General features: G+C 66.9%; 52 protein-coding genes. 34 read left to right on the top strand and 18 right to left on the bottom strand.

Going from position 1 to position 51,808, the window contains the following annotated elements; genetic code table 11:
• Nucleotides 1–20 precede the first annotated feature (20 nt).
• Nucleotides 21–395, bottom strand: a complete 375-nt coding sequence (locus EAH68_RS12565) for a hypothetical protein (RefSeq protein ID WP_126121687.1) — start codon at nucleotides 393–395, stop codon at nucleotides 21–23.
• Nucleotides 396–551: 156 nt separating this feature from the next.
• Between EAH68_RS12565 and EAH68_RS12560 the strand changes: the two genes are divergently transcribed.
• A complete protein-coding gene (locus EAH68_RS12560) occupies nucleotides 552–1,523 on the top strand; it encodes a diaminopimelate dehydrogenase (protein ID WP_126121686.1) in 972 nt (323 codons plus the stop codon).
• 5 nt (nucleotides 1,524–1,528) lie between these two features.
• On the opposite strand, the gene EAH68_RS12555 is transcribed toward EAH68_RS12560, so the two are convergent.
• The 4 genes from EAH68_RS12555 to EAH68_RS12540 are packed head-to-tail and all read right to left on the bottom strand — an operon-like array spanning nucleotide 1,529 to nucleotide 5,295.
• Nucleotides 1,529–2,026 (bottom strand): mycothiol transferase, encoded by a 498-nt coding sequence (locus EAH68_RS12555; protein ID WP_126121685.1) that lies wholly within the window; start codon nucleotides 2,024–2,026, stop codon nucleotides 1,529–1,531.
• Nucleotides 2,023–3,339 (bottom strand): MFS transporter, encoded by a 1,317-nt coding sequence (locus EAH68_RS12550; RefSeq protein WP_126121684.1) that lies wholly within the window; start codon nucleotides 3,337–3,339, stop codon nucleotides 2,023–2,025. The genes EAH68_RS12555 and EAH68_RS12550 overlap by 4 nt, the downstream gene beginning before the upstream one ends.
• Nucleotides 3,340–3,350: 11 nt before the next feature.
• Nucleotides 3,351–3,866: a TetR/AcrR family transcriptional regulator gene (locus EAH68_RS12545; protein ID WP_126121683.1), complete on the bottom strand. Its 516-nt coding sequence runs from the start codon at nucleotides 3,864–3,866 to the stop codon at nucleotides 3,351–3,353.
• Complete coding sequence (locus tag EAH68_RS12540) at nucleotides 3,853–5,295, bottom strand: MFS transporter (protein ID WP_277600479.1); 1,443 nt, start codon at nucleotides 5,293–5,295, stop codon at nucleotides 3,853–3,855. Before EAH68_RS12540 ends, EAH68_RS12545 begins: the two co-directional genes overlap by 14 nt.
• Before the next feature lie 60 nt (nucleotides 5,296–5,355).
• On the opposite strand from EAH68_RS12540, the gene EAH68_RS12535 reads away from it, so the two are divergent.
• The gene (locus tag EAH68_RS12535) at nucleotides 5,356–7,101 is read left to right on the top strand and encodes a pyruvate dehydrogenase (RefSeq protein ID WP_126121682.1); all 1,746 of its coding nucleotides are present in this window, start codon (nucleotides 5,356–5,358) and stop codon (nucleotides 7,099–7,101) included.
• 32 nt (nucleotides 7,102–7,133) lie between these two features.
• Here the strand turns inward: EAH68_RS12535 and EAH68_RS12530 are convergent, their stop codons facing one another.
• Nucleotides 7,134–9,530 carry an ATP-binding protein gene (locus tag EAH68_RS12530; protein ID WP_126121681.1) on the bottom strand — a complete coding sequence of 799 codons (2,397 nt, stop codon included), beginning with the start codon at nucleotides 9,528–9,530 and terminating at the stop codon, nucleotides 7,134–7,136.
• 416 nt (nucleotides 9,531–9,946) lie between these two features.
• On the opposite strand from EAH68_RS12530, the gene EAH68_RS12525 reads away from it, so the two are divergent.
• The 6 genes from EAH68_RS12525 (at nucleotide 9,947) to EAH68_RS12500 (ending at nucleotide 16,517) form a co-directional block, all read left to right on the top strand.
• On the top strand, nucleotides 9,947–10,516 hold the full coding sequence (locus tag EAH68_RS12525) for a flavin reductase family protein (RefSeq protein WP_126121680.1): 570 nt from the start codon (nucleotides 9,947–9,949) through the stop codon (nucleotides 10,514–10,516).
• Between the two features lie 55 nt (nucleotides 10,517–10,571).
• Nucleotides 10,572–12,161 (top strand): 4-hydroxyphenylacetate 3-hydroxylase family protein, encoded by a 1,590-nt coding sequence (locus EAH68_RS12520; protein WP_126121679.1) that lies wholly within the window; start codon nucleotides 10,572–10,574, stop codon nucleotides 12,159–12,161.
• Nucleotides 12,162–12,283: 122 nt separating this feature from the next.
• Nucleotides 12,284–13,141, top strand: coding sequence for a catechol 1,2-dioxygenase (gene catA / locus EAH68_RS12515; protein WP_126121678.1), 858 nt, complete (start codon nucleotides 12,284–12,286; stop codon nucleotides 13,139–13,141).
• A 316-nt stretch (nucleotides 13,142–13,457) separates the two neighbouring features.
• Nucleotides 13,458–14,216, top strand: a complete 759-nt coding sequence (locus EAH68_RS12510) for a MerR family transcriptional regulator (protein ID WP_126121677.1) — start codon at nucleotides 13,458–13,460, stop codon at nucleotides 14,214–14,216.
• 103 nt (nucleotides 14,217–14,319) lie between these two features.
• Nucleotides 14,320–15,045: a response regulator transcription factor gene (locus tag EAH68_RS12505; RefSeq protein ID WP_206436417.1), complete on the top strand. Its 726-nt coding sequence runs from the start codon at nucleotides 14,320–14,322 to the stop codon at nucleotides 15,043–15,045.
• A 50-nt stretch (nucleotides 15,046–15,095) separates the two neighbouring features.
• Entirely contained in the window at nucleotides 15,096–16,517 is a 1,422-nt protein-coding gene (locus EAH68_RS12500; RefSeq protein WP_369408414.1) for a sensor histidine kinase, read from the top strand.
• 141 nt (nucleotides 16,518–16,658) lie between these two features.
• On the opposite strand, the gene EAH68_RS12495 is transcribed toward EAH68_RS12500, so the two are convergent.
• The 5 genes from EAH68_RS12495 to EAH68_RS12475 form a co-directional block, all read right to left on the bottom strand.
• Entirely contained in the window at nucleotides 16,659–17,714 is a 1,056-nt protein-coding gene (locus EAH68_RS12495) for a zinc-dependent alcohol dehydrogenase family protein (RefSeq protein WP_126121675.1), read from the bottom strand.
• A 165-nt stretch (nucleotides 17,715–17,879) separates the two neighbouring features.
• The gene (gene trpB, locus EAH68_RS12490; RefSeq protein ID WP_126121674.1) at nucleotides 17,880–19,226 is read right to left on the bottom strand and encodes a tryptophan synthase subunit beta; all 1,347 of its coding nucleotides are present in this window, start codon (nucleotides 19,224–19,226) and stop codon (nucleotides 17,880–17,882) included.
• 50 nt (nucleotides 19,227–19,276) lie between these two features.
• On the bottom strand, nucleotides 19,277–19,555 hold the full coding sequence (locus EAH68_RS12485; RefSeq protein ID WP_126121673.1) for a 2Fe-2S iron-sulfur cluster-binding protein: 279 nt from the start codon (nucleotides 19,553–19,555) through the stop codon (nucleotides 19,277–19,279).
• Nucleotides 19,552–20,184: an esterase/lipase family protein gene (locus EAH68_RS12480; RefSeq protein WP_126121672.1), complete on the bottom strand. Its 633-nt coding sequence runs from the start codon at nucleotides 20,182–20,184 to the stop codon at nucleotides 19,552–19,554. Before EAH68_RS12480 ends, EAH68_RS12485 begins: the two co-directional genes overlap by 4 nt.
• Entirely contained in the window at nucleotides 20,185–20,610 is a 426-nt protein-coding gene (locus EAH68_RS12475; RefSeq protein ID WP_126121671.1) for an HIT family protein, read from the bottom strand. It lies immediately after the preceding gene.
• A gap of 31 nt (nucleotides 20,611–20,641) precedes the next feature.
• On the opposite strand from EAH68_RS12475, the gene purD reads away from it, so the two are divergent.
• From purD to purB, 6 genes are all read left to right on the top strand, one after another.
• The gene (gene purD, locus EAH68_RS12470; protein WP_126121670.1) at nucleotides 20,642–21,919 is read left to right on the top strand and encodes a phosphoribosylamine--glycine ligase; all 1,278 of its coding nucleotides are present in this window, start codon (nucleotides 20,642–20,644) and stop codon (nucleotides 21,917–21,919) included.
• A 41-nt stretch (nucleotides 21,920–21,960) separates the two neighbouring features.
• On the top strand, nucleotides 21,961–23,079 hold the full coding sequence (locus EAH68_RS12465) for a pyridoxal phosphate-dependent aminotransferase (protein WP_126121691.1): 1,119 nt from the start codon (nucleotides 21,961–21,963) through the stop codon (nucleotides 23,077–23,079).
• 111 nt (nucleotides 23,080–23,190) lie between these two features.
• Nucleotides 23,191–23,352 carry a hypothetical protein gene (locus EAH68_RS14765; protein WP_164546490.1) on the top strand — a complete coding sequence of 54 codons (162 nt, stop codon included), beginning with the start codon at nucleotides 23,191–23,193 and terminating at the stop codon, nucleotides 23,350–23,352.
• Between the two features lie 36 nt (nucleotides 23,353–23,388).
• On the top strand, nucleotides 23,389–23,784 hold the full coding sequence (locus EAH68_RS12460) for a hypothetical protein (RefSeq protein WP_126121669.1): 396 nt from the start codon (nucleotides 23,389–23,391) through the stop codon (nucleotides 23,782–23,784).
• Between the two features lie 129 nt (nucleotides 23,785–23,913).
• Nucleotides 23,914–24,063 (top strand): hypothetical protein, encoded by a 150-nt coding sequence (locus EAH68_RS14760; protein WP_164546489.1) that lies wholly within the window; start codon nucleotides 23,914–23,916, stop codon nucleotides 24,061–24,063.
• Nucleotides 24,064–24,078: 15 nt separating this feature from the next.
• Nucleotides 24,079–25,518 (top strand): adenylosuccinate lyase, encoded by a 1,440-nt coding sequence (purB, locus tag EAH68_RS12455; RefSeq protein WP_206436418.1) that lies wholly within the window; start codon nucleotides 24,079–24,081, stop codon nucleotides 25,516–25,518.
• On the opposite strand, the gene EAH68_RS12450 is transcribed toward purB, so the two are convergent.
• Entirely contained in the window at nucleotides 25,515–26,078 is a 564-nt protein-coding gene (locus EAH68_RS12450; protein ID WP_126121667.1) for a dihydrofolate reductase family protein, read from the bottom strand. The two genes, purB and EAH68_RS12450, sit on opposite strands and share 4 nt — an antisense overlap.
• Before the next feature lie 80 nt (nucleotides 26,079–26,158).
• Here EAH68_RS12450 and EAH68_RS12445 point away from each other — a divergent pair, with 80 nt between their 5' ends.
• From EAH68_RS12445 to trhA, 8 genes are all read left to right on the top strand, one after another.
• The gene (locus EAH68_RS12445) at nucleotides 26,159–27,052 is read left to right on the top strand and encodes a phosphoribosylaminoimidazolesuccinocarboxamide synthase (RefSeq protein WP_126121666.1); all 894 of its coding nucleotides are present in this window, start codon (nucleotides 26,159–26,161) and stop codon (nucleotides 27,050–27,052) included.
• Between the two features lie 21 nt (nucleotides 27,053–27,073).
• Nucleotides 27,074–29,233 carry a S9 family peptidase gene (locus EAH68_RS12440; RefSeq protein ID WP_439647635.1) on the top strand — a complete coding sequence of 720 codons (2,160 nt, stop codon included), beginning with the start codon at nucleotides 27,074–27,076 and terminating at the stop codon, nucleotides 29,231–29,233.
• Between the two features lie 8 nt (nucleotides 29,234–29,241).
• Nucleotides 29,242–29,919 carry a DUF2334 domain-containing protein gene (locus EAH68_RS12435; RefSeq protein ID WP_126121665.1) on the top strand — a complete coding sequence of 226 codons (678 nt, stop codon included), beginning with the start codon at nucleotides 29,242–29,244 and terminating at the stop codon, nucleotides 29,917–29,919.
• Nucleotides 29,920–29,935: 16 nt separating this feature from the next.
• Nucleotides 29,936–30,430 carry a glutathione peroxidase gene (locus EAH68_RS12430; protein WP_126121664.1) on the top strand — a complete coding sequence of 165 codons (495 nt, stop codon included), beginning with the start codon at nucleotides 29,936–29,938 and terminating at the stop codon, nucleotides 30,428–30,430.
• A gap of 99 nt (nucleotides 30,431–30,529) precedes the next feature.
• The gene (gene purS, locus EAH68_RS12425; RefSeq protein WP_126121663.1) at nucleotides 30,530–30,775 is read left to right on the top strand and encodes a phosphoribosylformylglycinamidine synthase subunit PurS; all 246 of its coding nucleotides are present in this window, start codon (nucleotides 30,530–30,532) and stop codon (nucleotides 30,773–30,775) included.
• Complete coding sequence (purQ, locus tag EAH68_RS12420) at nucleotides 30,772–31,443, top strand: phosphoribosylformylglycinamidine synthase subunit PurQ (RefSeq protein WP_126121662.1); 672 nt, start codon at nucleotides 30,772–30,774, stop codon at nucleotides 31,441–31,443. Before purS ends, purQ begins: the two co-directional genes overlap by 4 nt.
• 15 nt (nucleotides 31,444–31,458) lie before the next feature.
• Nucleotides 31,459–33,735 carry a phosphoribosylformylglycinamidine synthase subunit PurL gene (gene purL, locus EAH68_RS12415; protein ID WP_126121661.1) on the top strand — a complete coding sequence of 759 codons (2,277 nt, stop codon included), beginning with the start codon at nucleotides 31,459–31,461 and terminating at the stop codon, nucleotides 33,733–33,735.
• Between the two features lie 224 nt (nucleotides 33,736–33,959).
• Nucleotides 33,960–34,640, top strand: a complete 681-nt coding sequence (gene trhA / locus EAH68_RS12410; protein WP_241228452.1) for a PAQR family membrane homeostasis protein TrhA — start codon at nucleotides 33,960–33,962, stop codon at nucleotides 34,638–34,640.
• On the opposite strand, the gene EAH68_RS12405 is transcribed toward trhA, so the two are convergent.
• Nucleotides 34,637–35,089: an Lrp/AsnC family transcriptional regulator gene (locus tag EAH68_RS12405; protein WP_126121660.1), complete on the bottom strand. Its 453-nt coding sequence runs from the start codon at nucleotides 35,087–35,089 to the stop codon at nucleotides 34,637–34,639. The two genes, trhA and EAH68_RS12405, sit on opposite strands and share 4 nt — an antisense overlap.
• A gap of 96 nt (nucleotides 35,090–35,185) precedes the next feature.
• Here EAH68_RS12405 and EAH68_RS12400 point away from each other — a divergent pair, with 96 nt between their 5' ends.
• Nucleotides 35,186–35,863: a LysE family translocator gene (locus EAH68_RS12400; protein ID WP_126121659.1), complete on the top strand. Its 678-nt coding sequence runs from the start codon at nucleotides 35,186–35,188 to the stop codon at nucleotides 35,861–35,863.
• Here the strand turns inward: EAH68_RS12400 and EAH68_RS12395 are convergent.
• The gene (locus EAH68_RS12395; protein WP_126121658.1) at nucleotides 35,860–36,852 is read right to left on the bottom strand and encodes an acyl-CoA thioesterase; all 993 of its coding nucleotides are present in this window, start codon (nucleotides 36,850–36,852) and stop codon (nucleotides 35,860–35,862) included. The genes EAH68_RS12400 and EAH68_RS12395 overlap by 4 nt on opposite strands.
• 70 nt (nucleotides 36,853–36,922) lie before the next feature.
• Between EAH68_RS12395 and EAH68_RS12390 the strand changes: the two genes are divergently transcribed.
• The 3 genes from EAH68_RS12390 to purM are packed head-to-tail and all read left to right on the top strand — an operon-like array spanning nucleotide 36,923 to nucleotide 39,934.
• Complete coding sequence (locus tag EAH68_RS12390; RefSeq protein WP_126121657.1) at nucleotides 36,923–37,282, top strand: sterol carrier family protein; 360 nt, start codon at nucleotides 36,923–36,925, stop codon at nucleotides 37,280–37,282.
• A 35-nt stretch (nucleotides 37,283–37,317) separates the two neighbouring features.
• Nucleotides 37,318–38,826 (top strand): amidophosphoribosyltransferase, encoded by a 1,509-nt coding sequence (gene purF / locus EAH68_RS12385; RefSeq protein WP_126121688.1) that lies wholly within the window; start codon nucleotides 37,318–37,320, stop codon nucleotides 38,824–38,826.
• A 40-nt stretch (nucleotides 38,827–38,866) separates the two neighbouring features.
• Nucleotides 38,867–39,934 (top strand): phosphoribosylformylglycinamidine cyclo-ligase, encoded by a 1,068-nt coding sequence (gene purM, locus EAH68_RS12380; RefSeq protein WP_126121656.1) that lies wholly within the window; start codon nucleotides 38,867–38,869, stop codon nucleotides 39,932–39,934.
• Nucleotides 39,935–40,023: 89 nt separating this feature from the next.
• On the opposite strand, the gene EAH68_RS12375 is transcribed toward purM, so the two are convergent.
• Together EAH68_RS12375 and ygfZ are read right to left on the bottom strand one after the other, a co-directional pair.
• The gene (locus EAH68_RS12375; protein ID WP_126121655.1) at nucleotides 40,024–40,263 is read right to left on the bottom strand and encodes a DUF3073 domain-containing protein; all 240 of its coding nucleotides are present in this window, start codon (nucleotides 40,261–40,263) and stop codon (nucleotides 40,024–40,026) included.
• Between the two features lie 233 nt (nucleotides 40,264–40,496).
• Nucleotides 40,497–41,591: a CAF17-like 4Fe-4S cluster assembly/insertion protein YgfZ gene (ygfZ, locus tag EAH68_RS12370; protein WP_126121654.1), complete on the bottom strand. Its 1,095-nt coding sequence runs from the start codon at nucleotides 41,589–41,591 to the stop codon at nucleotides 40,497–40,499.
• Between the two features lie 42 nt (nucleotides 41,592–41,633).
• Between ygfZ and EAH68_RS12365 the strand changes: the two genes are divergently transcribed.
• Complete coding sequence (locus EAH68_RS12365; protein ID WP_126121653.1) at nucleotides 41,634–42,557, top strand: aminodeoxychorismate lyase; 924 nt, start codon at nucleotides 41,634–41,636, stop codon at nucleotides 42,555–42,557.
• A gap of 1 nt (nucleotide 42,558) precedes the next feature.
• Here the strand turns inward: EAH68_RS12365 and EAH68_RS12360 are convergent, their stop codons facing one another.
• Nucleotides 42,559–43,242 (bottom strand): heme-binding beta-barrel domain-containing protein, encoded by a 684-nt coding sequence (locus EAH68_RS12360; protein WP_126121652.1) that lies wholly within the window; start codon nucleotides 43,240–43,242, stop codon nucleotides 42,559–42,561.
• Between EAH68_RS12360 and EAH68_RS12355 the strand changes: the two genes are divergently transcribed.
• On the top strand, nucleotides 43,241–44,377 hold the full coding sequence (locus EAH68_RS12355; protein ID WP_126121651.1) for a diacylglycerol/lipid kinase family protein: 1,137 nt from the start codon (nucleotides 43,241–43,243) through the stop codon (nucleotides 44,375–44,377). The genes EAH68_RS12360 and EAH68_RS12355 overlap by 2 nt on opposite strands.
• On the opposite strand, the gene EAH68_RS12350 is transcribed toward EAH68_RS12355, so the two are convergent.
• The gene (locus EAH68_RS12350) at nucleotides 44,328–45,092 is read right to left on the bottom strand and encodes an LmeA family phospholipid-binding protein (RefSeq protein ID WP_126121650.1); all 765 of its coding nucleotides are present in this window, start codon (nucleotides 45,090–45,092) and stop codon (nucleotides 44,328–44,330) included. The genes EAH68_RS12355 and EAH68_RS12350 overlap by 50 nt on opposite strands.
• 33 nt (nucleotides 45,093–45,125) lie before the next feature.
• Here EAH68_RS12350 and mshD point away from each other — a divergent pair, with 33 nt between their 5' ends.
• The 6 genes from mshD to EAH68_RS12320 all read left to right on the top strand — a co-directional run bounded on the left by mshD (nucleotide 45,126) and on the right by EAH68_RS12320 (nucleotide 51,656).
• On the top strand, nucleotides 45,126–46,016 hold the full coding sequence (mshD, locus tag EAH68_RS12345) for a mycothiol synthase (RefSeq protein ID WP_126121649.1): 891 nt from the start codon (nucleotides 45,126–45,128) through the stop codon (nucleotides 46,014–46,016).
• Between the two features lie 317 nt (nucleotides 46,017–46,333).
• Nucleotides 46,334–47,440, top strand: coding sequence for a phosphate ABC transporter substrate-binding protein PstS (pstS, locus tag EAH68_RS12340; protein WP_126121648.1), 1,107 nt, complete (start codon nucleotides 46,334–46,336; stop codon nucleotides 47,438–47,440).
• A gap of 166 nt (nucleotides 47,441–47,606) precedes the next feature.
• A complete protein-coding gene (gene pstC / locus EAH68_RS12335; RefSeq protein WP_126121647.1) occupies nucleotides 47,607–48,674 on the top strand; it encodes a phosphate ABC transporter permease subunit PstC in 1,068 nt (355 codons plus the stop codon).
• A gap of 17 nt (nucleotides 48,675–48,691) precedes the next feature.
• On the top strand, nucleotides 48,692–49,618 hold the full coding sequence (gene pstA / locus EAH68_RS12330; RefSeq protein ID WP_126121646.1) for a phosphate ABC transporter permease PstA: 927 nt from the start codon (nucleotides 48,692–48,694) through the stop codon (nucleotides 49,616–49,618).
• Nucleotides 49,619–49,665: 47 nt separating this feature from the next.
• Nucleotides 49,666–50,439, top strand: a complete 774-nt coding sequence (gene pstB, locus EAH68_RS12325; RefSeq protein ID WP_126121645.1) for a phosphate ABC transporter ATP-binding protein PstB — start codon at nucleotides 49,666–49,668, stop codon at nucleotides 50,437–50,439.
• A gap of 83 nt (nucleotides 50,440–50,522) precedes the next feature.
• On the top strand, nucleotides 50,523–51,656 hold the full coding sequence (locus EAH68_RS12320; protein ID WP_126121644.1) for a cytochrome P450: 1,134 nt from the start codon (nucleotides 50,523–50,525) through the stop codon (nucleotides 51,654–51,656).
• Nucleotides 51,657–51,808: the final 152 nt, after the last annotated feature.

The raw sequence follows: 51,808 nt of genomic DNA, 5'->3' as shown, positions 1-51,808 counted from the left end.
GGGGGAGTGGCTGGGGTGACCTATCCGACCCTCCGCACCAGAATCTCGAGGAGGGCGGGGAGCACCACATTCGAGGGCCAGTAGGGCCAGGTCAGCGCAGGGACCAGGCCCAACATGAAGGCCTGGGCCCCACGGAGTGCGCCGGTCACCCGGCGACCGCGGAGCAGATTCCAGGCCACCGCCGCCTGGAAAGCCACGACGCTGCCGATCACGGCAGGGGCAGCGGGCAGCAGTACCCGCAGAACACGGCGGTAGGGCGGCAGCCACGAGTCATCGGCGAAACTGTTCAGCATCTGTCTGGCCCGGGGAAGGCTGATGGTGAGATTGAACACCGAGGCGACCGCAAAACCCAGCCCCACCACCCGGGTCGCGATCTGCAGCAGCGGAAGTGACATGGCTGGACTCCCTGAGAGAACAGGATGGAACAAGGCATCTCCATTATGCCCCGCACGCCACCTGCGGCGCAGCACAGAAAAGACCCGGCGGAGCATCCGTCCCACGGCCCGTAGAATGGGCCACTGCACCTCGTCCCCTCACTAGGAGAACAGCACATGGCCAACATCAGGGTCGCAATTGTCGGATACGGCAACCTCGGCAAGTCAGTGGAGAAGCTCATCGGCCAGCAGCCGGACATGGAGCTCGCGGGCATCTTCTCGCGCCGGGACACCCTGGACACCCTCGACCCCGACACCCCGGTGCTGCCGGTGGACGACTTCGCGGACAACACTGACCGGTTCGACGTCGCGGTGCTCTGCCTCGGCTCCGCCACCGACATCCCGACGCAGGCCCCGGAGTTCATCCGCCACGCCAACACCGTCGACACCTATGACAACCACCGTGATGTCCCACGTCACCGCGGGGAGATGGACCGCGTCGCGAAGGACAGCGACACAGTCGCCATCGTCTCCACCGGCTGGGATCCGGGCATGTTCTCCCTCAACCGCACCATCGGCCAGGCTCTCCTGCCGGGTGGTGGTCAGCACACCTTCTGGGGCCCGGGCCTGTCGCAGGGGCACTCCGATGCGGTGCGCCGCATCGCGGGCGTGCACAAGGCCGTGCAGTACACCATCCCTTCCCCGGAGGCCCTGGAGGCCGCGCGCAAGGGTGAGGCCGACGACCTGACCGGTAAGCAGACCCACCTGCGCCGCTGCTTCGTGGTCTGCGATGAGGCCGACCGCGAGCGCATCGAGAACGAGATCCGCACCATGCCCGACTACTTCGTCGGCTACGAGGTCGAGGTCAACTTCATCGATGAGGCCACCTTCGACGCCGAGCACACCGGTATGCCCCACGGTGGCCACGTCATCACCGCCGGAGACACGGGCGGTTTCACCCAGACCATCGGCTACACCCTGGAGCTGGAGCGCAACCCCGACTTCACCGGCGCCGTTGCCCTGGCCTACGCCCGCGCGGCGCACCGCCTGCGGGAGGCCGGCCAGTCCGGTGCCTACACCGTGCTGGAGGTCGCGCCCTACCTGATCTCGCCGACCCCGCTCGACGAGCTCATCGCCCGCGACGTGTAACAGGCTCAGCGGGTGAGCATCCCCGCCGCGTAGGCGGCCTGGCCGACATGCTGGGCGGCGTCGTCGATGATGGAGACCAGCCGGACCCCGCGGGTGACGGCCGGGTCCCAGGTGCGGTCGATGACCTCCGAAAGATCGGCTTCGCTGAGTCCGGCGACGTAGTTGCTCAACGCTTCCAGGGTGGCCCCGAGATAGTCGGTGAGCAGCTGCTGGTCATCGACCACGACCGCCCCTGCCTCATCGGGCTCGTGCCCGTAACCGAGGGTGTCGCCCACCTCACCCAGGCCGAATCTGTCCCGGAAGTCCGCCCAGAGTTCCGGGCGGCCGCTGAGGTGGGAGAGCTGGACATCGACCTCGCGGCCGCTGTGCCACAGCAGCCAGGCGATGGAATTGGGGTGATCCCCGGGGTGGGAGTTGAGCTGGGCGGGGGTCAGTGACGGCAGTTGTCCGGCCGCCGCGATGGGGCGGGAGGCCATGTCCTGGAGGATTTCGGTGACGTTCATCCCTCCACTGTGCTCATTTCCGGGGCGCGGCGGGTGCGGGTGCGGGGGTCACTGACCTTGACCAGCAGCACAGCGCCGACGGCGAGGACGGTGACGATCCCGAGGATGCCGTAGCGGTCGTTCCCGCCGCCGATGAGGACGAAGGCGGAGAAGGCCACCGGAGCGAGCCAGGAGACCGCACGCCCGGTCATGGCGTAGAGGCCGAACATCTGGCCCTCCCGGTGCGTCGGCGCCACGCGGGAGAGGAAGGAGCGGGCGGCGGACTGCGCGGGACCGACGAAGGTGCACAGGATGAGCCCGAAGATCCAGAAGCCCTGCGGGCCCTCCACGAACAATAGGATGACACCGACGGCGATCATGATGCTTAAGGAGCCGAGGATGACGGGTTTGGGGCCGAGACGGTCATCGAGCCAGCCGCCGGCCAAGGCGCCGAGGGCGGCGGTGACGTTGGCGGCCACACCGAAGAGCAGGACATCACCGGCGGAGAGGCCGTAGACACTCACCGCCAGGATTGCGCCGAAGGTGAACACGCCGGCCAGACCGTCGCGGAAGACGGCGGAGGAGAGGAGGAAGAACACCGCGTTGCGGTCCTCGCGCCACAGGCTCTTCAGGTCGCGGAACAACCGTCGGTAGGAGCCGATGAAGGAATCGGCCTTCTCCCCGGAGGGGCGGATCTCGGGGACACGGAAGAGCACCGGCAGGGCGGAGACGGCGAACCATGCGGCGGCGAAGACGGCGACCAGCCGGATGTTCAGCCCGCCCTCGGTGGGCAGGTTGAGCAGTCCGCGGGTCTCGCCCTCCCCGGCGACGAAACCGAAGTAGCAGGCCAGGAGCAGGGCGATGCCGCCGACATAGCCCATGCCCCAGCCGAATCCGGAGACCCGGCCGACGGTCTCGGGTGTGGAGATCTGCGTGATCTGCGCGAAGTAGTTGACCTCGGCGATCTCGAAGGTGATGGAGGCGACGGCCATGATGAGCACGCCGAGCCAGAAGTAGAAGGCGGCGTCGTCACGCACGAGGAAGAGCGAGGCCATCAGTGCCACGGTGAGGAAGGTCCACACACCCAGGGAGCGGCGCCGGGTGCCGCGCAGGTCGGAGCGTTGCCCCATGACGGGGGTCAGTGCGGCGATGAGGACGCCGGCCAGGCCGATGGCGAAGCCGTAGTACTGGGCCGGGGTGAAGGGGCCGGAGACGTTCTGGCCGACGGAGTCGGTGAGGTAGACCGCGAAGATGAAGGTGACCAGCACGGCGTTGAAGGCGGCTGATCCCCAGTCCCAGAGGCCCCAGGCGAGGACGGTGCGGCGGTCGGTCATGGGTGCTGAGTCTAGGTGGGGATCTGCTCCAGCGCAGCAGCAATGAGCCGTTTCCGGTCCGCCGCCTGCAGCGGCTCGTGGTGGACGTGGTCGTGTGCCCACAGCCCGTAGGCGATGAGCTGGACGAGGTAGGCGTCGGAGGAATCGGGCTCCGGCATCCACCGCTTATCGACACCCGCCCACACCTCCTTGTACTCGGGCTCATTGCGGGCGTCGAGGACCATGAGCAGCTCCGGCAGCTCGGCGGTCCGGCCCATGGAGATGACCACCGCGCGCAGACGCTGGGCCTGGTCGAGTTCGGCGGCCCGGGCGCCGGCGATGCGTTCGAGTTCGACCTCCCACGCCTCGGCGAGGTGCCGGTGGATGCCCAGCATGAGTTCGTGACGGCTGGGGAAGTGGTAGATGATGCCGGACTTGGACAGGCCTGCCGCTTCGGCGAGGGCCTCGAAGCTGACCGCCTCAAGCCCGTCGGCGGCGATGAGGGTCACGGCGGCGTCGAGAATGAGTTCGCGTTTACTCCGGCGCATGGGCACCTTTCGGGTTACCGCGGAAACACCAGGCGGTGATCAGGGCGAAGACGCCCGCGATCACGGCGAGGGCCGCGAGGAGGTTGAGGTAGGCGGTGTCGTAGGCGGCGGCGTCGAGAGCGGTGATGACCATGCCGGCCCCGGCGGTGCGGGCGTAGAGCAGCGGGAGCAGACTACCGAGGATCGCCACGGAGAGCAGGGTGCCGAATTCATAGGAGACCGCTTCCACCCCTGCGGCCATCCCGGCGCGGCGGACCGGCGCGGAACCGATGATCGCGGTCGAGGAGACCGACATGATGGCACCCGCGCCGGCACCCACCAGGGCCAGCGCCCCGATGAACAGCACCAGCCGGTCCTGGCTGCCGGCCCAGGTGGCCAGGCTCACGCCGAGTGTCACCGCCAGGAAACCGCCGGGGATCAGCGGAACGAAACCGACCCGGTGCAGACTGGCCCCGCCGAGCAGGGAGAAAGGGAAGGCGGCGATGGTGACAGCGACGACGATGAGGCCGGCCTCCAGGGGGCTGTAGCCGGCGACCAGCTGGAAGCGCTGGGTGGTCAGCAGCTCCAGGCCGGCCACGGCGAACATCGCGCCGGTCGCGGCGAGGACACCGCCGGTGAAGATCCGGGAGCGGAAGATGTCGAAGGTGAGCAGGGGGTCGTCGAGACGGCGCTGGCGGCGGACGAAGAGCACCGCGCCGCCGACGGTGAGCAGGCTGGCGACCGCCAGCAGCCAGCCGGTGCGGTCCGGGTTGGCCAGTTCCTTGATGGCGGTGACCAGCGAGGCCAGCGTGACCAGGGCCTGCAGTGAGCTGAGCGCGTCCCAGCGGCGGTTCGGGTTGGGCATGTTCGGCGGTGCCACGGCGACAGTGGCCACCAGTGCGGCGATCACGATGGGGACGTTGATGAGGAAGACCGAACCCCACCAGAAGTGCTCGAGGAGCAGGCCGCCGATGACCGGGCCCAGGGCCGCGCCGATGACGGCAACCGAGCCCCACACGCCGATGGCGGTGTTGCGTTCGCGCTCGTCGGTGAAGGTGATGCGGATCAGCGCCAGGGTGGCGGGCATCATCGTCGCGGCACCCAGGCCGAGGAAGGCGCGGGCGGCGACGAGGAACCAGGCGCCGGGGGCGAAGGCGGCCGCGAGGGAGGCCAGCCCGAAGATGGTCAGGCCGATGAGGAACATCAGGCGGTGACCGATCCGGTCGCCGAGGGAGCCTGTGCCCAGCAGCAGACCGGCCAGCACGAGGGGATAGGCGTTGATGACCCACAGCGCCTGGGTTTCGCTGGTGCCCAGCTGCTGTCGCAGCTCCGGCAGCGCGGTGTAGAGGATGGAGTTGTCCACCCCGATCATGAGCAGACCGAGGGAGATGACCAGTAGGAATGCCCATCGCTGGGCTGGCGTGGAGTCCACGTTGTCGAGATGTCTCACACCGGGAAACTGTACCGACCGTTCATTACAGTTACAACATATGCGCGTAGCGTTGTGGGCATGGCACGCAACTACGCAGAACAACTGATCGCCACGCTGGAGAATCAGGGCGTGGAACGCATCTACGGTGTCGTCGGAGACAGCCTCAACCCCATCGTCGACGCGATCCGACGCTCAGGCATCGAGTGGATCCATGTCCACAACGAGGAGGCCGCCGCCTTCGCCGCGGGCGCCGAATCCCTCATGACCGGGAAGCTCGCCGTCTGCGCGGGCTCCTGCGGCCCCGGCAACACCCACCTCATCCAGGGGCTCTACGACGCCCACCGCAACGGCGCACAGGTCCTCGCCCTCGCCTCCCACCTGCCCAGCCTGCAGATCGGCACCTCCTATTTCCAGGAGACCCATCCCGAGATGCTCTTCCGGGAATGCTCCGGTTTCTGCGAGATGGTCAACTCCCCGGATCAGGGTGCTCGCCTGCTGCACCACGCCATCCAGTCCACCGCCGCCGGCCGTGGCGTCTCCGTGCTGGTCATCCCCGGCGACATCAGCGAGGACGAGGCCGGCGACGACATGTTCCTCGACTCCACCATCGCCACCGGCCGGCCGGTCGTCTACCCCGATGCCGCAGAGGCAGCCGTCCTGGTTGCCGCGATCAACGACGCCGAGACCGTCACCCTCTTCTGCGGTGCCGGCGTGGCTGATGCCCGCGAACAGGTCCTTGCCCTGGCGCAGAAGATCAAATCCCCCGTGGGACACGCCTTCGGCGGCAAGATGCACATCCAGTACGACAACCCCTTCGACGTCGGAATGTCCGGCTTGCTCGGTTACGGCGCCTGCCACGACGCCATGCACGAGTCTGACCTGCTCATCCTCCTGGGTACCGACTTCCCCTACAGCGAGTACCTGCCGCAGGAGAATGTCGCGCAGGTGGACATCGAGGCCGCCCACATCGGCCGTCGTACCACCGTCCGCCACCCTGTGGTCGGCGACGTGGGCGCCGTCATCGAGAACATCCTCCCGCATATCGAGGAGAAGACCGACCGTTCCTTCCTGGACCGGCAGCTGACACGTCACGCCGAACTGCTGGGCAGCGTCGTTGACGCCTATGCGGACAAGGCGGAGAGCAGGAAACCCATCCATCCCGAGTACGTCGCGGCGCTCATCGACGAACTGGCCGCCGAGGATGCCGTCTTCACCATCGACACCGGCATGTGCAACGTCTGGGCCGCCCGCTATCTCACCCCCAACGGCCGCCGCGCCGAACTCGGCTCTTTCCGGCACGGCACCATGGCCAACGCCCTGCCGCACGCCATCGGCGCGCAGCTGGCCGACCGCGACCGCCAGGTGGTCACCTTCTCCGGCGACGGTGGCCTGTCCATGCTGCTCGGCGAGCTGCTCACCGTGAAAATGCATGACCTGCCCATCAAGATGGTCGTGTTCAACAACTCCTCCCTGGGCATGGTCAAACTCGAGATGCTGGTGGCCGGCATGCCGGACCACGGCACCGACCATGAGCATGTGAATTTCGCCGCCATCGCCGAGGCCATGGGCATCCGTTCGGTCCGTATCGAGGACCCGAAGAAGTTGCGCAAGGGACTCAAGGAGGCCTTCGCCCACCCCGGCCCGGTACTCATCGACGTGGTCACCGACCCCAACGCACTGTCCATCCCGCCGGAGATCACCTGGGACATGCTGGTGGGCTTCTCGAAGGCCGCCACCCGCACCGTCTTCGGCGGCGGGGTCGGCCGGATGGTCGACCTGGCCCGGGCCAACCTCCGCAACATCGGGGCTGCCGGGGCGGTGTAGGGGGACGACCCTGCCCTGCATGGTGGCGGGGCTCAACCCTGCAGCGGTATCTTTGTCTCCGCCCGGCTCCCGCCACGGCCCCGGGTCCTCTTCTCCTCCGTCACGCGCTGGCCTACTATCCATGTGGCCACCTGGGTCCGGGAGGAAAAACTGAGTTTGGCCAGGATCCTCTCCACGTGGCCGTCGACAGTACGGCGCGAAAGAACCAGTTCCTGGGCGATCTCCCGGTTGGTCAGCCCCCGGGCCACAAATTCAGCCACTTCCAGCTCCCGGGTTGTCAACGGACCGTCCTCGGTACGGACGACTTTTCCACGAGGGGAGGAAGACGAATCCAGGGCTACGGCAAAGGCCTCGGAGACCGTCAGCGAATCCGGCAGCTTCGGCATCTGCCCGGCAGGCAGCTTCAGCGCGTCCCTGCAGGCGGCAACGGTGTCCTGTGTGACCTTTGCGATGTGCGGGCCGAAAGCCAGCAGGGACGTGCCCATGTTGCGCCAGACGGAGTCTGCGGCTTCCGCCAGTTTCCATCCCCGCTCATATTCACCTGTGGAGACCGCGGTCCAGCACAGCACCTCAATACTCATGGCGGTGCAGATGAGGTCGTGGAAATCCCGCTGGATCTCCAGTGCCTGCAATGCACACTGCTTCGCAGCCGCGTAGTCACCCAGATGCCAGTGGCAGACACCTGTGATCCACCAGATGAACGACAGGTTCCACCGCTCGTCGTATCTCTCCGCCAGCTCCCGCGCCTGCCGGGCCACCGCCAGACCGGTCTCAGCTTCCCCGTTGAAAGCCAGGGCCATGACCAGCTGGAACATGGCGAGCAACTGCTCTGCCACCCGATCCGCGGCTTCGTGGGAGGCTACGGCGGTGCGGTAGAGCTCGATTGCGGTGGGCAGCTCCCCGATGAACAGGTGATGGAGGGCCTTCCAATGCTGGTAATGTCCGAGCATCACCGGGTCACCCAGTTCCTCGGCTATCCCGCGTGCCACCTCGAGGTGCTCTGCGGCTGCGTCATGATCGCCCTGGATGAGACACACCCAGCTGATGGCCCAGGACGCTGTTCCCCGTTCCCTGCGGGACAGCTCCCCCTGCCGGAGAATCCGTTCCATGGTTTGCCTGCCGTCACTCAGGTATTTTCCTGACACCCAGTGGTACCGCAGCTTCGACCCCATTTGTGCTGCCGCATCATGTCCCCCCGGGGTGGTCAGTGACCAGTCCATGGCCACCATCAGGTTCGGTCGTTCCCGCCGGGTGGCTGCAAGGGCCTCCGCCTGCCCGGAACCGCACCATTCCTCTGCCCGGGCCACCACCCGTTTCAGGTAGACATCCCGGTGTCTCGAGCGCAGGAGCATGAGTTCGTCCTCGTCGGTGGGAAGTTGTGCCCCGTATTCCCGGATGGTCATCAGCATTCGGTAGTTGACCTGGTCGGAATCGTGCTCTGCCAGCACAATGGACTTGCTGACCAGCTGGTCGAGAAAGTCGAAGATCTCATCGGGGGAGAGTTCCCCGAAACCACAGACCTCCTCGGCCGCGTCCAGGTCGAAAGCACCGGGAAAAATCGACAGTCTGCGCCACAGGAGCTGCTCCGCCGACGTACACAGATCAAAGCTCCAGCTGATCAGGGCCTGGAGCGTCTGCTGCCGGGGCAGGGATGTGCGGTCACCACGGGTGAGAAGCTGGAACCGACGGTCCAGCCGTTGCAGTAACTGCCGGGGAGACAAGGTGCGCAGCCGGGTGGCCGCCAGTTCAATGGCCAGGGGAATGCCGTCCAGCTGAACACAGAGTTGAGCGATGGCATCGCGGTTGCTGTCAGTCACCGCTAAGTCTGGTACCACCTGACGGGCCCGCTCCACGAGCATGGCAACTGACTCGAACTGTTCTATGTCCTGGACTGCGCTGGAGTTTCCGTCGTTAAGGGGAGGAGTGGATAACGGAGGAACGACACAGATCTGTTCCCCGGCAATTCCCAGGGGCTCGCGGCTGGTGGCCAGGACACGTACCCGCGGTCCAGTCGCCAGCATCGCGACCACGAGCTCAGCCGCCGCCTCAAGGACGTGCTCGCAGTTGTCCAGCACCAGCAGGAGTTCTTTGTCGGCGACATAGCTGGTCACCCGTTCAGATGCGGTGCGATTGGACTGGTCCGGGATCTGCAGCGCGTCCGCAACGATGGAGGCCACCCGTTCACCGCTCTGCAGACTGTCCAGCCCAGCCAGCCACACGCCATCGGCGAAGACCTGCCCGGTGCGTTCAGCAAGCTCTGTGGCCAGACGGGTCTTGCCCACCCCACCCGGGCCGATCATGGTGACCAGACGGGATTCCACGAGCAGGTTCCGGGCCTCCGCCAGTTTTCTCTCGCGCCCCACGAAGTTGGTGACCGCAGTCTGAGGGCGTAGCGGCCCCTGTCTCAGCGTCCCGGTCCTTGTGTTCATTGTGTTACTCCTTGTTCGCTGAATGACTGCGTGGCTGTTGGACCGGAAACCTGGTCAACGGTCAAGGCGATCCGAACTGCCGATGCTTCCGAAATGCTTCTGGGCAGGGGCTTCTCCTGTTGCCCGGGTATACCCGTTGGCTCCTGCCCGCCAGATGAGGTCAGAAATGGGTAACCAGTGGGGCAATTTTACTCGTGTCCCGAATCTCATCTGCCATTAAATTGTAACTTGCGACACGAAAGGGTCTCGGGAGGTCATCTCTTCCGCTGGCCCGGGGCCTCTTCTCCGGGGTTGCTCACGTTCCCAGGTGACTCTGCTCGCCCGGCCGGAGGCCATCGCATCCCACCACACATTCCCCGACGTCCGGAAGGACAGTTTGGAGGCCAGTGTTGAACACCGAATCATCTCCCGCGTCAGTGGAGACTGTTGCATCCGCTCCAGTCGTTGACTCCCGGGAGTTGCGCAACGTCTTCGGCAAATTCGCCACCGGCGTAACCGTGGTGACTTGCCGCACCCCTGACGGAACCCCGCACGGCGCCACGGTCAACGCCTTCACCGCGGTGTCCCTGGACCCCCCGCTGGCTCAGGTGACCCTCATCCGCGGCAACAAAGCCTCCCGGTACCTGGAGGATGCCCCGTTCGCCATCAACATCATGGCGGAGGACCAGCTGGACGTATGTCTCAACTTCGCCGGGAAACCCATGAAGGGCACACCCCGGTGGCGTTCTGACGAGGGCATTCCCGTCCTGGAGGGTAACGCGGCGACGCTGGAGTGCAGACCGTGGCGGATCTACGACGGCGGCGATCACGTCATCGTGATCGGCGAGGTCATCGCCATGGAGCTCAATGACGCCGATCCCCTGCTGTTCGCCTCGGGGAAATTCCGCCAACTGGGCGGTTACTGCGACGGCACTCCTTGGGAGGCGTCCGGCGACGCGCTCGCCTTCGGTTGGTTCGAGGGGTCCACCTCGTTCAAGTCCTTCTGAACCCACCGGCACAATCACCGACAGCACCCCCATTTCACCGAAGGAGACGACCATCATGACCACCACCACGGGCACCGCCCAGAGCGACATGTCTGCTCGCACCACCCCCGCCAACCCCAAGCTGCCCATGACGGGTGACGAGTACATCGAATCCCTGCGTGATGGCCGGGAGATCTACCTGCACGGGGAGCGTGTCCACGACGTCACCACCCACCCCGCCTTCCGTAACTCAGTGCGGATGGTGGCCCGGATGTACGACGCTTTCCACGACCCGGCCACCGCTGATCTGCTGCTCACTGACACGGACACCGGCTCGGGAGGAAAGACCCACCCGTTCTTCAAGGTTCCCCGTTCCGTGCAGGATCTCCAGGAGTCGCGTACCGCCATCGAGACGTGGGCGCGGATGAGCTACGGCTGGTTCGGTCGCTCCCCGGACTATAAGGCCGCGTTCCTGGGCACCCTGGGCGCCATGCCGGAGTTCTACAACCCGTACCAGGAGAATGCACAGCGCTGGTACAAGGAATCCCAGGAGAAAGTCCTCTACTGGAACCACGCCATCATCAACCCGCCGGTGGACCGCCATCTCCCGCCGGATCAGGTCAAGGACGTGTTCATGAAGGTGGAGAAGGAGACCGACAACGGTGTCATCGTCTCCGGCGCGAAGGTGGTGGCGACAGGTTCGGCGATCACCAACTTCAACTTCATCTCCCACTACGGACTGCCGATCAAAAAGCCGGAGTACGCACTCATCTGCACTGTGCCGATGGATGCCCCCGGCATCAAGCTGATCTCCCGGACCTCCTACGCGCAGAACGCCGCCGTCACCGGCACCCCCTTCGACTATCCGCTGTCCTCGCGGATGGATGAGAACGACGCCGTGTTCATCTTCGACAAGGTGCTCGTGCCCTGGGAGAACATCTTCGCCTACGGCGATCCGGACCAGATCAATGGTTTCATGCCTCAGACCGGTTTCATCCAGCGTTTCACCTATCAGGGCTGTATCCGTCTGGCAGTGAAGCTTGACTTCATCGCCGGCCTGCTGCTCAAGGCCCTGGAGATCGCCGGCACCCAGGATTTCCGCGGCGTGCAGGCCAGGGCCGGTGAGGTCATCGGCTGGCGCAACATGTTCTGGGCCCTGGCTGATGCCATGATGCTCAACCCGGACCAGGGGCCCAACGGCTCCGTCCTGCCGAAGATGGATTACGGACTGGCCTACCGGATGTTCATGGCCCAGGGCTACCCGCGTATCAAGGAGATCATTGAGCAGGACGTCGCCTCCGGACTGATTTACCTGCCTTCAGGTGCCCTGGACTTCAAGAACGCTGAAATTCGCCCCTACCTGGATAAGTATGTCCGCGGCTCCAACGGTATCGAGGCAGTCGATCGCGTCAAGCTGATGAAGCTGCTGTGGGACGCGATCGGTTCCGAATTCGGCGGCCGCCATGAGCTCTATGAGCGCAACTACTCGGGTAACCATGAGAACGTGAAGATCGAGATGCTCATGAACGCCATGAACAATGGCACGACCGCCACCATGAACGGCATGGTCGAGGACTGCATGGCCGAATACGACCTGGATGGTTGGACCGTACCTGATCTGTTCAGCGGCGATGACGTCAACATGTACCTCAAGGGCCGCCGCTGACCGCACTCTCTGCCGCTTCTCGTCCCGGGTTCCCCCGAGACGGGAAGCGGATACTGCTTCGGGTTGCTCCTGCTGACAGGGTTCCCGCCCTGACAAGAACAAATTTCGAAAGGAAAACAACAATGACTGATTCCCTGCCCAATCCCACTGCCAAGGGTTCCGGTACCGCAGCGACCGAAAAGTTCAAGGGCGAGTCCATCAAGTCGGACACCTCCAAGGAGCGCGCCGGCGCGATCTACACCGATCTGCTGGCCGCCATCGCCGAGGTCGCCCACAAGCACGAGGTCACCTACGACGAGTACCGCGTCCTGAAGAACTGGATGATCCAGGTCGGCGAGTACGGCGAGTGGCCGCTGTGGCTGGATGTCTTCGTTGAGCACGAGATCGAGAAGATCAACTACAACCGCCACCACTACACCGGCACCAAGGGCTCCATCGAGGGCCCCTACTACGTCGACAACGCACCCGAGCTGCCCTGGAAGTGCGAGATGCCGATGCGCGATCAGGACAAGGCCGCACAGCCGCTGATCTTCCAGGGTCAGGTCACCGATGTGGACGGCAAGGGCCTGGCCGGTGCCACCATCGAGCTGTGGCACGCCGATGAGGAGGGTTTCTACTCCCAGTTCGCACCGGGCATCCCGGAGTGGAACCTGCGCGGGACCATCGTCACCAACGACAACGGTGAGTACGAGATCAAGACCCTGCAGCCGGCTCCGTACCAGATCCCGGCGGATGGTCCGACCGGCTGGTTCATCGAGTCCTACGGTGGCCACCCGTGGCGTCCGGCCCATCTGCACCTGAAGGTGAAGAACCCGGGCTACCGCGAGATCACCACCCAGCTGTACTTCCAGGGTGGGGAGTGGACCGAGAATGATGTCGCCACCGCTGTGAAGCCGGAGCTGCTGCTGGATCCGCAGAAGGATCCGGAGACCGGGTACAACGTCGTCGAGTACGGCTTCGCCCTGGACAAGGAGAATTAGCCCCGGCACCCCTGTGGTTTTCGTCGGTCTGTCTCGGCGGCATCTCCCTGCATCTGAACCAGGAAGTGCAACCGGCACACCGGGGGCAGCGCCCTGACCTGGAGGCTGGGGCGCTGCCCCTGTCTGCCCCTACCGTCTCCGGAGCCGATGAGCCGTCGGAAACACCGGGTGGACGGTCACCACGACCCGGGCGGCAACCATCTTTCTGTTCTGTACGATCTGTACGATTTCAAGTGCGCTGTACGATCTGTACGATCTTCGTCCCGCCGAACTACCCCTTGCACTTGACGCGGCGTCAACCAGCACACTGGGACACGTGACCGACCACACCATCGGCGAGGCCGCCGACATCCTGAATGTAACCACCCGCACGCTGCGGCACTGGGACCACATCGGGCTTCTCGTGCCGGGCTGGCGGACCTGGGCCGACCACCGTCTCTACACGGAGGCGGATCTGGACCGGGCGTGGCAGATCCTCGTCTACCGCGAGGCCGGGCTCCCGCTCAAGGAGATCGCCGAGCTGCTGGATGAGCCCGCTTCCGCCCGTGACGCCCTGCTGCACCAGCGCGAGGTGCTGGTGGAACGCATCGGTCACCTGCACCGGATGGTCCGGGCAGTCGATGACATCCTCAAGGAGGAGACCATGTCAGTGGAAGACCGTATGAAGCTCTTCGGTGACCAGTGGAGGCCGGAGTACCAGGAGGAGGCGCAGCAGCGCTGGGGTGAGACCCCGGAATGGGAACAGTCCCAGGCGGTGGTGGCCAACCTCAGTGACGAGGACTGGCTCGCGGTGAAACAGGAGCAGGATGAGTTCGTCGCCCTGCTCGCCGACGCCGCCGCCCGCGGCGTGGAGCCGGGGAGCGGGGAGGCGGGCGGGGTCGTCGAGAAGCACCGGGCCTCCATCGGTCGCTTCTACGAGATCTCCGTGGAGAAGCAGGTCCTGCTCGCCCGTATGTACACCCAGGACCAGCGCTTCAACGTCACCTACCGGGGGCACGCGGAATATCTGCTCAGCCTCATCGAGGCCCAGGCGCAGCAGGAGGGCATCGACCTGACTGACGTGCAGTGGCGTTAGCGCCCGGCGGATGTCCTTGTCCAGGAAACTTTCAGACTTCGTTCAGCGCGGCCGAAGAGCAGGGGGGTTGACTCAAGGGCATCTACAGGGAAAGTGATGGACAATGGAAGACATGAACGACACCCAGGCAGACCAGAACGATGTCAAGGTCCTTGTCGTCGACGATGAACCCAACATCGTTGAACTGCTCACCGTCAGCCTGAAATTCCAGGGATTCGACGTCCGCACCGCCAGCTCCGGCACCGAGGCGCTGCGCGTGGCCCGGGAATTCAACCCCGACGCCTACATCCTCGACGTGATGATGCCCGGCATGGACGGCTTCGAGCTGCTGACCAAACTGCGCAACGAAGGTCTCGACGGCCCGGTGCTCTACCTGACCGCCAAGGACGCCGTGGAACACCGCATCCACGGACTGACCATCGGCGCCGACGACTACGTGACCAAACCCTTCTCCCTGGAGGAGGTGATCACCCGGCTGCGGGTGATCCTGCGCCGCGGCAACATCAAGGAGCAGGATCCCGAGGACGCGACCATCTCCTACGCCGACCTCACCCTCAACGACGAAACCCACGAGGTGACCAAGGCCGGCCGGATCGTCGAGCTCTCGCCCACCGAATTCAACCTCCTGCGCTACCTCATGCTCAATGCCGAGGTCGTGCTCAGTAAATCGAAGATCCTGGACAACGTCTGGCACTACGATTTCGGAGGCGACGGCAACGTCGTCGAGTCCTACATCTCCTACCTGCGCCGCAAGATCGACACCGGCGACGTGCCCCTGATCCACACGGTCCGTGGCGTCGGATACGTGCTCCGGACGCCCCGCCAGTGACGCTTCCTCCCTACCCTGCCTCGCCCAGCCCCGGACCGGACACACCGCCGGTGGATAACCCCTACGCCAGGCTCGATCCGCGCGACACCCTCCACCCGCCGCCGGCCCCGCACGTCCCCGAACGCGCGTGGCCCCTGCGGACCTGGCTCGTGGTGATCATCGTGGTGATGTCCGGCCTCGGCCTGGCCGCCAGCTCCGTCGCTGTGTCCTCGATCATGCGCGAGGTCACCTACTCGCGTGTCGACGAGGACCTGATCAACTCCCTCGGCGGCTGGGCGAAGAGCTCGGAGATCTTCAAGTCCGACAGCGACTCCCGGCCGCCCTCGGACTACGTGGTGATCAAGATCTTCGAGGACGGCTCCACCATCGTCTTCAATGACCCCGGGGACCTGCCCCGGTTATCCAACGTGGCGGTGGGGCGCCCACCCCAGACCGTCGATTCCGCGCCGGGCAGTGAATCCAACATCCGTTGGCGCGTGATCGCCAACCGCGAGGGCGGGGTCACCACCGTCGTGGCGAAGAACCTCGCCCGGGAACAGGCCCTGCTCTACGGACTGGCCCTGGTGCAGGTGGTCATCAGCGTCATCGTCCTGGCGGTGCTCGCCCTGCTCAGCTACTACGTCGTCCGTCAGGCCATGGCCCCGCTGCGCGAGGTTGAACGTACCGCCGGTGAGATCGCCGCCGGTGACCTGGACCGCCGTGTCCCCGCCTGGCCCCGCACCACCGAGGTCGGCCAACTCTCCCACGCGCTGAACACCATGATCGGCCAACTCCAGGAATCGGTGGAGACGGCCCAGAGCAAGGAGGAGCAGATGCGCCGCTTCGTCGGCGACGCCTCCCACGAGCTGCGCACCCCGCTGACCTCCGTCCGCGGCTACACCGAGCTCTACCGCTCCGGCGCCACCACCGACGTCGAGATGGTGCTCACGCGTATCGACGGCGAATCCCGCCGCATGTCCCTGCTCGTGGAGGACCTCCTCGCGCTCACCCGGGCCGAGGGCTCCCGCCTGGAACTCAAACCCGTCGACCTGCTGGAACTGTCCCTGTCGGTGGCCGCCTCCGCCCGGGCGGCCTTCCCCGGCCGGGAGGTGACCGTGAGCAACGAGACCTCCTCGGTGCCGGTGGTCGAGGGCGATGCCTCCCGCCTGCACCAGGTGCTGCTCAACCTCATCTCCAACGGCCTGACCCACGGCGGCCCGGATGCCGCCGTCACGGTGACGCTGGGACTGCAGGAGGACGACGTGGTCCTCACCGTCGCCGACGACGGCCGCGGTATGTCGGCCGAGGCCGCCAGCCACATCTTCGAACGTTTCTACCGGGAGGACGCCTCCCGCTCCCGCGCCTCGGGAGGCTCCGGCCTGGGCCTTGCCATTGTGAAGTCCCTGGTGGAGAAGCACGGCGGCACCATCACCGTCGACTCCGCCGAGGGTGAGGGCAGCACCTTCACGGTGCGGCTGCCGCGCCCGGCCTGAGGGGCGGGCGTTGGGTTAGGTCCGGTCCGGTAGATCTCGACACGTATCCCTCAGGTGACCCGGCCCGGCAAGGGGCAGGTGTCCGGGGAGATACATGTCCGGACCTAACGCACGAGAGCTACATCAACACCCCCTCACCGCTCAGGCGGTGAGGATCACCTTCAGCGCCTTGGTCTCGGCCGCCCGGCTGAAGACGTCATAGGCCTCGATGATGTCGTCGAGTGGGAAGGTGTGGGAGACGAAGGGGGTCGCGTCGAGTTTCTTCGAGGCGACCATCTTCAGCAGTGTGTCGGTGGTGTTGGTGTTGACCAGGCCCATCGTCATGGCGATGTTCGAGATCCACAGCTCATCGAGCGGCAGCTCCACCCCGGTGCCGTGCACACCGACGTTGGCGACGGTACCGGCGGGGCGGACAATGTCCAGGCACATGGTGAAGGTCTGCGGGATGCCCACGGCCTCGATGGCCACATCCACGCCCAGGCCGTCGGTCAGCGCGATGACCTGGTCCTTCCAGTCCGCATCGGAGGAGACGACACCGTCGGTGGCACCGAACTTCTTCGCCTCCTCGACGCGGTTGGCGTCCAGGTCGATGGCGATGATCCTCGAGGGACCGTAGAGCCCGGCGGTGAGCATGGCGGCCAGACCGACGGGGCCCGCACCGATGACCGCGACGACGTCGCCGGGCTTGACCCGGCCGTACTGCACGCCGATCTCGTGGCCGGTGGGCAGGATGTCTGAGAGCAGCACACCTTCGGCATCACTGACACCCTCAGGGAGTTTGTGCACGGAGGTCTCGGCGAAGGGGACCCGGACGTATTCGGCCTGGGTACCGTCGATGAGGTGGCCGAAGATCCAGCCGATGCCCGGCGCGCCCTCGTCTGCCCGGCAGTGGGAGTAGACGCCCTGTTTGCAGTAGTCGCAGCGTCCGCAGGCGCTCACGCAGGAGAGGATGACCCGGTCACCGACCTTCAGGGTGGTCACGGCGTCACCCACCTCGGTGATGGTGCCCACGCCTTCGTGGCCGAGGATGCGGCCCTCGGTGACGGCGGGGACGTCGCCCTTGAGGATGTGGAGATCGGTGCCGCAGATCGTGGTCGTGTCGATCTTGACGATGATGTCCGTGGGCTTCTGGATCACCGGATCCGGCACCTCCTCCCAGGATTTCTGGCCGGGTCCGTGGTAAACGAGAGCCTTCATGGGAGTGTCTCCTCAGTCAGTGGTGCAGAATTTCAGATGGGGGCGATGCGGGATCGCCGGATCAAGCTCGGAAATCTGGGACTGTGCTGTGACCGGCCTTAGGCTCAGGGGTCACATCCCTGAGCCTAGTGCGCGGTGGAGACCCCCACGGCCGGTTCGGGGAATCTAATCAGAGGCCGCGCCCAGCCGTGCGATGGTGCCGGCGACATCCAGGTCGTCGATGTCGTGGGTCTCCGGGTCCTCATCAGCGTGCTCACCCAGGAGGTGGCGCACATAGGACAGGTCCTTGTCCCCGCGGCCGGAGAGGTTGACCAGGTAGACGCGGTCCCGCCTACCCTCGTCCTCGTCGAGCTCGGCCAGATGTAGCGCGTGCGCCAGGGCGTGGGAGGACTCGAGAGCGGGGATGATGCCCTCGTAGCGGGTGAGCATGCGGAAGGCCTGGAGGGCCTCCTTATCGGCGACACCGACGTAGGAGGCCCGCCCGGTCTCAAGCAACCAGGCGTGTTCCGGACCCACACCGGGGTAGTCCAGCCCGGCGGAGATGGAGTGGGAGTTGAGGACGTCATTGTCCTCCTCGCCGAGCATGACGTAGGAGCGTGAACCGTGGAGGATGCCCACCCGGCCGCGGTTGAGTGGGGCGCCGTGCTTCCCGGTGTCCAGGCCGTCACCGGCAGGCTCGACACCGATGAGCTGCACATCGGTGTCCTCGTAGTACTCCGCGAAGGCACCGATGGCGTTGGAGCCGCCGCCCACGGCGGCGATGACGGCGTCGGGGAGCCGGCCGACCTCGGCGAGCATCTGTTCGCGTGATTCCTTGGAGATGACCCGGTGGTACTCCTTGACCAGGCTGGGGAAGGGATGCGGGCCGGCGGCCGTGCCCAGCAGGTAGTGGGTGGTCTCGTAGGAGTCCACCCAGTCCATGAGGGCCACATCCACCGCGTTCTGCAGCCCGTTGCCACCGCCCTCGTCCACCGCGACGACCTGGGCACCCATCAGGCGCATGCGGTAGACGTTGGCCTGCTGCCGGGCCACGTCACGCGCACCCATGTAGATGGTGCACTCCATGCCGAAACGCGCGGCGGCCATCGCCGTGGCGGTGCCGTGCTGGCCCGCCCCGGTCTCGGCGATCAGTCGGGTCTTACCCAGACGCTTGGCCAGCAGTGCCTGCGCCATGACCTGGTTGCCCTTGTGCGCGCCACCGTGGACCAGGTCCTCGCGCTTGAGGAAGATCCGGGCGTGGCCCCGCCCCTTACCCTCCCGCGGCAGGTTCACGCACTCGGTGACCGGGGTGGGGCGGCCGAGGTAGGAGGTGTAGAGCTTGTGCAGCTCCGCGATGAACTCCGGGTCCTGCAGCGCCTCGGCGTAGGCGCCCTCCAGCTCATCGAGGACGGGCAGCAGCTGGGGCGGGACGAACTGGCCGCCGAACTTCCCGAAGTAGGCGGGCAGGATCGTGGGGCGCGCCTCACCTTCGGTCAGTTCGGGGTTGTCATGGAGGCGGGGAGTCAGATTCATGAACTCAACCATAGGCCGCGGGGGTGCACCGGGCGGCCGGTTCCCGCGACCTACTCGTAACTCATCCGGTAGGGGCCCTCACCGTCGCGGATGGTCTGGCAGGCCAGGGTCTGATCCTCCTGCTCTATCTCGTATTTCGACAGCACCTCGTTGTTGAGCATGTGGGAGGGTCCGCCGGTCAGGGTGCACTGGCAGGTGCCGCAATGGCCCTCCATGCAGGAGTAGTAGGCGGGGATGGCCTCGGCTATCAGGGCGTCGAGAAGCGTCTGGTCCGCGGGCCAGGGGAAGGTGTATTCCGTGCCGTCGACATCGGCGGTGTGCTCGGTCATGGTTTCCACTCCAGGGCGGTGATGATGTCCCCGGCAAGTCCGGGCAGATGTTCGTGGCGGGTGCCGCGGAGCCGGCGGACCTCGCCGATCTCGGAGGAGGCGGCAGGGACGAACCAGTCGGTGTCGGAGATCAGTGAGACCACCCGGGTGCCCTCCGGTACAACCGCCTCGAAGGGGACACTGGTCATCAGGTCACCGGCGCCGCGGCCCATGACGATGCTCACCCCGTGTCTGACCACAGGGTTCGGCGGCAGCGGCAGCCCCCGGAAGGCGGCGCCGAGGCCGACGAGAGTGCGCACCCGGCCGGGGAACTCGTGGGCCAGGCGCAGCCCCAGGTGACCGCCGAGGGAGTGTCCGACGATGTCGATACGCTCCCGCTCCGCCAGCAGCTCACCGGTGACTTCCATGAGTTCGGCGAAGGACTGCTCAATGCGCACGGTGCCGCGCCGCCCGTAGAGTGGGGCCACCACCGGTACCCCGAGGTCGAGCAGTCCGTGGACGGTGCCCTCGAAGTTGCCGGGCGAACCCATGAGCCCGTGCAGCAGCATCACTGGGGTGCCCTCGACCTGCTCCAGCGGGGGCAGGGCAGGCAGGGTGCCGCGGTGGGGGACCCAACGCAGCAGTGACATCTAGCGCGGGTTGCCGTTCTCGTCGGTCTCGAGGACGGCGCGGATCTTCTCGGCGGCACCGTCCATCTCCGCGGGGTCGGTGGCGTCGGCGGCGATCGCCTTCGAGAAGTCGTACTCGCCCATCCGGTCTGTGGGGAAGATGTGGATGTGGGTGTGGGGCACGTCGAAACCGGCGATGATGTAGCCCGCGCGGGAGGAGCCGAAGGCCTCCTTCACGGCGCGGCCGATGTTCTGCGCGACCTCGTTGAGGTGGCGCCAGACGGTGGGGGAGAGGTCGGTCCAGCGGTCGGTCTCCTCGACGGGGACGACGAGCACGTGGCCGTACCGCAGGGGTTCGATGGTGAGGAAGGCGACGACCAGATCGTCGCGGTAGACGAAACGGCCCGGGAGCTCGCCGTTGATGATCTTGGTGAACACGCTACTCATGCCAGACAGGCTACATCTAGACTTGATGGTCATGCGCATTCTCGTGATCGGTTCGGGCGGCCGCGAACACGCCCTCCTCAAGGGCCTGGCCGCCGACCCCGCCACCTCTGACCTCCATGTCACCCCGGGTAACGCCGGCATGTCCGACCTCGCCACCGTGCACGCTGATGCGGGCAAGGTTGATGACGGTGCCGCCATGGTCGCCCTCGCCCGCCGGATCGAGACAGACCTCGTGGTCATCGGCCCGGAGATCCCGCTGGTCGCGGGTGTGGCCGATGACCTGCGGGAGGCGGGTTTCCGTGTCTTCGGACCCTCGGGAGAGGCCGCCCAGATCGAGGGCTCGAAGAAGTTCGCCAAGGAGGTCATGGCGCAGGCCGGCGTGAAGACGGCCCGCGCGGAGCAGCTGGTCCCGGGCACCCCGGAGGCGGAGATCGAGGCCACCCTGGACCGTTTCGGCCCGACCTGGGTGGTCAAGGACGACGGCCTGGCCGGCGGCAAGGGGGTCGTGGTCACCCCCGACCGGGCCGCCGCCCTCGAGCATGTCCGGGCCGTCCACGGCCTGGGCAACCCGGTGCTGCTGGAGTCCTTCCTCAACGGCCCCGAGGTCTCCCTGTTCTGCCTGGTCGACGGCGAGACCGTTGTCCCGCTGCTGCCGGCCCAGGACCATAAGCGCGCCTACGACAACGACGAAGGCCCGAACACCGGCGGCATGGGTGCCTACACCCCGCTGCCCTGGCTGCCTGAGGAGGGTGTGCAGCGCATCGTCGACGAGGTCTGCGTGCCCGTCGCGAAGGAGATGGTGCGTCGTGGCACCCCCTATTCCGGTCTGCTCTACGCCGGTATCGCCTGGGACGCTGACGGTCCGTGGGTGGTGGAGTTCAACGCCCGCTTCGGCGACCCGGAGACCCAGCCGATCCTCGCGCTGCTGGAGACCCCGCTGGCTACGCTCCTCGACTCCGTCGCCTCCGGCACCCTCGCCGAGCAGCCGCCGCTCGAGTGGGCGGATGCTTACGCCCTGACCGTGGTGCTGGCCGCCGAGGACTACCCGGCCGCCCCGCGCACCGGTGGTGTCATCAGCGGTGACGTGGTCACCGATCCGGAGAAGGTGCTGCATGCCGGCACCGCCCGCAATGAGGCCGGGGAGCTGGTCTCCGCCGGTGGCCGCGTGCTCAACATCGTCGGTGTCGGTGCCACCCTGGAGGATGCCCGCGACGACGCCTACGCCACCATCGGGCAGATCACGCTGGAGGGTTCCTTCTACCGCAACGACATCGCCCTGCCGGCCGTGGAGGGGAAAATCTCGCTGTGACACTCGCCAGCAGCCGCAGCAACGTCCAGCCCTTCCGCGTCATGCAGATGCTTGACCTGGTACACCGCCGGCGCCGGGAAGGACGCGACACCATCATGCTGTGCGCGGGCCAGCCCGCCACCGGCGCGCCCGCCTCAGCCCTGGCGGCTGCCGGGGATGAACTGCACGCCTCCGCCCTGGGCTACACCGAGGTCATCGGCGACCGGGATCTGCGCGAGACCGTCGCCGCCTGGCACTCGGAGACCTATGGCGTGGACACTGCGGCCGAGAAAGTCGTCATCACCACTGGTTCCTCCGGTGGTTTCGTGGCGGCTTTCCTGGCCACCCTCGACCACGGTGACGTGGTCGCCCTGTCGTGCCCCGGTTACCCTGCCTACCGAAACATCCTCGGCTCTCTCGGGGCGCGGGTCGTGGACCTGGTCTGCGATGAAACCACCCGCTTCCAGCCCACCGCCGACATGCTCGAGGCCCTGCCTGCACAGGACCGGCCGAAGGCCGTGATCGTCACCTCCCCCGGCAACCCCTCGGGCACGATCATCGACCCGGCGGAGCTGGAACGCATCGCGAAGTGGTGTGAGGACAACGGTGCGGTCCTCATCTCGGACGAGGACTACCACGGCATGAGCTTCGGCCGCCCGCTGGCCACCGCGCGTCAGTTCTCCGACCGGGCCATCGTGGTGGGCACCCTGTCGAAGTACTTCTCCATGACCGGCTGGCGCGTCGGCTGGCTCATCCTGCCCGATGAGTTGATCACCCCCGTGGAGAATCTCCAGGCCTCACTCGCGCTGTGTGCCCCGGCGATCTCGCAGATCGCGGGTCGGGCGGCCTTCTCCCCGGAGGCGCGCGCCGAGCTCGACACCCATGTGGAGCGCTACCGGGCCGCGCGCCGGGTACTTCTCCACGAGCTGCCCAAGATCGGTTTCACCCGCTTCGCGGAGCCGGACGGCGGCCTCTACCTCTGGCTGGACGTCTCGCACGTCACCGATGATTCAGAGGCCTGGTGCCATGAACTCGTCGAGGAGATCGGGGTGGCCTTTGCGCCGGGCGTGGACTTCGATCCGGTCAACGGCCACAAGTGGGTGCGTCTGAGTTTGTGCGCCCCGGAGTCGGAGACCCGGGAGGCCTGCCGCCGCCTGGGGGAGTACGTCTCCGCCCGCTGAATTCCCGGACTGCCCTGACGCTGCGCTGGCCCCCTGACTGGGTCCCACCGCAGCGTCATTTTTATGCCTTTCCACCCCCAGGTGCCCCGGCGGTAACCAGATAACCGGCTGGTGCTGCTCGACGACTATCCGGCCGAACTGTGGCGCACCCTGCCCGCACCCTCCGAACGGGAACTGCTCGAGGGGGCGCTGACGATGGCCGGTGCGGAGGCCGACAGGGAAGAGGAACTGGACCTGGAGACGGTGGTCGCCCGCCTCGCCGGGACCGGCTAAACCTTCGCCAGGCTGGGCAAAGAGCAGCTGCGCCGGGTGATCACGCTGATCGCCCACAACGCCGCGCTGATGAAAAACCACCGCACTCGGCCCGCGACCACACCCCGCCCGGGACCGCCCCGCCGGCACCCGACGGTGACCGGGCCACCGATGCAGAACTGCGGGACTGGCTGCTCGGTCTCGGCGGCACCCGCCCGGAGGTCCTCAACCACCCGGTCCTGTCCGCCCTCATCTGCACCGTGGCCCGGGCTTGTCGACGTCCCCCTGTCCACCGTCTGCGGCAACACCGACCCCGCCGCCACCTCCGCCGGTATGGCCGGCTGGGCCGACCGCACCACCACGGCCTTCTCCCCGGCCACCCTGTCCTGGGACCACGACGCCCTGCGTACCGACGCAGGCACCCTACTGAACCTTCTGGAGGAAGCCGCATGAGTCCCGAACGCTTACACCTGTGGCCCACCGTCACCATCTCCGCCTACCCGGCTGACTCGAAGGTCGCCGGCGTGGGCTGGGCCCTGGGGCGGGGGCCTGGGTGACATCTCCGGCCCGACTCTGGCCGGTGTGATCATCAGTCTGGGCTTCGCCACCAGTGGTCCTTTCCTGCTGTTCTCCGTCGTCGCGGTCGCCGGTTGCCTCCTCGCCTTCTCCCTGCGGCCCCCGCGTGCCACGGCCCCGACCGCCGCCCCGCAGCCGGTGAAGACCCCCGCCTGAGCGGCGCATGCGATAATCACTGTTGTGGCTGATAAGAAGAAGATCGCGAACGTCCTGTCCAACCGCTACGCCTCCACCGAGCTGACTGAGCTGTGGAGCGCGGAGTACAAGATCATCCTGGAGCGCCAGCTCTGGATTGCAGTGATGAAGGCGCAGAAGGACCTGGGCGTCGACATCCCGGCGGAGGCCATCGAGGCCTACGACGCCGTCATCGACCAGGTGGACCTTTCCTCCATCGCCGACCGTGAGCGGATCACCCGCCACGACGTCAAGGCACGCATCGAGGAGTTCAACTCCCTCGCCGGTCACGAGCACATCCACAAGGGCATGACCTCGCGCGATCTCACCGAGAACGTCGAGCAGCTGCAGATCTACCGTTCCCTGGAACTGATCCGTGACAAGTCTGTCGCCGTCCTCGCCCGCACCGGCGACCGCGCCGCACAGTACCGCTCCCTGGTCATGGCGGGCCGCTCCCACAACGTTGCGGCACAGGTCACGACCCTGGGCAAGCGCTTCGCCACGGCGGCCGACGAGATGCTGGTGGCCATCGAGCGGTTGGAGAACCTGCTTGAGCGCTACCCGCTGCGCGGCATCAAGGGGCCGATGGGCACCTCCCAGGACATGCTCGACCTCATGGGGGGTGACCAGGACAAGCTGACCGCTCTGGAGCGCTCCATCGCCGACCACCTCGGTTTCTCCCGCATCTTCGATTCCGTGGGCCAGGTCTACCCCCGGTCCCTCGACTTCGATGCCGTCTCCGCCCTGGTGCAGCTCGGTGCCGGCCCCTCCTCGCTCTCGCACACCATCCGCCTCATGGCCGGCACCGAGACCGTCACCGAGGGCTTCAAGGAGGGCCAGGTCGGCTCTTCGGCGATGCCGCACAAGATGAACGCGCGTTCCTGCGAGCGCGTCGGTGGTCTGCAGGTGATCCTGCGCGGTTACCTCACCATGGTGGCGGACCTGGCAGGCCAGCAGTGGAACGAGGGTGATGTGTTCTGCTCCGTCATCCGCCGCGTGGCGCTGCCGGACGCGTTCTTCGCCATCGACGGCATGTTCGAGACCTTCCTCACGGTGCTCGACGAGTTCGGTGCCTTCCCGGCGATGATCAACCGCGAGCTGGAGCGCTACCTGCCTTTCCTGGCCACCACCCGCATCCTCATGGCCGCCGTCCGCGCGGGTGTCGGTCGGGAGACCGCACACGAGGTGATCAAGGAGAACGCCGTCGCCGTGGCCCTGAACATGCGCGAGAACGGCGGCGACCAGGACCTCGTCGAGCGTCTGGCAGCCGATGAGCGTCTGCCCATGTCGAAGGAGGATCTCGACGCTGCGCTCGCCGACCGTCACGCCTTCATCGGCGCCGCGGAATCTCAGGTCGACCACGTGCTGCGGCGCATCCAGTCGCTTGTCGACGCCCACCCGCAGGCCGCCGGTTACCAGCCGGGCGAGATCCTCTAGCCCGGAGGCGTCACATCGAAGGTCAGCTCCACGAACTGCCCCGTCTGCCGCGTCCCGGTGAGGTGGAGGTGCGAGCTCTCCAACCGGCGGGGAAACAGTGGCGCCCCGCCGGGCAGGAACACCGGGGCCAGCGTCAGGGTGATGCGGTCGAGTGCGCCGGCGTCGAGGAACTGACCTGCCAGGTCGCCACCGCCGACGATCCACACGTCACCTGCCCCGGCTGAGGCGAGGATCCCCGGCAGCGCGTCGGCCACCGAACTGTTGATCACGCGGACGTCCACCCCCGCCGGAACAGGGAGCTCGCGGGAGGAGAAGACCCAGGTAGGTCTGGAACCGTAGCTCTCCGTCCACTTCTCCGGGAAGTTCAGCAGATCGAGCTCTCGGAGCATCCATTCGTAGGTGGTGGAGCCCATCGCCAGGGTGGATACGCCGACCAGGAGGTCATCGATCCCGGCCTCCGCCTCCTGGGCCCCAGGCACGTCGAAGAGCCACTGCAGGGAGTTGTTGTCGTCGGCGAGGAAGCCGTTGAGCGTGGTCGCCGTGTAATAGAGGAAAGCCACGCCCTCAAGTCTACGGTCGGCGGGGACTGCGCGGAACCCACAATTACCCAAGCACCTCGGCCGGGTCTAAACTGCTGGCCATGCGTCCTGAGCTGTCCGACTACAATCACCTCTCCGCCGGCAAAGTCCGTGAGATCTACGAAGTGGATGACCACACCCTCCTGATGGTGGTCTCCGACCGGATTTCCGCCTACGACCACATCCTCGATCCGGAGATCCCGGACAAGGGGCGTGTGCTCACCGCGATGAGCGTGTTCTTCTTCAACGCCATCGACTTCCCCAACCACCTCGCGGGACCGGCGGATGACCCCCGGATCCCGGAGGAGGTGCTGGGCCGGGCCCTGATCGTGAAGAAGCTGAAGATGCTGCCCTTCGAGTGCGTGGCACGCGGCTATCTCACCGGCTCCGGGCTGAAGGAGTACCAGGCCGACGGCACCGTCTGCGGTATCCAGCTGCCCGAGGGTCTGGTCGAGTCCTCGAAGCTGCCCGAGCCGATCTTCACCCCGGCCACCAAGGCGGAGCTCGGTGATCACGATGAGAACGTGAGCTTTGAGGCGGTCGTCGCAAAGCTCGGTGAGGACCGGGCCGACGAGCTGCGCGAGGCCACCCTGCGGATCTACTCCGAGGCCGCTGCACTCGCCGAGTCCCGGGGCATCATCCTGGCCGACACCAAATTCGAGTTCGGCCTCGACGAGAACGGCACCCTCGTTCTTGCCGATGAGGTGCTGACCCCGGACTCCTCACGCTACTGGCCGGCGGACAGCTACGAGGAGGGGAAGGTCCAGCCCAGCTTCGACAAACAGTACGTGCGCAACTGGCTCACCTCCCCGAAGTCCGGCTGGGACGTCAACGGCACCACCCCGCCGCCGGTCCTGCCCGGTTCCGTCGTGGAGGCCACCCGCGAGCGCTACATCGAGGCCTACGAGCGGCTTTCGGGCAAGAAGTTCGCCACCTGGGTCGGGGACTGCGTCTAGCCGGTGACTACGATCGGGGACATGACTCTGCAGCCCCCGATCGCCCCGCGCCACCCGGTGGTCCGTGAATTCCACGGCCGCACCTTCATCGACGACTACGAGTGGATGCGGGACAAGGACTCCCCGGCGACGATCGCCCACCTCGAGGCGGAGAACGCGTACACCAAGCAGCAGACCGCGGACATCGAGGACCTCACCGAGGAGATCTACACCGAGATCAAGTCCCGCATCAAGGAGACGGACATGTCCGTCCCACAGCGGTCCGGTGACTGGTGGTACTACGGGCGCACCGAGGAGGGCAAGGACTACGGCTACTCCTGCCGGATCCCCGTCGACGCGGCGCATGACCCGTGGACCCCGCCGGTCATCCCCGAGGAGGGCCGCCCCGAGGGTGAGCAGATCATCCTCGACCTCAATGCACTGGCCGAGGGCCACGAATTCTTCTCCCTCGGTGCCTCCTCCGTGACCACCTCCGGCCGTTTCCTCGCCTACTCCGTGGACACCACCGGCGACGAGCGCTTCACTCTCCACATCAAGGATCTGGAGACCGGCGAACTGCTGTCCGATGTCCTGGAGAACGTCTACTACGGTGCGACCTGGGCGGGGGAGGACCACCTGTTCTACCAGCGTGTTGACGAGGCCTGGCGCCCCGACACCGTGTGGCGCCACCGCATCGGCACCGACCCCGCCGAGGACGTCTGCGTCTTCCGCGAGGACGACGAACAGTTCTTCACGGGCGTCGGCTCCACCCGCAGCGAGAAGTACCTGATCATCGAGGCGGCCTCCAAGATCACCTCCGAGACCCGCGTCCTGCTGATGGACAACCCCGAGGGCGAGTTCGAGGTCCTGTGGCCGCGGGAGAAGAACGTCGAGTACTCCGTCGACCACGCCGTCCTGCCTGGCCTGGAGGGCGGGGAGGACCGGTGGATCGTCACCCACAACGCCACCGGCCCCAACTTCGCCATCGGGGAATGCCCTGTCGCGGACCTGCGGCCGCTGCGGAAGCTTGAGGAGCTCATCCCGCACGACCCGGAGACCCGCATCGAGGGCGTGGACACCTTCCAGGGCCACATCGTCGCCTCCTACCGCCGCGGTGCCATCGGCCGCCTCGCCGTCATGGAGCTGAGCGCCTCCGGCTGCTACGACACGTTCAAGGAACTGGACTTCGACGAGGAGCTCTACACCGCCGGTTCCCTGGGCAACCCGGAATGGGACGCACCCGTCATCCGCATCTCCTACGGTTCCTTCACCACCCCGGCGCGCCTCTACGACTACCGCATCGCCTCCGGTGAGTTCACCCTGCTCAAGGAGCAGGAGGTGCTCGGCGGTTACCACCGCGAGGACTACACCGCCCACCGCCTGTGGGCCACGGCCGAGGACGGCGAGCAGATCCCGGTCTCCGTGGTGCACCGCGCCGACCTGGACCTCAGCCGCCCGAACCCGACGGTGCTCTACGCCTACGGTTCCTACGAATCCAGCATCGACCCGGGCTTCTCCATCGCCAGGCTCTCCGTCATGGACCGCGGAATGATCTTCGCGGTGGCTCATGTCCGCGGCGGCGGCGAGATGGGGCGCGCCTGGTACGACAACGGAAAGCTGGAGAAGAAGAAGAACACCTTCACCGACTTCATCGCCGTCGCCGACGAGCTGATCTCCCGCGGGCTGACCACCCCGGACCGGTTGGTCGCCGAGGGGGGTTCCGCCGGTGGCATGCTCATGGGCGCGATCGCCAACATGGCCCCGGACCGTTTCGCCGGGATTCAGGCCATCGTGCCTTTCGTGGACCCGCTGACCTCCATGCTCAAACCGGAACTGCCGCTGACAGTCACCGAATGGGATGAGTGGGGCGACCCCTTCCACGATCCGGACGTCTACGACTACATGGCCTCCTACGCCCCCTACGAGAACGTCGCGGCGAAGGACTACCCGGACATCCTGGCCATCACCTCCATCAACGACACGCGCGTGCTCTATGTGGAGCCGGCGAAGTGGATCGCGAAGCTGCGTGAGACCGCCACCGGGGGACAGTTCCTGCTCAAAACGGAGATGTCCGCCGGACACGGTGGTGTCTCCGGCCGCTACGCGCGCTGGCGCCAGACCGCCTTCGAGTACGCGTGGACCCTGTGGACCGCGGGGGCTGTGACCGTTCCGCCGCGACAGAGTGAGCGGGCCGTGCGATAATTCCCCTTATGCGCGGCCGTCTCCTGGTTTCAGTCTCCAGTATTTTCTCCGACACCAGGGGAGCGGTGGCGGGCATGATGAAGTTGCTCGACGCGGAGGGGATCCCCGTCTCGTTGCTCGTCGCCCCGCACATCGACGGCAACTGGCGCCTGGCCCGGGACCACCGCACCCGTGACTGGCTGCTCGCCCAGCAGGAGGCGGGCCGGGTGCTCATCCTCAACGGCTTCGACCAGGCGGTGCAGGGCCGGCGCTCCGAATTCGCCAACCTGGACGCCCACGAGGCCCGCCTGCGCCTGGCCGGGGCCACGCGGCAGATGCGCAGGATCGGTTTCGAGATGGACATCTTCGCCCCGCCACGGTGGCGGATGTCGCCGGGCACCCTCGAGGTACTGCCGGAATTCGACTTCGCGCTGGCCGCCAGCACCCGCGGCCTGCACAACCTCACCGACGGCTCCTTCCGACAGTGCCGCAACCTGTCCGTCGGTGAGGGTTTCGGCGCGGCGAAATGGTGGCGGCGTAACGTCATCCGGGCCGCCGAACGCGGCGCCGCCCGCGGCAACACCATCCGCCTGTCCGTGTCGGGGCGCAACCTGGAGGACCGGAAGGTCTCCTCGGATTTCCTGCGTGCGGCCGTCGCCGCCGTTGCGGCCGGCGCGGACCCGGGCGACTACCGTGCCATGATCTGAGCCGTAGTCTGGGGCCATGACGACGCTTCTCAGCACCCCCGTGACCCTCAACGACTCCACCTCCTCGACCCTCGGCGACATCGCCGGTGGGGACCTGATCCTGCTGGTCAACACCGCCTCCGAGTGCGGCCTGACCCCGCAGTACGCCGGTCTCCAGCAGCTCGCCTGGGACTACGGCGACCGTGGCCTGACCGTCATCGGCGCGCCCTGCAACCAGTTCGGCGGCCAGGAGCCGGGCACTGACGAGGAGATCTCCTCGTTCTGCTCCCTCAATTACGGGGTGAGCTTCCCCCTGCTGTCGCGCCTGGAGGTCAACGGCGAGGGGGCGCACCCGCTCTACCGTCAGCTCACGCAGGTGGCGGATGCAGCCGGCGAGGCGGGGGATGTGCAGTGGAACTTCGAGAAATTCCTCATCGCTCCCGACGGTGCGGTCATCGCCCGTATCCGGCCGCGGACCGAACCGCAGGACCCGGAGGTGGTCTCCCTCATCGAGGCCAACCTGCCCCGCTGATAGCACCTTATCTACTGGCCAGATCGTGCGAAGTATTCCGGTTTGGTGTAGCAGGCTAGAATGAAGACCGACCAATTACGGCGAAGATAAGGGAAAACTGTGGCCCGTGTTGTTGTGAATGTCATGCCGAAGGCGGAGATCCTGGATCCCCAGGGACAGGCCGTCCACCGTGCGCTGGGACGCATCGGCGTCACCGGCGTCAGCGACGTACGTCAGGGCAAGCGTTTCGAGCTGGAGGTGGACGACTCCGTCTCCACCGCCGACCTCGAGAAGGTCGCCGAGACGCTGCTCGCCAACACCGTGATCGAGGACTTCGAGGTTGTGGGCGTGGAGGTCGCCAAGTGACCGCGAAGATCGGTGTCATCACCTTCCCCGGCACCCTCGACGATGTCGACGCCGCCCGCGCGGTGCGCATCGCCGGTGCCGAGGTGGTCAACCTCTGGCACGCCGATGAAGACCTCAGGGGCGTCGACGCGGTCGTCGTCCCCGGTGGTTTCTCCTACGGGGACTACCTGCGCTCCGGTGCCATCTCCGCCATCGCCCCGGTGATGCGCGCGGTCGTCGACGCCGCAGGAAAAGGCATGCCCGTCCTGGGTATCTGCAACGGCTTCCAGGTGCTGACGGAGGCCCGTCTGCTTCCCGGTGCCCTGACCCGCAACCAGGGGCTGCACTTCCACTGCACCGACACCTACCTCGAGGTGGTCAACAATGACACCGCGTGGACGAAGAACTACGAGACCGGCCAGAAGATCCTCGTGCCGGCCAAACACGGAGAAGGCCGTTTCCAGGCCGCCCCGGAGACCATCGAGCAGCTCGAGGGCGAGGGCCGCGTGGTCTTCCGCTACACCGACAACTACAACGGTTCCCTCAACGCCATCGCCGGCATCACCAACGAGACCGGCCGTGTCGTCGGCCTCATGCCGCACCCGGAGCATGCCGTCGAGATCCTCACCGGACCGTCCACCGACGGCCTGGGGATGTTCCTGTCCGCCATCGGCACGATCGCAGCCTAGGAGGCGCAACACACAATGACTGTCCACAACGACACCGTCGACGCCGCCAAGGCCACCCCGGAGCTCGAGCAGCCCTACGCTGAGCTGGGTCTCCTGGATGATGAATACACCAAGATCAGGGAGATCCTCGGCCGCCGTCCCACGGACGCCGAGCTGACCGCCTACTCCGTGATGTGGTCGGAGCACTGCTCCTACAAGTCCTCCAAGGTGCACCTGCGCTACTTCGGCCAGACCACCACGCCTGAGATGGCGGAGAAGATCCTCGCCGGCATCGGCGAGAACGCCGGCGTGGTCGACATCGGGGGCGGCGACGCCGTCACCTTCCGCGTCGAATCCCACAACAGCCCCTCCTTCGTGGAGCCCTACCAGGGTGCGGCCACCGGCATCGGCGGCATCGTCCGCGACATCATGGCCATGGGCGCCCGCCCGATCGCCGTGATGGACCAGCTGCGCTTCGGCCCCGCCGACGCAGCCGACACCGGCCGTGTCCTGCCGGGCGTGGTCTCCGGCATCGGCGGCTACGGCAACTCCCTCGGCCTGCCCAACATCGGCGGCGAAACCGTCTTCGACGAGGCCTACCTGGGCAACCCCCTGGTCAACGCGCTGTGCGTGGGCACCCTGAAGGTGGAGGACCTCAAGCTGGCCTTCGCCTCCGGCACCGGCAACAAGGTCATGCTCTTCGGTTCCCGCACCGGACTCGACGGCATCGGCGGTGTCTCCGTCCTCGGTTCCGCGAACTTCGAGGAGGGTGCCGAGCGCAAGCTGCCGGCCGTGCAGGTGGGCGACCCCTTCGCCGAGAAGGTCCTCATCGAGTGCTGCCTCGAGCTGTACCAGGCCGGCGTCGTCGTCGGTATCCAGGACCTCGGTGGCGGCGGCCTGGCCTGCGCCACCTCGGAGCTGGCCGCCGCCGGTGACGGTGGCATGCGCGTCAACCTCGACTCCGTACCGCTGCGCGCCGAGAACATGACCGCCGCGGAGATCCTCGCCTCCGAGTCCCAGGAGCGCATGTGCGCCGTGGTGTCGCCGGAGAACGTGGAGAAGTTCAAGGAGATCTGCGCCAAGTGGGAGGTTCCCGTCGCCGAGATCGGTGAGGTCATCGACGAGAAGGACCGCTACCTCGTCTACCACAACGGCGAGCTCGTGGTCGACGCCCCGGCCTCCACCATCGATGAGGGCCCGGTCTACGAGCGACCCTTCGCCCGCCCGGAGTGGCAGGACGAGCTGCAGCAGCAGACCCCCGTCGAGCGTCCCGACGACCTGAAGCAGGCCCTGTTCGACATGGTCGCTTCCCCGGCGCTGTGCTCCCGTGACTTCATCACCGAGCAGTTCGACCGCTACGTGCGCGGCAACACCGTCAAGGCGAAGTACTCCGACGCCGGTGTCCTGCGCATCAACGAGGAGACCAACCGCGGTGTCGCGGTCTCCGCGGACGCCTCCGGCCGCTACACCCAGCTGGACCCGCGCACCGGTGCCCGCCTGGCACTGGCCGAGGCCTACCGCAACGTCGCCGTCACCGGCGCGAAGCCGGTGGCCGTGACCAACTGCCTCAACTTCGGCTCCCCGGAGAACCCGGATGTGATGTGGCAGTTCCGTGAGTCCGTCCACGGGCTGGCCGACGGTGCCAAGGAGCTGGAGATCCCGGTATCCGGCGGCAACGTCTCCTTCTACAACCAGACCGGTGAGACCCCGATCCTGCCGACCCCGGTCGTCGGTGTCCTCGGTGTCATCGAGGACGTCCACGACGCCATCGGCCACGACCTCGGCACCGTCGAGGGCTCCGAGGTGCTCATCCTGCTGGGTGAGACCGCCGACGAGTTCGGCGGCTCCATCTGGCAGCAGATCTCCGGTGGCGGTCTCAAGGGCCTGCCCCCGAAGATCGACCTGGCCAACGAGGAGCGCCTCGCGGACTTCTTCGTCGGCAACACCGATGTGACCGCCGCCCACGACCTCTCCGAGGGTGGGCTGGCGCAGGCTGTGGCCGAGATGGCCTTCCGCTCGCAGGGTGGTGTCAATCTCGATCTCTCGGGGGTTCACGAGGATGAGTTCGTGGCGCTGTTCTCCGAGTCTGCCTCCCGTGCCGTGGTGGCCACCACCGCCGACCGCGTGGACGCGGTGCTGGCGCGCGCCGCTGAGAAGGGTGTGTCGGCCGTGAAGATCGGCGAGACCACCTCGGCCCGCGAGCTGAACTTCGGTGAGGTCACCGTCGACCTCGACGAGCTCAAGGCAGCATGGCAGGGCACCCTGCCGGAACTGTTCGGCCACGCCGTGGGTTCGAACGCGGTCGTCGACTAACAGTTGAGACTGGCAGGACCCGGGAGGATCATTCCTCCCGGGTCCTTGTCGTTGCCGATCCAGCCGCTGGCGAAAGTCCGCTGGGCCTGCTGGAATGCCTGTTGATGGGGTACGGGGTCAGCCATGGTTCCTTTCTGGAGCTTCTTGCCGGATCCCGCGGGGCGGGCGTACGCTGGCGGTTACTTACGCATCCGTAACCTACACCTGAGAAAGGTGGTCCAGTAGTGGCAGAGACGATCACGATCACTCGGACTCTCCTCGACCGGGGTCCACGTCCGGCCACCCGCGGGTGGTTCCATTTCATCGCGGCCCTGGCCTCGGTCATCGCGGGCTCGGTGCTCTCCACCTACGCCTGGATGAGCATCGTGTGGTGGCAGGCCCTGGGGGTCACCCTCTACGCGGTCTCCGTCGTGGTCCTGTTCGGGGTCTCCGCCGCCTACCACCTGGGCACCTGGCCTGACCAGCGCACAGTTGACGGGTGGCGGCGCGCCGACCACGCCACCATCGCCTTCTTCATCGCCGCCACCTACACCCCCTTCTGCCTCATCGCCCTGGAACCGCGCCATGCCACCTGGATGCTGATCACAGCATGGACCGGAGCGGCCCTGGGCATTGTGCTCAACCTCGTGTGGATCAACCACCCGCGTTGGCTGGCGGTGGTGGTCTACCTGACGCTCGGCTGGCTCATCGTGCCGCTGGTCCCGCAGCTGTGGTCGGGGGTCGGCCCCGCGGTGGTCTGGCTGCTGTTCGCCGGTGGCATCATCTACTCGCTGGGCGCCCTGATCTACGGCTTCCGCTGGCCCGGACGCAACGCCCGGCTCTTCGGCTACCACGAGCACTTTCACACGGCCACGATCATCGCCGCGGCGGTGCACCAGGTTGCGGTGTGGCTGGTGGTGGCCTAGATCGGGATCGGCCCGTCGGCGACGATGGTCCGCATCACCAGGGTCGAGGTGATCCGGGCGATGCCCGGTAGCTCGCTCAGGTGCTCATCGCGCAGCCGCTGGTAGTCCGCGAGATCGCGGGCCACCAGCCGCACCAGGAAATCCGGGTCGCCGAACAGGCGCTCCGCCGACAGGACCTGCGGCAGGGCAGCCAACCCGTCCTCGAGGGCGGCGACGGTCGCGCGGTCCTCGCGGTCGAGGGTGATGAAGGCGATGACCTGCACCCCGTAGCCCACCGCTGTCGGGTCGAGGCGGGTGTGGAAACCCGTGATCACCCCCTGCTGCTCCAGGGCGCGTAGCCGCCGCAGGCATGTGCTGGCGGAGGCGCCGGTGTGGTGGGCCAGCTCCGCGGCGGTGATCCGCGCATTGTCCTGGATCAGTGACAGAATCTTGCGGTCAACAGCGTCCATATGACGGATTCTGCCATGCGGTGCCGTCTGTCACGCGGGGATGAATGAAAACCGCAGTAGTTTCCCTGCCCGTGGCCGGTGGGCAGCATCAGAGGCATGGACATCGCGAACCTCATGAGCTTCTGGGCCGTCAGCCTGCTGCTGATCGTCACGCCGGGACCCGACTGGGCGTTCGTGCTCGGCCACGCCCTCCGTCGCCGCCCCCTCCTGCCACCCCTGGCCGGCATCGCCCTGGGCTATCTGGGACTGACGATCGTGGTGGCCGGTGGTCTGGGCGCACTGGTGGCGCGCCACCCAGCGTTGCTGACCATCGTGACTGTCGTCGGGGTGCTCGTCCTCCTGCGGATCGGATGGACCATGCTGCGCGCGGCGCTGGGCGGTCCCGTCACTGTCGAGGTCGACACGGCTGAGCCCGAGGAGCCGCACGGCGGGGGAGTGGCGGTGCTGACCCGGGCTGAGACGGGCGTCGACAAGCGCACCCGGGCCGTGGCCACGGGCGCGGCGGTCAGCGGGCTCAACCCGAAGGGGCTGATGCTGTTCATCGCCCTGCTGCCCCAGTTCGTGGCCACCGGCCAGACGATGCCGGTCAGCCTCCAGATGTTTGTCCTGGGGCTGGTGTTCATCGCCTCGGCGACCAGCGTCTACGCCCTGATCGGGGTGTTCGCGGGCCGGGTCCTGGCCGGCTCGGAGCGGGCCTCCCGGATCCTCACGGGTGTGGCCGGTGCGGCGATGATGGCCGTGGCGGCCGGGATGCTGGCCCAGCACTTCCTCTAGTCGACGTGCGCCGGGGTGCTCTGCGGCACCAGCGGCAGCGGCGCGTACTTGGCGCGTAGCTCACGCAGCGTCTGGGCGTGCTCCGAGAGCTGGGTGTCCTCGGTGGTGCGCGGGGTGAACTGGCGGGCGGGCAGCGCGATACCGTCCACATCCGTGGCCACGTAGGTCACGGTGGCGTGGATGGCGGTCTTGAGGTGCTCACGCCCACCCTTCGGGTTGCCGGAACGCACGTGGATCGACATCTGCATGGAGCGCTTGTCGGTGCGCATCATGCGGGCGTCCACCTCGATGAGGTCGCCGATGGCGATCGGGTTGTAGAAGCGGATGCCGCCGGCGTAGACCGCGACGGTGTGCTCTCCTGACCACTCCATCGTGCAGGCCGCACCGGCCTCGTCGATCCACTCCATGGCGGTGCCGCCGTGGACCTTGCCGCCCCAGTTGATGTCGGTCGGCTTGGCCAGGAAACGGTGGATCAGGCGCGGGGCCTCCGAGGGGCCGTCGTAGGTCTGCTTCTCCATCTCCGCCTCGATGGCCTTGCGCAGGTCGATGCGCGTCAGTGCGGCGTCGAGGGCGCGGCGCTCAGCCTCGTCGGCAGGGACGAACTCCGGCACGGCCTGGGTCTTGCCCGTGGCGGTGTCCTTGGCCACGAAGATGACCAGGCAGTCGCAGGCGCGGGTGAACACGCCCTCGCGCGGATCGGCGGAGAAGACCTCGTTGACGATGTGCATGGAGGAACGCCCCGTCATGGCGATGCGTGAACGCACCTCCACCATGTGGCCGGAGGGGATGGGCCGGTTGAAGTGGATGTGACCGACGTAGGCGGTGACACAGTAGGTCCCCGACCACTGGACGGCACAGGCGTAGGCCGCCTTATCGATCCACTCGAGAACGCGTCCGCCGCTGACACCCTGGTTTCCGGCCATGAGGACATCGGTGGGTGCGGCGAGGAAACGCAGCGTGACCTTGGGGGACTTCTGGTTGTTCGTCATACGGACGTGCTTTCTCTGTGCGAACTAGCTGGACTTCGGGCCAACAATACCCTGAGTAGAATGCGGTGCCATGGATATATCTTCAGTGGCCGCGGTCATGGACTGGGTGCGGGATCCGGTGGGCGTGGCTAAACCCGCCCGCCCTCTGCTCGCTGACGCCGTCCGCGGCACCGTCCGGCAACTGGCCCGGGATGCGCCGGGCAGGACCGTGGAGGTCCGTGTCCCGCCTTTCGCCGCCGTGCAGTGCATCGCCGGCCCCGCGCACACGCGCGGCACCCCGCCCAACGTCTTCGAGACCGACCCGCTGACGTGGCTGCAGCTGGCCACGGGGCAGGTGCTTCTCGACACCGCGCTGGCCGACGGCCGCGTCCACGCCTCCGGTCCACGGGTGACGGAGATGGGGCGCTGGTTGCCGGTCATTAGTTTGTGAGCACCTTAGGGTCTAGAGTGGGGGACGTGGCAATTATGGACCGTTCCCGGACCGATTCCGCCCTGCCCGCTGGTCTTGATGACCGCGGTGAGACCGAGCCCCGCGAGGAGTGCGGCGTTTTCGGTGTCTGGGCCCCAGGCGAAGAAGTCGCCAAACTGACATATTTCGGGCTGTTCGCCCTGCAGCACCGCGGCCAGGAGGCCGCGGGCATTGCTGTCGGTGACGGCGAACGCATCGTGGTCTTCAAGGACATGGGACTGGTCTCCCAGGTCTTCGACGAGTCCTCACTCGGCGCCCTCCAAGGTGACATCGCGCTCGGACACACCCGCTACTCCACCGCCGGTGGCAAGAAGTGGGAGAACGTCCAGCCGATGTTCCGGACCTCCCCCGACGGCACCGACGTCGCCCTCGGGCACAACGGCAACCTGGTCAACTTCGTCGAGCTTCAGCAGGAGGCCGTCGACCGCGGTCTCAAGGAGTTCCGCGACGCGCAGGCCGCCTCCTCCGACACCGCCGTCATCACCGCCCTGCTGGCTGATTCGGTGACCGAGGGCCGTACCGTCTTCGAGTCCGCCAGGGAGCTCCTCCCGCGGGTGCACGGCGCCTTCTGCCTGACTTTCACCGACGGACACACTCTCTATGCCGCCCGTGACCCCTACGGCGTGCGTCCGCTGGTTCTGGGCCGGCTGGAGCGCGGCTGGGTCGTCGCCTCCGAGACATGCGCCCTCGACATCGTCGGCGCCGCCTTCGTCCGGGAGATCGAGCCCGGTGAGCTCGTGGCCATCGACGAGGGCGGCGTGCGTTCCGCCCGTTTCGCCGAGACCAACCACAAGGGCTGTGTCTTCGAGTATGTCTACCTCGCCCGCCCGGACACCGTCATCAGGGGCCGCTCCGTCAACGCCGTCCGCATCGACCTCGGACGCCGCCTGGCCCGGGAGTTCCCCGCCGACGGCGACCTGGTCATCCCGGTGCCGGATTCCGGCACCCCCGCGGCCGTGGGCTACGCCCGCGAATCCGGTATCCCCTTCGGGCAGGGCCTGGTCAAGAACGCCTATGTGGGCCGCACCTTCATCCAGCCCTCCCAGACCCTCCGGCAGCTGGGCATCCGCCTCAAGCTGAACCCGCTCAAGGAGGTCATCGCCGGCAAGAAGCTCATCGTCGTCGATGACTCCATCGTCCGCGGCAACACCCAGCGGGCACTGATCCGCATGCTCCGCGAGGCGGGTGCGGCGGAGGTCCACGTCCGGATCGCCTCCCCGCCGGTGAAGTGGCCGTGTTTCTACGGCATTGACTTCGCCAGCCCCGGTGAACTCATCGCCAACACGGGGGCGGGTGATGCCCGGAACGGTGAGGCGCTCACCGAGTCGATCTGCACCGCCATCGGCGCAGACTCGCTGGGATTCGTCTCCATCGATGAGATGGTGGAGTCGACCACGCAGCCGCGTGAGCAGCTGTGCACCGCCTGCTTCAGCGGGCAGTACCCGCTCGGCCTGCCCACCGGCAACGCCAACGCGGACCTCGTCGCCAAGATGCAGGCCAGCTAGCCCGGCCTGACCCTCCAGACAGAAAGAGACTGAAGAACCCATGACCGAGACCGACCACCAGGGTGCCTCCTACGCCGACGCAGGCGTCGACATCGAGGCCGGCGATCGCGCCGTAGAGCTGTTCGCCCCGCTGGCCAAGAAGGCCACCCGGCCCGAGGTCCGTGGCGGCCTCGGTGGCTTCGCGGGCCTCTTCGCCCTCGGCAAGTACAAGGAGCCCCTCCTGGCCGCCGGTTCCGACGGGGTGGGCACCAAGCTCGCCGTCGCCCAGGCAATGGACAAGCACGACACCATCGGCATCGACCTCGTCGCCATGTGCGTCGACGACCTCGTCGTCTGCGGCGCCGAGCCGCTGTTCCTGCAGGACTACATCGCCATCGGCAAGGTCGTGCCCGAGCACGTAGCCCAGATCGTCTCCGGCATCGCCGAAGGCTGCGTCCAGGCAGGCTGCGCCCTGCTCGGCGGCGAGACCGCCGAGCACCCCGGCCTGATGGCCCCGGGTGCCTACGACGTCTCCGCCACCGCGGTCGGCGTCGTCGAGGCCGATGAGCTCCTCGGCCCCCACCTGGTCCGATCCGGTGACATCATCATCGGCATGGCCTCCTCCGGCCTGCACTCCAACGGCTACTCCCTTGCCCGCCACGTCCTCCTGGAGAAGGCCGGCCTGCCGCTCGACGGCCACATCGAGGAGCTCGGCCGCACCCTCGGTGAGGAGCTGCTTGAGCCGACCCGTATCTACGCCAAGGACTGCCTGGCGCTCGCCGCCGAGTGCAATGTCCGCACCTTCTGCCACGTCACCGGCGGCGGACTGTCCGGCAACATGGAGCGCATCATCCCCGAGGGACTGGTTGCGGAGATGCAGCGTTCCACCTGGACACCGCAGCAGATCTTCCGCACCATCGCCGATCTGGGCAAGGTCTCCCGCGAGGAGATGGAGAAGACCTTCAACATGGGTGTCGGCATGGTCGCCATCGTCGCCCCGGAGGACCGTGACCGGGCCCTGGCGATGCTCACCGCCCGCCACATCGACGCCTTCGAGCTGGGCGTCGTCCGCACCGCCACTGAAACCGATGGGCAGCGTGCCATCCTGAGCGGCGAGCACCGCTACTAGGGGCAGCACAACGGCGCGGTACCGGCCCCTGGTGTGGGGTGGTACCGCGCCGTTGTTTTCCTGAGGTACAGGTGAACGCCCGGCTGCTGTCAGCGGCCGGCGTAGGACAGGCCCTGGGGGTCGTCCTCGTCCTCATCCTCATCCGCCCAGTTCGCGTAATCGGCGTACTGGTCGTCATAGTCGTCGTCTGCCGCAGTGTCGTCGTAGGAATGTCGAGGACTCTGCGAGGCAAGCTCGCGCTGGAGTGAATCCAGATCCATCTCGGGTGTGTTGTACTTCAGCTGGCGTGCAACCTTGGTCTGCTTTGCCTTTGCGCGACCGCGTCCCATGGCCTGACCCCCTTGAGGTATGTGAAGGCTATCCAGGGAATTCGGATGCCCCATCGGCTTTACGTCTGTGTGTATTCCTGTAGAAATACAATAGCGCGTTAGGCGGAAAAATGCCGCACCGTGCCGGTGAGCTGGGGGAAAAGGGGATAAATAGGGGAAAACACAAGATCACTGTGACGAATCCGGGGGTGGTCGGGGGAGTCCCCGGATTCGATTGCAGTACCAGGGTGCGCTCAGCGACCCCGGAGCTTGTCGATGGCAGCTCGGCCCGCCTGCTCCCCGGCCTCCTCCGGCAGCGAGGTGGGGTCGACGTTGACGGCCACCGGGCCGACACAGAGGTCCTCGCGCTCAAGCGCGTTGCGGCGCACCAGCGCGAGGGCCACGGGGCCGAAATCACAGTCGTGGACGACGGTACCCAACCTGCCCAGCGCGCGCCCGCCCTGCGGGCCGGTGATCTCCGAACCCGGTGCGGGCGGCTCGGGGGCTGAGCCGTCGAGCTGGAGCATGACCAGCACGCGGGGCGAGCGGCCCAGGTTCTCCACCCGGGCGACCGTCTCCTGACCCCGGTAGCAGCCCTTTTCCAGGTGCACGGCACCCGGCCGTCCCTCCTGGCCGATCCAGGCGGGGACCTCGTGGGGGATGGACTTGTCGTCGAGGTCGACGTTCTTCTCCGGCTCCAGCGCCCGGACCCGCTCGGCGGTGAAGGCCATCAGTCCGGCCAGCTGGACTCCGGCGGCCTCCAGTGCGGCGACGGTCTCATCCAGGGCGGCGCGCTCCACCAGCAGATCCCGGCGTGGGACACCGGACCAGGGGACGTCCCGCTGGGCGGCGGTGTCGATCTCCGGCAGGTCCAGGCTGCCCAGCAGGGTGAGTACGGCGAGGTCGGGTTCGGTGATCTCGACCTGGGACCAGAAGACCATCTTCTGCAGGAAACCCAGGAAGGTCACGGCATCTGCGGCCGGCAGGTCGAGGTAGAAGGCCTCCCCGGTGCGCAGGACGTCGGCGTGGTGGAGGATCCGGCCCTGGATGTCCAGGTCGAGGGCGGCGGCGGCGAAACCGGCCGGGACGTCATCGAGTTTCTGGGAGAGGAGGTTGTTGAGGAATTCCGGGGCGTCCGGACCGGCTACCCGGATCACCCTGCGGTGGGAGCGGTCGACGACGACGGTGCCGTCGTGGGCGGCGCGCTGTTCACGGAGGGGATCACCGTAATGCCAGGCCACGCCGGTGGCGTCCACAGCGGAATCGGGCCCCTGCGCCTCTGCGGCACCGGGCCGGTCGAGCAGGGGGGAACGGTAGGTGGGCACATCAGAAGAGGTAGGGGAGGTCACATCCCCGATGGTAACCTGCCGGACCGGGCATAATGCAAGGATATGGACTCCACCTCCCCTGTCATCTACGTCGTCGAGCCCTACGGCGGCTCCATCCGCCGCCACAATCCCGCCCTCCCGTTGATCTTCTGGGATGACGCTGCGGTCACCCGCGGTGACGGTGTCTTCGAGACGCTGCTCATCCGTGACGGACACCCCGCCAACCTCCGCCGGCACATGGAACGTTTCCAGGCTTCCGCGCGTCTGCTGGACCTGCGGGAACCCTCCGCCGATGACTGGATCGACGCCACCCGCCAGGCGGTCGAGGAGTGGACCGCGCGGACGGGGGAGGATGCGAAATGTGTGTGGACCTACACCCGGGGCCGGGAATCCACCGGCATCCCGAGCGCGTGGATCACGCTCTCGCCGATCAACGAGCGGGTGCTCCGGCAACGGGAGTCGGGGGTCAGTGTGATGACCTCCCCGCGCGGCTTCACCATCGACACATCCCTGCCGGGTGTGGATGAGGCGACCGAGGGCGGTTCCCCGGAACCTGCGCCCTGGCTGACGGTGGGTGCCAAGACGCTCAACTACGCCGCGAACATGGCGGCGCTGCGCCACGCACGTTCGAGGGGTTTCGACGACGTCATCTACATCGACCCCGGCACCGGCCGGGTGCTGGAGGGGGCGACGTCGACGGTGATCGCTGTCCGGAAGGAGAGGAAGCTGCGGACTCCGGTGCCGGGCGGCGAGGTTCTCCCCGGCACCACCCAGGCCGCGCTCTTCGAGTACGCCGAGAGACAGGGCTGGCGCTGCCGGGCGAAGGACATGACGGTTGAGCGGCTTCTCGACGCCGAGTCAGTCTGGCTCGTCTCCTCCGTCCGGGTGGCCACCCGCGTCACCGCGATCGACGGTCACCCCCTGCCCGCCCCTGCCAACGAGGCCGAAGTGCGCGAGCTGATCAACGCCGCACTCGGGGCGGAGTGAGCTAGCCGGCGACGCGCTTGAGCTGTGCCGACATGCGGGGCTTCAGCTCCCCGTCGACGAGGCGCTCGTCGACCCAGCCCAGATCATTGTTGGGCATCAGGCCGTAGAGGCGCTTGCCGGAACCCAGGCGGGACGGCCCGGTGGAGGTGACCATGCAGGAGGCGGACTCGACCTGCCAGGCACGCTCGTTGACGGGCTCGCCGTAGAAGATCTCGGCGACACCGGTGGAGTGGGTGCACACGAACTCGATCTCGTCGGAGAGGGAGATCCGCCAGAAACCGGACTCGCGCTGGTCCGGGCCGACGGGCCTGCCCTCCTCGTCGAGCTTCCAGATCCGGGATTCGTAGGTGAGGTAGTTCTCGCCGTCGTGGGCGAAGATGATCTGCTGCCCGAAGGAGTACTGGCCCTCCTCGGTGTCGGCCTTGCCCTCGCCGCGCCAGACGCCGACCAGGGGCAGCAGTGCGAGCAGGCCGTCGTGGATGTTCGGGCCGTGGCGCAGGTTGGCGGTGTCGTCGGGGACCGGCAGTTCGCCGAGGTCCAGCGGGGGGAGGTTGCGGTGGGCGGTGTTCCTGGCCTGTTCCGCCGCGAGGTTGACGGCGTCGTTGCCGCTCAGGCCGGGCTGCTGCTGGGCGGCTGCGGCGTCGCCGGGGGTGTCGGATGGGGTGTTCTGTGGCTCCTGAGTCATGGGCACCAGCTTAGTGGCCGCGCGGCTAGGCTTGGACATCGTGCGCGTCCTGCTGATAGCGAACCCGAACTCGACCGGCCAGAGCGACAGCCTGTTCCGCCGGGTCATCCCGGTGTTGCGTGCTGTCGACGGGGTCCGGCTCACCGGCATGTTCACCCACCACCCGGGACATGCCGAGGAGATCTGCCGCGGGCTGGGGCGCCGGGACTGGGACGTGGTGGTAGTTGTGGGTGGGGACGGTACGGTCCATGAAGCGGTCAATGGACTTCTGGGCCCGGTGGGTGGGCAGCTGCGTGATCCCCGCGAGCTGCCCGCCCTGGCGGTGGTGCCGACCGGTTCGGCCAACGTCTTCGCCCGTGCGTTGGGTTTTCCGCCGGATCCCGTCGCTGCGGTGCGGATGCTCGCCGACCTGCTGCGCAGCGACCTGCGCCGCACGATCTGCCTGGGCACCTGGAATGACCGGTGGTTCGCCGTCAACGCCGGTTTCGGGATGGACGCAGACGTCATCGCCCGGGTCCATGACGCCCGGGAGCACGGCTTCGCCGCCACCCCGCTGCGCTACCTGCGGGTCTCGCTGCTGGTGTGGGCGCGGGCGCGGCATGATCCGCCGCACATCGACGTCCACGCCGTCAGCACCGACGGCCGGGAACTCCGGCTGGAGGACGTCCCGCTGTTCGTGGCCTCGAACACCAACCCGTGGACCTTCCTCGGTCCGCTGCCGGTGGTGACCAACCCGCGCAACAGCTTCGATCAGGGTCTCGGACTGTTCGGCCTGAGCAGCCTGCGGGGCGCCCGCGGTGTGGCGAGCATGCTGCACCTGATCGGTTTCGGGCACAGCACCTTCTTCGAGGACTGGATCCGGGGTCGCACACTGCAGTTCGACGACGCCGCCGGGGTGGAGCTGACCTGCCGGCGGCCGCAGGGTTTCCAGGCCGACGGCGAGTACGTCGGGGAGTTCGAGCGGGCGGTGCTGGGCAGCCGGATTGACGCGATCGAGGTGTTCGCCCCCAAGCAGGCCTACCCGGTGTCACCGCGGGCCTGGCGGCAGGTACGCCAGGATGTGGTGCGGATTCTGCGGGCCCTGCTCAGGAACTGGAGACATCGACTGGGGAGAGGTCTGCCAACCGCACCGTGACATTGTGGCGCTCCGCCTCGAAGAAGATGGAGCCACCGGACATGTTCACCCGGCTGGCCCGGCCCGCCAGCGGCAGGCTCCGGGTGTCGAGCGTGAGGCTGAAGGCCTCACGGGTGGCCTCGGCCGCGGCGGGGGAGAGGTCCGCCGGGGCGTCGACAAGCTCCCTGGGGCTCATGTGGAACTGGTCGCCCACCAGCCGCAGATCGACGATGACGGTCACCGGTTCCCGCTGGTTGAAGGGGGTACCCGTCAGCTGGGCCTCGGCAGCGGAGCCACCGGCGGGGGAGATGTCGTAGGGGTTGGCGATGTCCAGGTCCGTCATCCCCAGCAACCGCCCCAGGGCCACCCCGTCCAGCCGGATGGTGCGGGTGAATGCGGTGGCGGGGGCGCCGGTGATGTCGCCGCTGAGGACCTGCCCGCGGTCGACTGTGACGCGGGTGAGTTCCGTCTGGGCGTTGACCATGCCGAGTCCGGCGACGTCGACGTCGAGGGCGTGGACACCGACCGTCGGGATCTCACCGGTGAACAGGGCCGCCAGGTAGGGCACCCCACCGACGTTGACCCGCGGGCTGACCTCCAGGCCGGCCTGCTCCTCCACGGCCGCGGAGAGGTGGCGTTCCACCCGGGAGGCGGCGACGCTGTCGGCCAGCCAGCCACCGCCGAGCAGGACCGCGAGAACGGAGATGACGATGAGGGGCAGGCGCGGAACGTACACCTCTATATGTCTACCAGCGATAGTCTGGGGAACATGAAGATCGAGCCCCTTGACCTGCCCACCCACCCCGAGCTTGCCGACGCCGCCCGGGACCTGCTTGCCGACGCTGCCCGCGCCGACGGTGTCGAGGCCTTCTCCGAGCAGTTCGTCCTCGGCCTCTCCGATGCCCGACTCTGGCACCGCCACCTCCTCGCCCGTGACGGCGACCAGCTCCTCGGCCTCGCCGCCTGCGACGACGCCTCCTGCGAACTCGTGGTGGCCCCGTCCGCCCGGCGCCGCGGGGTGGCCCGTGCCCTGCTGACCGAACTTCGCGGCCGGGACGTGTGGGCCCACGGCAACCTGCCCGCCGCCCGTGCCCTGGCAGAGAAGGAGGGGCGGAAGATGGCCCGCCGCCTGCTGGTCATGGCGGTGGAGGGTGAGGCCCTGCGCGAGGCCGCCTCCTTCGAGCCGCGGGAGGACGTCGAGGCGCTCAACCTCGTCGAATCCGTCGCGCGCTACGGCCGCGACCTGGTCGAGGAACAGTGGCTGGCGGCCAACAACGAGGCCTTCTCCTGGCACCCGGAGCAGGGCGGCTGGGACCGGGACCGCCTGTCCCGGGCGCAGGAGGCCGACTGGTTCGCGGAGGAGGACGTGCTCTTCCTGTGGTCCGTGGAGGAGCCTGTCCTGGCGGGTTTCCACTGGACGAAGTGGCACACGGAGGAGTCGCCGGCCTTCGGCGAGGTCTATGTCGTGGGCCTGGCCTCCGACTTCCGCGGCCGCCGACTGGGGGACCCGTTGCTGCGGCTGGGGCTGGCGCATATGGCAGGGAAGGGGGCGGAGCGGGTCATCCTCTACGTGGAGGCCGACAACGGGCCCGCGGTGCGGGTCTACGAGAAGCTGGGCTTCCACATCGCCGAGGAGCATGCCGTGTGGTCGCCCGCCTGATACCGGAAAACGGGGCGTGACAACCTGACAATCGGCCGTGAAATGTGATGTGTCACCTGAGGTGGGGTGACCCGCCTTACCAAATGCTGGTCCAGGCGGAAAGAGTTCTCTCGATGCTCGTCAGAAGTTAACGGTGCGTTCACCAAACTACCCCCAGTCGGTTAACTCCGGTGCCTAACTTTAGTGGACGTGGGCAACAGCCCTGTCCACTTTCGGTGTGAACATGCTGAGAATATGCGGACAGGGAGCACCTTGACCGGTCCCAACGGTTGCCCGGACCTGTTTTACTGACTGATCTGCATCGGAAAGGTTCTCCTGTGATCCGCAACTTCAAGCGCACTGCAGCCATCATTGGCGTCGTCGCCGTCGGCTCCGCCACCCTCGTCGCCTGCGGCGATTCTGACAACGGCTCGACCGACACCACCGCTGACGTCGCCATCGAGGGCCTCTCCGGTACCACCGGCCAGCTCGTGGGTGAGGGTGCCTCCTCCCAGCAGAACGCCATGGACTACTTCGGCCAGAAGTACCAGGGCGCCGTCTCGGGTGCGACCCTCGCCTACACCGCCTCCGGCTCCGGCTCCGGCCGCACCAACTTCGTCGGTGGCCAGGTCTCCTTCGCCGGATCCGACTCCCCGCTGTCCGATGACCAGGTGGCCCCGGCAGCTGAGCGCTGCGAGGGCAACGACGCATGGCACCTGCCTTTCGTCATCGGCCCGGTGGCCATCGCCTACAACCTGGAGGGCGTCGAGGACCTGAACCTCTCCATCCCGACCGTTGCGCAGATCTTCAAGGGCGAGATCACCAGCTGGAACGACGAGGCCATTGCCGCCGAGAACGAGGGCGTCGATCTCCCGGACACCGACATCTCCGTCGTCTACCGCTCTGACGAGTCCGGCACCTCCGACAACTTCCAGAAGTTCCTCGGCGCTGCCGCCGGCGACATCTGGGAGACCGAGGGACAGCAGTTCCCCTCCGCGGTCGGTGAGGGTGCCAACGGCTCCAACGGTGTCGCCACCCAGGTCACCGCCATCAACGGCGGCATCACCTACGTCGAGTCCGGCTTCGCGCTCCAGCAGGGCCTGGGTGTCGCGAATCTCGACTTCGGTGCCGGCCCGGTCGAGCTGAACACCGAGTCCGTGGGTGTCGCCCTGGACAACCTGGAGTTCGCCTCCGAGGGCCACGACATGGTCGTCGACACCGACGCCCTGTTCGCCTCCGACACCGAGGGTGCCTACCCGCTGATCCTCACCACCTACGAGATTGTCTGCTCCGCAGGTTACGATGAGACCACCTCCGCGATGGTCAAGGATTTCCTGACCGTTGCCCTGGAGTACCAGGATGAGGGTCTCGAGGAGCTCGGCTACATCCCGGTCACCGGTGCCCACGCCGAGCGCCTGGCCGCAGCCGTCGACGCCATCCAGTAACTGAATAACAGGGACACCCTCCGGGGTGCCCGACCGCTCCGATGTGGCTGCGGTCAAACATGAAGCAGCCCCCGCAAGCGTTTTCGTTTCCGGGGGCGCTGTCACGTCCAGCACTTCAGTGCCGTGGCAATTGTCCTTTCCCTTTAGTTTCAAAGGAACGTGCCTAATGGCAAGCAACCGACCGACCACAGAGGGTCAGGTGACCCGGGCCGGCCAGCCCGTCATCCCCGACTCCGTGGCCTCCATTGGAAACACACAGCAGCCGAGCACCCCGGATCACCCGACCCAGAAGGGCGGGGGCGGTGTCAAGCGCCCGGGTGACCGTGTCTTCGAGTTCCTGTCCACCGCCTCCGCGACCCTGATCACCGTCCTCATCACCGCGATCGGTGCGTTCCTCATCTGGCGCGCCATCCCGTCACTGAGCCGTAACACCGAGGGCTTCCTCGGCTTCTTCACCTACACCGGCCCCTGGAGCACCTCCAACACCGAGGCGATGCAGTTCGGCATCCCGAACCTCTTCGCGGTCACCGTGCTCATCTCCGTTGTGGCGCTGCTCATTGCCATGCCGATCGCCCTGGGCATCGCGGTGTTCCTCTCCAACTACGCACCGAAGCGGACGGTCAAGCCGCTCGGCTACCTGGTCGACATGCTCGCCGCAGTGCCGTCCATCGTCTACGGACTATGGGGATGGCAGGTCCTCGGCCCGGCACTGACCACCTTCTACGAGTGGATTCACAGCTGGGGCGGCGGCTTCTTCCTGTTCGCCACCTACTCCAACTCCCCGTCTTTCGCCACCGGCCGCAACATCCTCACCGGTGGCATCGTCCTGGCAGTGATGATCCTCCCGGTCATCGCGGCCACCGCCCGCGAGGTCTTCGTCCAGACCCCGCGCGGTCAGGTCGAGGCCGCCCTGGCCCTCGGCGCCACCCGTTGGGAGGTCGTCCGGATGACCGTGCTGCCCTTCGGCCTCTCCGGCTACATCTCGGGCTCCATGCTCGGCCTGGGCCGCGCTCTGGGTGAGACCATGGCTCTCTACATGGTCGTCTCCCCGTCCTCGGCCTTCCGTTTCTCCCTGTTCGACGGCGGTACGACCTTCGCCACCGCCATCGCCAACGCTGCCCCCGAGTTCAACGATGACATCCGTGCTGGCGCCTATATCGCCGCGGGTCTGGTGCTGTTCCTCCTCACCTTCGTCGTCAACTCCATCGCCCGAGCAATCGTGGCCAAGAAGTAGAAGGCGGAGAAAATACCATGACAAACAAAGTCAACCCGATCGCTCCGGCCAGCGCCCCGCTGAACTCACCGAGCGTGTTCACCGACATCTCATCCCGTCGCAAGACGACCAACTCCGTGGCCACCTTCCTGGTCTATGCCACCATGGCCATCGCGATGATCCCGCTGATCTGGGTGCTGTGGGTGGTCATCTCCCGTGGCCTGGCCCCGGTCCTGACCCCCGACTGGTGGACCTCGTCCCAGCAGGGTGTGCTGTACCACCAGGCCGGTGGCGGTGCGCTGCACGCCATCGTGGGTACGCTCATGCAGACCCTGATCGCCTCGGTCCTGTCCATTCCGATCGGCGTGTTCACCGCGATCTACCTCGTCGAGTACGCCAACGGCAACCGTCTCGGCCGGATCACCACCTTCATGGTGGACATCCTCACCGGTGTGCCCTCCATCGTCGCGGCGCTGTTCATCTTCACCACCTGGATCACCCTGTTCGGTTTCCAACGTTCCGGTATGGCCGTGGCCCTGTCGCTGGTCCTGCTGATGGTCCCGGTCGTTGTCCGGAATACGGAGGAGATGCTGCGCGTTGTCCCCATGGACCTGCGTGAGGCCTCCTACGCCCTGGGCGTGCCCAAGTGGAAGACCATCGTGAAGATCGTCCTCCCGACGGCGCTGTCCGGCATCGTCACCGGCATCATGCTGGCCATCGCCCGCGTGATGGGTGAATCCGCGCCGGTGCTGATCCTCGTCGGTTCCACACAGGCGATGAACTGGGACTCCATGACCGGTCCGCAGTCCTCCCTGCCACTGATGATGCTCGACATGTACAAGGCCGGTACCTCCCCGGCGGTCCTGGACAAGCTGTGGGGTGCAGCCTTCACCCTGGTTCTCATCATCGCGCTGCTCAACATCGGCGCCCGACTCATCTCCGCGAAGTTCTCGGTCAAGCAGTAGCTTCGCCCCCTGCAGTACAGAAGAAACACAGACCACAGGAGTTACTGATGTCCAAGCTCGAACTCAACGGCGTAGACATTTTCTACGGCGATTTCCATGCCGTCCAGAACGTCAACCTGCAGGTGCCGGCCCAGGCCGTCACCGCCTTCATCGGCCCCTCCGGCTGCGGCAAGTCCACCGTCCTGCGCACCCTCAACCGTATGCACGAGGTCATCCCCGGCGCCTACGTCACCGGCGAGGTGCTTCTCGACGGCGAGGACATCTACGGCTCAAAGGTCGACCCTGTCGCCGTGCGCAACACCATCGGCATGGTCTTCCAGAAGGCCAACCCGTTCCCGACCATGTCCATTGAGGACAACGTCGTCGCCGGCCTGAAGCTCTCCGGTGAGAAGAACAAGAAGAAGCTCAAGGAGGTCGCGGAGAAGTCCCTGCGCGGCGCCAACCTCTGGGAGGAGGTCAAGGACCGCCTCGACAAGCCGGGCGGCGGCCTCTCCGGTGGCCAGCAGCAGCGCCTGTGCATCGCCCGCGCCATCGCGGTCGAGCCCGAGGTTCTCCTCATGGACGAGCCCTGCTCCGCCCTTGACCCGATCTCGACCCTGGCGGTGGAGGACCTCATCCACGAGCTGAAGGAAGAGTTCACCATCGTCATCGTGACCCACAACATGCAGCAGGCTGCCCGTGTGTCCGACAAGACCGCCTTCTACTCCCTGGAGGCCACCGGCAAGCCGGGTCGCCTCGTCGAGTTCGGTGACACGAAGAAGATCTTCGAGAACCCGGACCAGAAGGAGACCGAGGACTACATCGCCGGTCGTTTCGGATAATCTCCGGACGTCATTTCGATGGGCCCCGACGCACTGCGCGTCGGGGCCCATCGCTCTAGGGTGGGGTGAAGGAGGTACGAGAAGTGCACACTGATCCGACCGGTAGGGATCCCCGCAAGTTCGGGGACGAACTGCTCGCCCCGCCCCGCTGCCCCGTGGCGCATGCCCCGGACGGAGAGGTTCTGGTCCTCGGGCATGCGGAGGCCGTCGAGGTCGCCGCCGATCCGCAGCGTTTCAGCTCCGCTGTCTCCGCGCACATGCAGCTGCCCAACGGGCTTGACGGGGAGGAGCACGCGCGTTTCCGCACGCTGATTGACGCCTACCTGGAGCCGGCGGTCGTCGAGAAGCACGAGGATGCTTTTCGACGCACCGCCCACCACGTCGCCGCCGAGGCGCTCGCCGCGGATTCCGTGGACGCGGTCCTCGACATCGGCGCCAGGTTCGCGGTCCGCTCGATGACTGCCTGGCTGGGCTGGCCGGAAGAATTCGAGGAACGGCTACTCGCCTGGGTGGTGGAGAATTTCGCCGCGACCCGCTCCGGTGACCGCAGCCGTACCGCTGCCGTGGCCGCCGAATTCGACGGGATCATCGCTGAGGTTGTCCGGCCCCGCCTCGAGAACCCGGCAGCCTTCGACGACGTCACCTGCCAGCTGGTGCACGACACCAGCCTGGGGCGGAAGCTGGAGTTCCCGGAGATCGTCTCCATCCTGCGCAACTGGACCGGCGGGGACCTCGGTTCAATGGCCCTGAGCATCGGCGTGATCCTGCACGCCCTGGCACACGAGCCTGAATTACAGGAACGCCTGCGTCAGGGGGTCGCGCGTGAGGAATTCACCGCCATCGCCGACGAACTGCTGCGCCGCGACAACCCCTTCGTCTCCAACCGACGCATCACCACCTGCCCCGTGACCCTGGGCGGAGCGGAGCTTCCCGAGGGACAGCGCGTGCGCATCCACTGGACCGCCGCCAACCGCGACCCGGAGAAATTCGCCGACCCCGATGCCTTCCTGCCGGCGGAGAACGCCGCGGCGAACCTGGTGTGGGGGACCGGTCCGCACTACTGCCCCGGCAAGCCCCTGTCGATGCTGGAGCTACGCGCCATGATCGAGGAACTGCTGGCCCTGGCGCATGTCTCATCCGCCGATGGCGAGACCGTCCGCGCGCTCCATCCGGTGGGTGGCTGGCGACGGTTCCCGGTGGAGTTGAAGGCGACCTGAGAGGCTATGGGTACCTCCCTGATAAATGGAAATGGTGCCCATTTTCATTAAATAAATACCCTCTGAACTGGACCTTTAGTCACGGTTGACCCCGGAGTTCACCCCCGTGTCCCGGCCATGGTCTAGCGTCATCATCGAACAGGAAAGCGATG

It is taken from the genome of Corynebacterium hylobatis (assembly GCF_003955685.1).
Lineage (GTDB): Bacteria > Actinomycetota > Actinomycetes > Mycobacteriales > Mycobacteriaceae > Corynebacterium > Corynebacterium hylobatis.
Note: the sequence above shows the minus strand (reverse complement) of the source record. Positions and strands in the feature narration are given on the sequence as shown.

What these genes read in the sequence shown, in the direction of transcription:
- EAH68_RS12565 (WP_126121687.1), bottom strand. Translation starts at nt 395, where the DNA reads ATGTCACTTCCGCTGCTGCAGATCGCGACCCGGGTGGTGGGGCTGGGT.
- EAH68_RS12560 (WP_126121686.1), top strand. Translation starts at nt 552, where the DNA reads ATGGCCAACATCAGGGTCGCAATTGTCGGATACGGCAACCTCGGCAAG.
- EAH68_RS12555 (WP_126121685.1), bottom strand. Translation starts at nt 2,026, where the DNA reads ATGAACGTCACCGAAATCCTCCAGGACATGGCCTCCCGCCCCATCGCG.
- EAH68_RS12550 (WP_126121684.1), bottom strand. Translation starts at nt 3,339, where the DNA reads ATGACCGACCGCCGCACCGTCCTCGCCTGGGGCCTCTGGGACTGGGGA.
- EAH68_RS12545 (WP_126121683.1), bottom strand. Translation starts at nt 3,866, where the DNA reads ATGCGCCGGAGTAAACGCGAACTCATTCTCGACGCCGCCGTGACCCTC.
- EAH68_RS12535 (WP_126121682.1), top strand. Translation starts at nt 5,356, where the DNA reads ATGGCACGCAACTACGCAGAACAACTGATCGCCACGCTGGAGAATCAG.
- EAH68_RS12530 (WP_126121681.1), bottom strand. Translation starts at nt 9,530, where the DNA reads ATGAACACAAGGACCGGGACGCTGAGACAGGGGCCGCTACGCCCTCAG.
- EAH68_RS12520 (WP_126121679.1), top strand. Translation starts at nt 10,572, where the DNA reads ATGACCACCACCACGGGCACCGCCCAGAGCGACATGTCTGCTCGCACC.
- catA (WP_126121678.1), top strand. Translation starts at nt 12,284, where the DNA reads ATGACTGATTCCCTGCCCAATCCCACTGCCAAGGGTTCCGGTACCGCA.
- EAH68_RS12505 (WP_206436417.1), top strand. Translation starts at nt 14,320, where the DNA reads ATGGAAGACATGAACGACACCCAGGCAGACCAGAACGATGTCAAGGTC.
- EAH68_RS12495 (WP_126121675.1), bottom strand. Translation starts at nt 17,714, where the DNA reads ATGAAGGCTCTCGTTTACCACGGACCCGGCCAGAAATCCTGGGAGGAG.
- trpB (WP_126121674.1), bottom strand. Translation starts at nt 19,226, where the DNA reads ATGAATCTGACTCCCCGCCTCCATGACAACCCCGAACTGACCGAAGGT.
- EAH68_RS12485 (WP_126121673.1), bottom strand. Translation starts at nt 19,555, where the DNA reads ATGACCGAGCACACCGCCGATGTCGACGGCACGGAATACACCTTCCCC.
- EAH68_RS12480 (WP_126121672.1), bottom strand. Translation starts at nt 20,184, where the DNA reads ATGTCACTGCTGCGTTGGGTCCCCCACCGCGGCACCCTGCCTGCCCTG.
- EAH68_RS12475 (WP_126121671.1), bottom strand. Translation starts at nt 20,610, where the DNA reads ATGAGTAGCGTGTTCACCAAGATCATCAACGGCGAGCTCCCGGGCCGT.
- purD (WP_126121670.1), top strand. Translation starts at nt 20,642, where the DNA reads ATGCGCATTCTCGTGATCGGTTCGGGCGGCCGCGAACACGCCCTCCTC.
- EAH68_RS12465 (WP_126121691.1), top strand. Translation starts at nt 21,961, where the DNA reads ATGCAGATGCTTGACCTGGTACACCGCCGGCGCCGGGAAGGACGCGAC.
- EAH68_RS12445 (WP_126121666.1), top strand. Translation starts at nt 26,159, where the DNA reads ATGCGTCCTGAGCTGTCCGACTACAATCACCTCTCCGCCGGCAAAGTC.
- EAH68_RS12440 (WP_439647635.1), top strand. Translation starts at nt 27,074, where the DNA reads ATGACTCTGCAGCCCCCGATCGCCCCGCGCCACCCGGTGGTCCGTGAA.
- EAH68_RS12435 (WP_126121665.1), top strand. Translation starts at nt 29,242, where the DNA reads ATGCGCGGCCGTCTCCTGGTTTCAGTCTCCAGTATTTTCTCCGACACC.
- EAH68_RS12430 (WP_126121664.1), top strand. Translation starts at nt 29,936, where the DNA reads ATGACGACGCTTCTCAGCACCCCCGTGACCCTCAACGACTCCACCTCC.
- purL (WP_126121661.1), top strand. Translation starts at nt 31,459, where the DNA reads ATGACTGTCCACAACGACACCGTCGACGCCGCCAAGGCCACCCCGGAG.
- EAH68_RS12405 (WP_126121660.1), bottom strand. Translation starts at nt 35,089, where the DNA reads ATGGACGCTGTTGACCGCAAGATTCTGTCACTGATCCAGGACAATGCG.
- EAH68_RS12400 (WP_126121659.1), top strand. Translation starts at nt 35,186, where the DNA reads ATGGACATCGCGAACCTCATGAGCTTCTGGGCCGTCAGCCTGCTGCTG.
- EAH68_RS12395 (WP_126121658.1), bottom strand. Translation starts at nt 36,852, where the DNA reads ATGACGAACAACCAGAAGTCCCCCAAGGTCACGCTGCGTTTCCTCGCC.
- EAH68_RS12390 (WP_126121657.1), top strand. Translation starts at nt 36,923, where the DNA reads ATGGATATATCTTCAGTGGCCGCGGTCATGGACTGGGTGCGGGATCCG.
- purF (WP_126121688.1), top strand. Translation starts at nt 37,318, where the DNA reads ATGGACCGTTCCCGGACCGATTCCGCCCTGCCCGCTGGTCTTGATGAC.
- purM (WP_126121656.1), top strand. Translation starts at nt 38,867, where the DNA reads ATGACCGAGACCGACCACCAGGGTGCCTCCTACGCCGACGCAGGCGTC.
- EAH68_RS12375 (WP_126121655.1), bottom strand. Translation starts at nt 40,263, where the DNA reads ATGGGACGCGGTCGCGCAAAGGCAAAGCAGACCAAGGTTGCACGCCAG.
- EAH68_RS12365 (WP_126121653.1), top strand. Translation starts at nt 41,634, where the DNA reads ATGGACTCCACCTCCCCTGTCATCTACGTCGTCGAGCCCTACGGCGGC.
- EAH68_RS12355 (WP_126121651.1), top strand. Translation starts at nt 43,241, where the DNA reads ATGGGCACCAGCTTAGTGGCCGCGCGGCTAGGCTTGGACATCGTGCGC.
- EAH68_RS12360 (WP_126121652.1), bottom strand. Translation starts at nt 43,242, where the DNA reads ATGACTCAGGAGCCACAGAACACCCCATCCGACACCCCCGGCGACGCC.
- mshD (WP_126121649.1), top strand. Translation starts at nt 45,126, where the DNA reads ATGAAGATCGAGCCCCTTGACCTGCCCACCCACCCCGAGCTTGCCGAC.
- pstC (WP_126121647.1), top strand. Translation starts at nt 47,607, where the DNA reads ATGGCAAGCAACCGACCGACCACAGAGGGTCAGGTGACCCGGGCCGGC.
- pstA (WP_126121646.1), top strand. Translation starts at nt 48,692, where the DNA reads ATGACAAACAAAGTCAACCCGATCGCTCCGGCCAGCGCCCCGCTGAAC.
- pstB (WP_126121645.1), top strand. Translation starts at nt 49,666, where the DNA reads ATGTCCAAGCTCGAACTCAACGGCGTAGACATTTTCTACGGCGATTTC.